A 50,379-nucleotide genomic window follows, 5' to 3' on the forward strand; every position below is an offset into this window, starting at 1 on the left:
GCACGCCGGCACCGCGACCAAGGCGGGCGCGGCGGGTCCGGGGGCGGCCGTCGTACGGGCGGTGTACACGCCGCCCGCGGACGGGGGCGACCCGGTCCAGCTCGCCAAGGGGGGCGGCAAGAGCGGCTCGTCCAGTTCGAAGGGGTCGGGGTCCAAGGGCTCCAAGACCGGTCGCAGTGTGCACCACCACATCGACCACTACGACTCCGACGACCACAACGGCGGCGGCAACGGCAACGGCCACTGCCACAGCGACCCGACGCCGCTGCCCACCGGCTCGTCGACCCCGACCCAGCCGCTGCTCCCCCCGCAGACGCCGACGCCGACGACGCCCCCGCCGGCGGTCAAGCCGACACCGGCACCGGCCCTGCCGACCAAGCGCTGAGCCGGGGCGGCCGAGCGCCGAACCGGCGTCTGCGTCAAGGCGCCGCCGGTCAGTCCAGGACCGGGTCCAGCCCGAGGGCCCGGTCCTGCTCCGCCTCCGCCTCCCGGCGCACCAGGCGGTACCACATGAAGACCACGAACCCGCCGAAGACGAACCACTCCAGGGTGTAGCCCAGGTTCTGGAACGCGCGCAGGGTGAGCCCGTCGCCGCCCTGCGGCTGCACGGTCGGTACGGAGGCCAGCCCGGCGGGCGCGTCGTCGGCGGCCACCCAGCCGTCGTACCAGCCGTCGTACTCCAGCACGTTCAGCAGCGAGGCCCGGTTGATCATGCCGAGCTGCCCGGCGGGCAGACCGCCCGCCACCGCGCCGTTGCTGCCCACCGACTCGTTGGCCTGGAGGCGCCCGGTCACCGTCACCTCTCCGCCCGGCGGCGGCCCGGCGACGGCCGGGTCCCCGGCCGACCAGCCGCGCACCACGGCGACGGCGTGTCCGTCGGCGGTGCGCAGCGGGGTGAGCACGTAGTAGCCCTGCTTGCCGTCCACCACGCGGTTGGGGACGAGCAGTTGGTGCTCGCCGTCGTAGCTGCCGGTCACCGTGACGGTCCTGCCGACGGTTTCCGTGCTCACCTGCGGGGTCGCCTGGTTGAGCAGCGCGTCGATCGGCCGGGCGTCACCCGAAGCGGTGACCGCCTGCTTGGCCTCCTGGTGCGTGGACACCCGGTCCTCGAAGCGGCCGAGCTGCCAGGAACCCAGCCACAGGCACACCGCCACGGCCGCCACGGCCACGACGGTGCCGCCGAGCCAGCGCGGAGTCAGGAGGAACCGGTACACACCCCCACGGTATCCACTCCTCACACCCGCCCCGTCCCCCGGGCCCCGAACACGGCCGCCTCCGGCCGGTCGCCCCGGCCCCTCCTCTACATCGGCGGCCACGCTCAGGCCGTCGTCACCGAGCCGTCACCGAGCCGTCGGTGAGCCCGACGGCTGCGGCGCCGGGCCGCCCAGCCCCTGGACGCCGCCGCGGTAGACGGTGCCGCTGCACGCCACCGGCAGGGTCGCCGTGGCGGCCGCCGGGCTGCCGGGGGCGGGGGTGTGGGCGATGGTCACGGCGGGCGGCGCGGTGGTCGGGTTGCCGGTCGGCGTCGCGGTCGGGCTGGGGGCCGTGGTGGGGCCCGCCGACGGGGACGAGGAGGCCGGCGGGTTGGCGCTGACCTCACTGGTGGGGACGGAGGCCGGGGCGCCGGACTCGGCGGCGGGGACGTCCGAGCGCAGGGCCACCTGGTTGACGCTGTTCGACGGGGTGCTCAGGGTGCCCGAGCCGGTACAGGTCTGGTCGGGGACCCAGGCGAACGGCACCCGGTACCCGGCCCGCGGCGCGAGCACCGGCGGCTCCCCGTCCATCGCGGGCAGGCCGGCGGCCGGGTCGCCCGGGGCGTGGTCGGCGGTGCGGATGCGGCCGCGGTCGCCGCCGCTGACGGCGGTGACCGCCACCGAGCCCGGCCCGCCGAGCCGACAGCTGCGCCCGGACACGTTGTAGACGGTGAACGAGCCGTAGATCCGCCCGTCGCCGTCGGCCGTGCCGACCTGGGCGAGGCCCTCACCGAGGTCCGTCCGGGTGCAGAGCGGGACGATGCCGCCGTCACCGGCGCCGGAGGTCCCGCTGGGCGCGACGCCGCCGTCGGTGCTCGCCTGCCCGCCGCCGGGGCTGTGCGGGGCCGAGGCCGTACCGGGCGGCGGGGTGGTGTCGCCGGGGCCGCTCGGGTTCGCGTGCGAGGCCGCCCCGGTGCCGCCGGTCGTCCCGGCGGTGCCGCTGGGCGAGGTGGCGGCCGGGCTCTTGGCGTCGGCCGAGCCGGGGCCGCCGGAGAGCCCGAGGTGCTCCCCCTCGTGCAGGACGGGCAGGCCGATCGCGACGACGAAGGCGAGCGCGGCCGCCCCGGTCCAGGCACCGCGCCGGGCGGCCCGGCGGCGGGGCACCGCCCGCCGGATCCGCGGCAGCCCGCCGGCCGCGGGCTGGATGCCGGAGACGGCGCCGTGCAGCAGCTCGCGCACCGCCCGTTCCTCGGTGGACAGGGACAGCAGCTCCTCCGGGGCCTCGGCCCCGGGCCTGCTCGCTCTGGAAGCGCCGAGCCCGGTCGCCCCGAGCCCGGTCGCCCCGAGCCCGGTCGCCCCGGGCTCGTTCGCCCCGGGCGTCCCGGGTCCGTTCACCTCAGGCCCGCCCGCCTCCGGAGTGCCGTCCGCCGGCCGCCGTCGGTCGCCGTCCGCCTCAGCCATGTCCGGCCGCCATCTGGACGCGCAGGGCGGCGAGCCCGCGCGAGCCGTAGGCCTTCACCGAGCCGAGCGAGATGCCCAGGGTCTCGGCGACCTGCGCCTCCGTCATGTCCACGAAGTAACGCAGCACCAGAACCTCCCGCTGACGGCGTTGCAGACCACGCAGCGCGGCCTTCAACTGGTCGCGCTCCAGGGCATCGTAAGCACCTTCTTCTGCACTGGCCATGTCAGGCATGGGCTTCGGCAGCAGTCGCAGCCCGAGGATGCGGCGGCGCAGCGTGGAGCGGGACAGGTTGACGACCGTCTGCCGCAGGTACGCCAGGGTCTTCTCGGGCTCGCGCACCCGGCGCCGGGCGGCGTGCACCCGGATGAACGCCTCCTGGACGACGTCCTCGCAGGTCGAGAGGTCGTCGAGGAGCAGCGCGGCGAGCCGCAGCAGCGAGCGGTAGTGCGCCTGGTAGGTCGCGGTGAGCAGGTCCTCGCTGGTACCCGCGTCGGTACCGGCACCGGAGTCCGCCGCACCGGGTGCGGCCGCCGTCATCTGGTCTTCTTCCGGCCTACTCGCAGGCCTCGGGGCGCGCGAGGGGAAGGACACCGCGGCTCTTGCCGGGATGCCCGCCCTTGCCCCCACCATCACGTTCGCCACGCACGTTGGACACTCGATCCCCTGTCATGGTTGCCCAGCCCGGGGCCCATTCTTCCGCATCGGCTGAAGAGGCCTCCAGGGGATTCCCACGGGATTCCGGACAGATTGTGTCGAGGAGCGAACACAGGTATGGACACAGGTGTGGACACAAGCGGGCACATCGGAACCCGTGAGGGCCCGTCACTCTCTAATCCGTCGGCGTTCCCGCCGTCAGCTCCGCCGCCACCAGCTCGGCCAGCTGCACCAGGTTGAGCGCCGCGCCCTTGCGCAGGTTGTCCCCGCAGAGGAAGAGGTCCAGCGCCTCCGGCTCGTCCAGCGCCCGCCGGACCCGCCCGACCCAGACCGGGTCCGTCCCGACCACGTCGTTCGGCGTCGGGAACTCGCCCGCCGCCGGGTCGTCGTAGAGGACCACGCCGGGCGCGTCCCGCAGGATCTCCTGCGCGTGCTCCTGGGTGACCTCGCATTCGAACCGCGCGTGCACGGCCAGCGCGTGGGTGCGGACGACGGGGATGTGGACGCAGGTCGCCGAGACCTTCAGGGCGGGCAGGCCGAGGACCTTGCGGGACTCGTCGCGGATGCCCATCTCCTCGGCGGACCAGCCGCCGTCGCGCAGCCCGCCGGTCCAGGGCACGGCGTTGAGCGCGAGCGGGGCGGCGAACGGCCCCTGATCGGCGATCAGCGCGCGCAGATCGCCGGTCTGCCGGCCCACCGCGGTGCCCGCCACCAGCCCGGTCTGCGCGCGCAGCGCCGCCTCGCCGTCGCGGCCCTCGCCGCCGGCGGCCTGGTAGGAGGCGACCACGAGCTGCGCCAGCCCGTACTCGGCGTGCAGCGCGCCGACCGCGGCGATCATCGCGAGCGTGGTGCCGGCCGGACTGGCGACGATGCCGCGCGGGCGGATCCGCAGCGCGGCCGCGTTGACCTCCGGGACGACCAGCGGCACGTCCTCGGCGGTGCGGAAGGCGGCCGAGTCGTCGACCACCACGACGCCCTTGGCCGCCGCGATCGGCGCCCACTGGGCGGAGACCTGGTCGGGGACGGCGAAGACCGCGACGTCGATCCCCGCGAAGGCCTCCTCGGTCAGCGGGACGACCGCGACGGTCTCCCCGCGCACCAGCGCCGTACGGCCGGCCGAGCGCGGGGAGGCGACGAGTCGGACCTCGCCCCAGACGTCCTGGCGGAGGGAGAGCAGCCCGAGCAGCACCTCGCCGACCGCGCCGGTGGCGCCGACGACGGCGAGGTTGGGACGCCGGGTCATCGCCCGGCGTCCCGGCCCGGTGCCCGGGTCATCGCCCGGTGCTCCCGCTCCGTTCCCGGGTCATCGCCCGGTGCCGCCGTAGACGACGGCCTCGTCGCTCTCGCTGTCCAGGCCGAAGGCGCTGTGCACGGCACGGACGGCCTCCGGCACGTCGTCGGCGCGGGTGACCACCGAGATGCGGATCTCCGAGGTGGAGATCAGCTCGATGTTGACGCCCGCGGCGGACAGCGCCTCGAAGAAGGTCGCCGTGACGCCCGGGTTGGAGCGCATGCCGGCGCCGACCAGCGAGATCTTGCCGATCGCGTCGTCGTAGCGGAGCGACTCGTAGCCGATGCCCTGCTTGACCCGGCCCAGCGCGTCGATGGCCTTCTGGCCCTCGGTCTTGGGCAGGGTGAAGGAGATGTCGGTCAGGCCGGTCGACGCGGCGGAGACGTTCTGCACCACCATGTCGATGTTGACCTCGGCGTCGGCGATGGCGCGGAAGATGCGCGCCGCCTCGCCCGGCTTGTCGGGCACGCCGACGACGGTGACCTTGGCCTCGGAGGTGTCGTGGGCGACTCCGGAGATGATGGCCTGCTCCATCTCGCCCCCTTCGGGCTTGTTCGGGTTGTCGTTGCTGACGATCGTCCCGGGAAGACCCGAGAAGGACGAGCGTACGTGAATCGGGATGTTGTAGCGACGGGCGTACTCGACACACCGATCGAGCAGCACCTTGGAACCCGACGAGGCCAGCTCCAGCATGTCCTCGTAGGCGATCCAGTCGATCTTGCGGGCCTTCTTCACCACGCGCGGGTCGGCGGTGAACACGCCGTCCACGTCGGTGTAGATCTCGCAGACCTCGGCCTTCAGCGCGGCGGCGAGCGCCACGGCGGTGGTGTCCGAGCCGCCCCGGCCCAGCGTGGTGATGTCCTTGCTGGTCTGGGAGACGCCCTGGAAGCCGGCCACGATCGCGATGTTGCCCTGGTCCAGGGCGGTGCGGATGCGACCGGGCGTCACGTCGATGATGCGCGCCTTGTTGTGCACGGAGTCGGTGATGACACCGGCCTGGCTGCCCGTGAAGGACTGCGCCTCGTGCCCCAGGGATTTGATCGCCATGGCCAGCAGCGCCATGGAGATGCGCTCTCCAGCGGTCAGCAGCATGTCGAACTCACGGCCGGCAGGCAGCGGTGACACCTGCTCCGCGAGTTCGATGAGCTCGTCCGTCGTGTCGCCCATCGCGGACACCACGACGACGACCTCATGGCCGGCCTTCTTGGCGTCAACGATTCGGCGGGCCACGCGCTTGATGCCTTCGGCATCCGCAACGGATGAGCCGCCGTACTTCTGCACGACAAGGCCCACGTGCGCTCCTCGACTCGAAGTCTTTTCCGGGGGCTACGGGCCCCCGTACCCCCCGGGGGAGAGGGGGGTGCGGTCGTCGTCAGTCTACCGAGCAGGGGTGCTCCGACCGGCGCTTTCCATATCGTGAGACGGTAGTTTCAGCACGTGAGCGGCCGTACGGGCGGCTCCGCCGTCAGGTCTGCGGGCGATTCGGTACCGCTCCGAAGAATCGCCCGACCGGGGGACGGCGATCCGGCCGGATTTCTTTTCCGGCCGGGGCGCTGAGGCATTCGTCACAATCCGAGGGCGCATTCGATCAGCCCGCGATCCGTGCCGGGATCCGCCGGATTTCGGTCCGGGAAACTACCGCCCGAGGCCGAGCTCGGCCGCCATCAGGTCGCCCGCCTGCTGCTCCAGCTGCTCGTCGGTGAGCCCGTCGTCGTCGGTGTCCGCGCCGTCCGGCGCCGCGCCGATCGGGCTGTCCAGCCGGACGTGGGCGATCAGCGACTGCAGGGCCCGCAGCACCGCCGTGCAGGTCGTGCCCCAGTTGGAGAGGTACGAGAACTGCCACCACCACAGCGCCTCGCTGACCCGGCCCTCGCGGTAGTGGGTCAGGCCGTGCTGGAGCTCGCTGACCACGCCGGCCAGGTCGTCCGAGATCCGGAAGGCGTTGGGCTTCTCCGGCGGACCGTACGGGTCGAAGACCTCGTGGTAGACGTCGATCGGCGCGAGCAGCTCGGCGAGGCGCTCGCGCAGCTGCTCACCGTCCGGCTCGGGGCCGGTGTCCGGCTCGAACCGGTCCTCCGGGACGACGTCCTCGATCGCGCCCAGCCGGCCGCCGGCCAGCAGCAGCTGCGAGACCTCCAGGAGCAGCAGCGAGACCGCGCTGCCGGGCTCGTCGCCCTTGGCGACCTCGGTGACGGCGAGCACGAAGCTCTCCACCGAGTCGGCGATCTGCACGGCGAAGTCGTCCGGCTCCGAGCCGTGGCCGTGGACGTGCGGGGCGTGCGCCCCCGGTTCCCCGTGGGACTGCTGGTGGGGGGTGTGGGGCTGCTGGTTGATCGTCCGGTCAGACATCGAGCAGTCGTCTCCCTTCGAAGGCGCGGCCGAGGGTGACCTCGTCCGCGTACTCCAGATCCCCGCCGACGGGCAGGCCGCTCGCCAGACGGGTCACCTTCAGGCCCATCGGCTTGCAGAGCCGGGCCAGGTAGGTGGCGGTCGCCTCCCCCTCCAGGTTGGGGTCGGTGGCCAGGATCAGCTCGGTGACCGTGCCGTCCGCGAGGCGCGACAGCAGCTCGCGGATCCGCAGGTCGTCCGGGCCGACGCCCTCGATGGGGCTGATCGCGCCGCCCAGCACGTGGTAGCGGCCGCGGAACTCACGGGTGCGCTCGATGGCGACGACGTCCTTCGGCTCCTCGACCACGCAGATGACGGCGAGGTCGCGGCGCGGGTCCAGGCAGACCCGGCACCGCTCGGCCTCCGCGACGTTGCCGCAGACCGCGCAGAAGCGGACCTTGTCCTTGACCTCCAGCAGCGCGTGCGCCAGCCGGCGCACGTCCGTCGGGTCGGACTGCAGCACGTGGAAGGCGATCCGCTGCGCGCTCTTGGGCCCGACGCCGGGCAGCCTGCCCAGTTCGTCGATCAGGTCCTGAACCACGCCCTCGTACAACGTCGCGCCTTCCCTCGGATGGTCGGTGTGCCGGACGGCCGGTGGAGCCGGGTGGCTGGTGGAGCCTGGCGGCCCGTGGGGCCTGGTGGCCCGTGGAGCCGGAAAGCTGGTGGAGCCGGACGGCCGGGGCCGGTGGTGCCGGACGGCCGGTGGTGCTCCGGTGCCATCATCCAACGAATCGGGCGTCGGACACAGCGCCCGACGCCCGACTCCCACATAAATCACATGGGTCTGTCGTCTGAACTTCAGACCTTCTGGCCTTGGAAGCCGCCGTTGGACGACGTCAGAACGGCAGGCCGGGGATGCCGCCGCCGCCCAGGCCCTGGGTCAGCGGGCCCATGCGCTCGGCCTGCAGCTTCTGCGCGGTCTGGTTGGCGTCCCGGACGGCCGCCAGGACCAGGTCGGCCAGGGTCTCGGTGTCGTCCGGGTCCACGGCGGCCGGGGAGATGCTCAGCGCCACCAGCTCACCGGCACCGGTCACCGTCGCCTCGACCAGGCCGCCGCCCGCCGAACCGCTCACCTTCGCCTCGGCCAGCTCCTGCTGGGCGTTCGCGAGATCCTGCTGCATCTTCTGCGCCTGCTTCAGCAGCTGCTGCATGTTGGGCTGGCCACCACCGGGGAACACGGCTGTCTCCTTGCTGTCACGGCTGTCGTACGGCGCTTCGTCCGTCACCGCCGAGCCTACGTGCTGCCCGCCGGTCCGGGCCCCGGATCGGGCCCGGATCAGGGTCCGCTCAGGGGCCCGTAGGCCCGGAGACCTGGGCCGGAGGACCCGGGGGCCGGATCAGGAGCCCTGGTGGTGGATCTCCTCCAGCACCGTCGCCCCCAACTCGCGGATGATCAGCTCCTGGCCGGAGAACACGTCCTCCTTGAGGTCCGGGTCGTCCGCCTCCGGGACGTCGTCCTCCGGAGCCACCGACCGCACCGGACGGGCCTGCGCCGCCACCGGCGGCGGGGCCTGCACCGGCGCGGGCTGCACGGGCGGGGCCTGGACGGGCGCCGGCGCGGCCTGGACCGGCGGAGCCTGCACGGGCGCCGGGGCGGGCGCGGGCATCGGCGGCGCGGCGGCCGCCGGACGCGCCGCCGGGGCTCCCCAGCCGCCACCGGCCTGGGCACCGCCCCCCGGTGCGCCGCCGCTCTGGCCACCACCGGACAGGCCACCGCCGGACGGGCCGCCGACGCCGCCGGACGGGTCGATGATGCACTCGATCCGCCAGTCCACGCCCAGCGCGTCGGCCAGCGCGGAGCGCAGCACGTCGTCGCTGTTGCTGCCGACGAAGCTGTCCCGGGCGCCGGCGTTGATGAAGGACACCTGGAGCACACTGCCGTCGAACCCGGCCACCTGGCCGTTCTGGCTGAGCAGGATCCAGGTGAAGCGGCGGCGGTTCTTCACCGCCTCCAGGATCTGCGGCCACAGCTGCCGCACCTGCGCGGCACCCTGCTGCGCGGACGCCGACGGCTGCCCACCGGGAGCGGCGGCCGGCGCCGGGGCCGGGGCGGCCTGCGGCGGCGCCACGGGGGGCGCCGCGGGAGCCGCGGCGGGGGCCCCGCCGGCGGGCGGGAAGCTGCGCGGGATCGGCCAGGCACCCGGCGCCGGCCCGGCGGGCGCGGCGGCGGGCGGCGCGGCCTGTACGGGCTGGGGGGCCTGCGCAGGCTGGGGGGCCTGCGCGGCCGGTACGGCGGCGGACTGGACCGGCGCGGGCGCCACCGGCACCTCGGCCACCGGCGCCACCGCCATCGGAGGCGTCGCCGTCGGAGCCGCCATCGGCATGCCCCCGGTCACCGCCATCGGCGCGGCGAACCCGCCCGCGGACGCCCGTCGCTCCAGCTTGTCCATCCGCGCCTGCAACGACAGCTCGTCGCTGTACGCGCCAGGCAGCATCACCCGGGCGCAGATCAGCTCCAGCTGCAGCCGGGGCGCCGCGTTGCCGCGCATCTCGGTCAGCCCGGTGTTGACCAGGTCTGCGGCCCGGCTCAGCTCGGCCGCACCGAAGGCGTCCGCCTGCGCCTGCATCACCGCGACCCGGTCGGCCGGGGCGTCGATCAGCCCCTTCTCCCCCGCGTCCGGCACGGTGGCCAGGATCACCAGGTCGCGCAGCCGCTCCAGCAGGTCGGTGACGAAGCGGCGCGGGTCGTGCCCGCCCTCGACCACCCGGTCGATCACCTGGAACACCGTCGCCCCGTCGTGCGCGGCGAAGGCGTCCACCACCTCGTCCAGCAGCGCGGAGTCGGTGTACCCGAGCAGCGCCGTGGCCATCTGGTACGTCACGCCGCCCTCGCCGGCCCCGGCCAGCAGCTGGTCCATGACCGACATCGAGTCACGCACCGACCCGGCCCCCGCCCGCACCACCAGCGGGAACACGGTGTCCTCGACCTGGATCCCCTCCCGGCCGCACACCTCCGCCAGGTAGTCGCGCAGCGTGCCGGGCGGGACCAGCCGGAACGGGTAGTGGTGCGTCCGGGACCGGATCGTCCCGATCACCTTCTCCGGCTCGGTGGTCGCGAAGATGAACTTGAGGTGCTCCGGCGGCTCCTCGACCACCTTCAGCAGCGCGTTGAAGCCGGCCGAGGTCACCATGTGGGCCTCGTCCAGGATGAAGATCTTGTACCGGCTGTGCACCGGCGCGAAGAACGCCCGCTCGCGCAGCTCGCGCGCGTCGTCCACACCACCGTGCGAGGCGGCGTCGATCTCGATCACGTCGATCGACCCGGGCCCGCCGGTCGCGAGGTCCCGACAGGACTGGCACTCCCCGCAGGGCGTCGGCGTCGGCCCCTGTTCGCAGTTGAGGCAACGGGCCAGGATGCGCGCGCTCGTCGTCTTGCCACAGCCGCGCGGCCCGCTGAACAGGTACGCGTGGTTGACCCTGTTGTTGCGCAGGGCCTGCTGGAGCGGAGCGGTCACGTGCTCCTGCCCGATGACCTCCGCGAAGGTCTCGGGGCGGTAGCGGCGGTACAGGGCTAGGGACACACCCCCGACGATATCGGGACGGACCGACAAACGCGTCGCCCCTCACCCCGCCGACCGTCCTGCCCGGCCCCGACCGGGCCCCGGGAACGCAAAGACCCCTCGCGCACCCGCCAGAGCCCTCTTACCCTTGCTGCCTTCCGGCCCTGGGGGGGTTCAGAGAGATGACGCCACACGAGGGGCTGACCCCCACAGTACCGGATCCCCGCCCCAACGATCCACAGGCCACCCCCACCCTCCCGCCTGCGGGACAGGTGGTCGCGAGCACCCCGAAACATGTACTAAGCTCTCCCACGGAGGATTCGCCTAGAGGCCTAGGGCGCACGCTTGGAAAGCGTGTTGGGGGCAACCCCTCACGAGTTCGAATCTCGTATCCTCCGCCGGCAGAAGGCCCGGACCGCTCAGCGGCCCGGGCCTTCGTCGTTTCCGCGTCCTTGGGCTTCCGTCCCGTCAGGGCTTTGATCCGCCCCAATCGCGCGGGGCGGCCGTGTGCGTGGTGTCGGGCCCGTCGCGGTTGCGGGGCCGGGCCCGGGGTGCCTCAATGGCCCCGGCGGCGACCGCCGCTTGCGGGCGAGGAGGGCGGACATGCCACGGGTCGCGGTGAACGGCGTCGAACTCTTCTACGAGGTGGACGGGGACGGCGAGCCGCTGGTCCTGGTGCACGGCTCGTGGGGCGACCACGGCAGCTGGGGGCCGGTCCTGCCCGCCCTCGCGCAGAAGTTCCGGGTCCTCGCCTACGACCGGCGGGGGCACAGCCGCAGCGAACGCCCGCCGGGGCGGGGGTCCCGGTTCGAGGACGAGGAGGACCTGGCCGCGCTGATCGAGACCCTCGGGTTCGCGCCGGCGTACGTCGCGGGCAACTCCTTCGGCGCCTCGACCGCGCTCGGCCTGGCGGCCCGGCGGCCCGAGCTCTTCCGGGGCCTCGTCGCCCACGAGCCCCCGCTCCTGGACACCGTCGCCGACGACCCCGGGCTGCTGCCGCTGACGGCGGCCACCGGGGAGAGGATCGAATCCGTCCTCGCCCTCCTGACGGCCGGCCGGACCCTCGCGGGGGCCCGCCGGTTCGTGGAGGAGGTCGCCCTGGGGCCCGGCGCCTGGGACCGGCTGCCGGAACAGCTCCGCGAGACCTTCGTCGCCAACGCCCCCACCTTCGCGGACGAGCAGGCGGACCCGCAGTGGGCCAACCTCGACCTCGGCCACCTCTCCCACTACACCGGGCCCGCCCTGCTGACGAAGGGGACGCAGAGCCCGCCCTGGTTCGCCGCGATCGTCGCCCGGCTCTCCGCCGCCCTGCCCCAGGCCGAGACCCACACCTTCGAGGGAGCCGGGCACATCCCCCACCTCAGCCATCCGGACGCCTACGCGCAGCGCCTGACCGGCTTCATCGAAGGAGCCGGCCGGACCCCCTAGCCCGCCTCCAGGGCAGAGCCGCGGGTCAGGCCGCCCGGCCGGGGGCCGGGTGGGACGCGCCGGCCGGGCGGAGCCGGCGGCGGACGGCCCAGGCGGCTGCCGCGAGGGCGAAGCCGTAGACGGTGACCAGTCCGTGGCCGTTCTCCTGGGCGATCCACATGGCGAGGCCGAGGGCGGGGACGCCGGCCGCCAGGGCGAGCTCCTTGGGGAGGCGGGTGCGGGTGAGGAAGGCCAGGGCGAGGGTGGCGCCGAGGAAGTAGGTGGCGCCGGAGCTGCCGGCGAAGTTGCGGGGGTCGGTGCTGGGGCCGCTGCCGAGGCCGAGCAGGCTGTCGACGCGGCCGGGCAGCAGGATGCCGGCGAGGAAGAGGCCGAGGGTGAGCGGGCCGCCCCAGTACCACTGGGCGAGGGCGGCGACGGCGGCGAGGGTGGCGAGGTTCCACAGGCCGCCGAAGAGGCCGCCGTTCTGCATGAACACCGAGGTGAGCTCGCGCCACCAGCCGGACTTGGCGGGGTCCGCGTCGAGCGCGTCCATGGCGCCGGACCAGAGCAGCTGGAGCAGGACGCCGCCGACGGCGAGCGCGGTCAGGGCGACCGCCGTCCACGGGAGCGGCCGTCCGCGCAGGGTGTCGCGGCCGACGACGCCGAGCCCGCAGTTGACCATCATGACCATCAGCGCGGCCGTGGTCACGTTGAAGACGATCGCTCCCATGTCTGGCCCTCCCCCCGGTTCCGGCGTTTTCCAACGCCGTTCGAAAACCTGATGGCGCCAAGCTAGCACAGTTTTCGAACAGTGTTGGAAAACGTTGTACGGTGGACCGCATGAAGCTCACCAAGGAGCGCATCGTCGATGCGGGCATGGCCGTCTTCGCGGAGGTCGGCTACCAGAACCTGTCCATGCGCCAGGTCGCCGACCGCCTGGACGCCCACGCGGGCAGCCTCTACTACCACGTGCGCGGCAAGGACGAGTTGCTCGCCCTGATGGCCGACCGGGTCTGCCGCAGCGCGCACGACGCCGGCACCGAGGCCCTCGCCGCCCTCCCGCCCACCGCCACCTGGCAGGACCGCGTCGAGGCCCAGGCCGCCGCCCTGCGCCTGAGCCTCAAACAGCACCCCGGCGGCGCCCAGCTCCTCGCCGAGAGCCCCGGCGTGCTCAGCCCCGGCGCCCTCTCCCTGATGGAACGCCTGCTGCGCACCCTCCTCGACGCCGGCCTCCCCGCCGACCACTGCGGCATCGCCGCCGACACTCTGCTCAGCCACGTCACCGGCTTCGTGCTCCAGGAGCAGAACCAGCCGGCGGCGCCACCGCCCGTCACCGCGGAGCAGTACGCCGAGCTGTGCGAGCGGTTCCCCCTGCTCATGGGCCCGTTGATCCCGCGCGTGGGCCAGGACGAGAAGTTCACCCGGAGCGTCCGCCTGCTCTGCACCGGCTTCGCGGCGCTCTCCTAGCGGCGCCCTCCCGGGCGAGGCGGGCCCGGACCCCTGGCGTCCCCGCGGGACCCCGCTGGGTGAACTCCGCGCGCCAGGCGATTCGACCACGACATAACTTCGCGTTATGAGACTTCACTCTTCGCGCATGAGGTTCTGGGGGCGGGCTGGCGTGGTCACCGCCGCCGTGGTGGTGCTCGGCGCCACGGCGGCGGGGGCGCCGTCGGCCGAGCACCGTTCCTCGGGCCGCTGAACACCGTGTCCCCGGTCGCCTCGACCGTGCCCGCGAACGGGGACGTGAACCCGTACGGCACGTTCGTGATCCGGCACAGCACGGGCAGGCTGCACCGTGGCAACGTCCTGATCAGCAACTTCAACAACGCGCAGAACCAGCAGGGCACCGGGACCACCCTGGTCCAGGTGAGTCCGGACGGCGCCGTCAGCACGTTCGCCCAGATCGACCCGGCGCACCTGCCCGGGCCGTGCCCCGGCGGGGTCGGGCTCTCGACGGCGCTGACCGTCCTGCCGGGCGGCTGGGTCGTGGTCGGCAGCACGCCCACCACGGACGGCACCTCCGCCACCGTCCAGGCCGGCTGCCTGCTGGTGCTGGACAGCAACGGAACGGTCCGCGAGACCATCGCGGGCGACGGCATCAACGGCCCGTGGGACATGACGGCCGTCAGCTCCGGCGACCGCGACGAGCTGTTCGTGACCAACCTGCTGAACGGCACGGTCGCGGGCGGCGGGGCCGAGGTCGACCAGGGCACCGTCCTGCGGATCACCCTGTGCCGGCCGGGCGGCGCACCGCCGCAGCGGATCGCGACCACCCGGATCGGTTCGGGCTTCGGCCAGCGCACCGACCCGGCCGCCCTGGTGATCGGCCCGACCGGCGTCGGCCTGGGCCACGACGACACGCTCTACGTGGCGGACACCCTCGCCAACCGGATCGCCGCGATCCCCGACGCCGTCCACCGCGTCTCCGACGCCGGCACCGGCACCACCGTCAGCACCGGCGGCAACCTCAACGGGCCGCTCGGCCTGGCCGTCGCCCCCGGAGGCGACGTCCTCACGGTGAACTCCGGCGACGGCAACCTGGTCGAGACCACCCCCGCCGGCGACCAGGTCGCCGTCCGCACGCTCGACGACAGCGGCACCCCGCCCGGCGCCGGCGCCCTGTTCGGGCTCGCGGTCGACCTCGACCGCGACGCCGTGTACTTCGTCGACGACGCCACCAACTCCCTGAACGTCCTGCACTGACCGCCCTGCCGCGAGTGCTGCTCCCGTACGCTCCCGCCCCCGAGGGCCCGGACCGCGACCACCGACCGCGGCCCGGGCCCTCGCTGTCTCCCGAACCGCCCGCCGGTCGCTTCGCCGTGCGGCCCGAACCCCCCGCCGGCACACCGTGTTTGCCATGCTTGAGCCCCGGCCGGTTCCGACCTGGGACGGCGTCCGTCCTCTGTGGTGAGGTGTTCCCCATCGGCAAGACAAGTGGATCGACCCTGGTCGCGTGGCTGCGCGGCGCCGACGCGGCACAGGTCGTACGGGTCCTGGCCTCGCGCCCGGACGCCGCGGTGGAGCCGGAGCCGCGATCGGTCGGCGAACTGGCGGACCGGCTCCAGCGCCCGGCCTCGGTCGCGCTGGCGATCCCCCGACTCACGCTGCCCGAGCTCCAGGTGGCGGAGGGCGCCGCCGCACTGGCGCCTGCCACCCGGGACGTACTGGCGAACCTCCTCGACGCGACGGACGGGGAGCGCGCTCACCAACTGGAAGCGGTACTACGGGAGTTGGCCGATCGCGCGCTGGTGTGGCCGGGCGGCGACGGGCGGCTGCACGTGGCGGCGACGCTGCGGCAGGTGTGGGCCGCACCCCTCGGGTTGGACGCGCCACTGGCACGGCTGCTCGCGGACACGACCTCCACCGATCTGGGCCGCATGCTCGCCGCCGTCGGCATCACGTCGACGGGCACCAAGCAGAAGCGGCTGGCCGCGCTGACCGACCACCACGGTGATGCGGACCGGGTCACCGCGCTGGTCGCCAAGGCCCCCGCGGCTACTCGGAAACTCCTGGAGCAACGTGCGCGGCAGGCGCCGGAGCGGTCGGCCCGCATCCTGTACGGCCTCCCGCGGCCGGATCCCGGGCCGGGCGAACGGTGGGCGCTGGAACGGGGGTTGCTGATCCGGGACGGGCGCTGGTACGGGCCCGCCCGGATGCCCTCGGAGGTGGCCCTCGCGCTGCGCGGCACCGGCTGGCACGCCCCGTTCACGCCCGTCCCGCCCGCGGTCCGGACGCGGCCCGTCACCGGATCGGCGGTCGACCGGGAGGCCACCGCCGCGGCGATGGCGTTCGCCGCCCACGCCTCCTCCGTCCTCGCGGCGTGCGCCGCCGCTCCCCCGGCCCGGCTGAAGTCCGGCGGGGTCGGAGCCCGCGAGCTGTCCCGGCTCGGCAAGGCCGCGAAGTGCGACGACACCGTGGTGCGCATCGCGCTGGAGTCGGCCGCCGCGGCCGGGCTGCTGGCCCGGGACGGCGACCGGGTCGCGGCGACCGAGGCCTACGACGGCTGGGCGGAGGGGGAACCCGCCGACCGGCTCGCCGTGCTCCTCCGCGCCTGGTGGACACTGCCGCTGACCCCCGGCGGGAGCCGCGACGAGGAGGGGAAGGCGCTGCCCGCCCTCGCCGGAGCCCCGCCCCGCGGGGGCTGCGTCCAAGCCCGGCACGGACTGCTCGCGTCCGCGGCGCGGCTCCCGGCGGGTGAGGGGGCGACCGACCCGGCGGACCTGGGGGCGCTGATCGCGTGGCAGCGTCCGCTCGTCGACCAACTCGCCCAGGACGCAAGCCCGTTCGCCAACCTGGTCCGCGAATCGGAGCTGCTCGGCGTCCTCGCCCTCGGCGCCCTGTCCCCGCTCGGGGCGGCCCTGGACGCCGACGGCCCGGACGCGGTGGCCGCCGCCTGTCGACGGCTGCTGCCCGCCTCCACCGGGTCCGCCCGCTTCGGCAGCGATCTCACGGCCGTGGTCGCCGGCACGCCCTCGACGCCCCTCGTCACGCTGCTGGACTCCGTCGCCGACCGGGAGGCCACCGGTACGGCGTCGGTGTGGCGGTTCAGCCCGGACAGCGTCCGCCGCGCCCTCGACGCCGGCCACACCGCCGACACGCTGACGGCCGACCTCGCCGCCACCGCCACCGCCACCACCACCACCACCACCACGGAACCGCTGCCACAACCGCTCGCGTACCTGATCCGCGACACCGCGCGCGGCCACGGCCGGGTGCGCGTCGTCTCCGCGGCCTGCGTGATCCACGGCGCGGAACCCGCCCTCCTCGCCGAACTGGCCGCCCACCGCAGGCTCGCCCCGCTCGGCCTGCGGCAGTTGGCACCGACGGTGCTGATCAGCCGGACCCCGCCGGACGAGACGCTCGCGGCCCTGCGGTCGGCGGGCTACGCCCCCGTCGCCGAGGAGCAGGACGGATCCGTCCGCATCGAGCGGACCCGGCGACACCGGGCAACGAACCCACTCCCGACCCCGCGCCGACCCGCCGGCCCACGGCGGAAGGCCGTCCGCGTCGCGGGCGCCCGGACCGCCACCGACCTGGCAGCCGTCGCCGCCCGGCTACTGGCGGCCCCGCAGGAGGCTCCGGAGCCCGACCCCGACGACGGCCGCCCCTACGCCAGCGACACCGAGGAGATCATCGCCGGGCACGCGCGCAACCTGTCCTTCACCGACGTCCGCCAACTGGCCCACGCCGTCAACGAGAAGCAATCGATCACCGTCGAGTACACCGCCACCTCGGGCAACACGACCGTCCGCACCCTGAGCCGCCTCGAACTGGACGCGCCCTACCTCCACGCCTGGTGCCACCTGCGCGACGCCGAACGGGTCTTCACCCTCTCCCGCATCCACGGGGTGATGCCCTCGTAGCCGAGCCGTCGGGCGGCCGGTGTCCGATTCGTTCAAGACCGGGTGGGGCGGGGGTGCCTAGCGTGGGGGCATGAACAGCACAGGTGTACCGCAGTTCGCGTTCGTCGGGCTGGCCGTTGCGGATGTGGCCGCCTCGGTCGGCTTCTACCGGCGGCTGGGGGTGGGGTTTCCCGAGGGGGCGGAGGGGGAGCCGCACGTCGAGGGCGAGGTGCCGGGCGGGCCGCTTCTGGTGCTCGATTCCGAGGCCACCATCCGGTCGTTCCATCCCGGCTGGCAGCCGCCGAGCGGCGGTAGCCGGTCCGCGCTGGCGTTCCGCTGCGCGAGTCCCGCGCAGGTGGACGCGCTGTACGAGGAGTTGACCGGCGCCGGCTACCACGGGGAGTTGGAGCCGTGGGACGCCTTCTGGGGGCAGCGGTACGCCGTGGTGCACGATCCGGACGGCAACGGGATGGACCTGCTCGCGCCGCTCGAGGACAGGCCCTAGGAGGAGAGCAGCGCGGTCAGCGGCAGGCCCGCCAACTCCCGTACGTCGCGGGCCAGGTGGGCCTGGTCCGCGTAGCCGGTCCGGGCCGCCGTCTCGGCCGGTGGGACGCCGGAGCGGGCGAGGGCCAGGGCGCGCTGGAGGCGCAGGATCCGGGCGAGGGTCTTGGGCCCGTAGCCGAAGGCGGCCAGGGAGCGGCGGTGCAGTTGGCGGGCGCCGAGGCCGACCGTCTCGGCCGTCGCGGCGACGGAGCGGCCGGCGGCGAGCGAGGCGGCCACGGCGCGGACCAGGGGGTCCTCGGGCTGGGCGTCGGCGGCCAGTTGCAGGGCCAGGGCCTCCAGGGCGGCGGCCGGGTCGGGGGCCGCGTCGATGCCTTCGGTCAGCCGCCGGACCTCGGCGGCGGACCGCAGGTCGGCCAACTCGACGCGGCGGTCCCGCAGTTCGTTTGCGGGGACGCCGAGCAGGGCGGGAGCGGCGCCGGGCCGGAAGCGTACGCCCGCCCAGGGGCCGCGCAGTCCGGGGCCGGGGTGGAAGGCGCGGGTGTCCGGTCCGGCGACCAGCAGCCGGCCTTCCGTCCACAGCAGGTCCATGCAGCCGTCGGGCAGGACGAGCCCGGCCCGCGCGGCGCCCGTACGCCCGGCACTCGCATGCCCGCCCGTACGCCTGAGGGCCGGCTTCGTCCACAGGACCGCGCCGGGCAGCCGGCACGCGCGTTCCTGGTACGAGGCGGACGGTTCCATGATCCGAGGCTACGCGCCCCGCAGGGACCCGGCGGGCGGACGGCAGCAGGACAGCGGCAGGAGGGCGACAGGACAGCGGGCGGACGCCGACGGCCCCGGCCGCACGAGGCGGCCGGGGCGATCTGCCCGGGGAGAGGGGCCGGTCAGGCGACCGGCTCGGCCTCCGGCACCGCCGGGGGCTCGGCCCCCGTACCGGCGGTCTTCCGGCCGTCGCGCATCAGCACCAGGGTGAGCGCCGCCGCCGCGACGACCGCGATGCCGCCCGCCGTGAAGGTGGTGGAGGTGGCGGTGTTGAACGCCTCCCGGGCGGCCGCGACCAGGCCGCCGTCCCCGGTGGAGCCGGCCACCGCGAGCGCGCCGGTGATGTCGTGGCGGGCGGCGGCGGGGGCGGCCGCGGGCATCGCGCCGGTGTAGGTGCTGGAGAGCACGGTGCCGAGGATGGCCACGCCGAGCGCCGCACCGGACTGCTGAATGGTGTCGTTGAGCGCGGAGCCGACGCCGGCGTGCTCACTGGGGATGGCGCTCATCAGCGCGTTGGAGGCGGCCGGCATGGCGAGGCCGGAGCCGATGCCGAGCACCAGCATGGCCAGGGAGACCTTGGTGAAGCCGTCGCCGACCGAGAGGGTGGCGAGCAGTCCGAAGCCGCCCGCGATGATCAGCATGCCGATCGAGGTGAACACCCGCGCCGGGACCTTCTTGCCGAGCACCGCGCCCAGCGCGTTGAACACCAGCGAGGCGATGGCCAGCGGGATGAAGGCGAGGCCGGTGTCGGTGGGCGAGAACTCCAGCACGAACTGGAGGTACTGGGTGAGGACCAGCATCAGCCCGCCGGTGGCGAAGGTCAGCAGGATGAGCGAGAAGCTGGCACCGGTGAAGACCCGGTTGCGGAACAGCTTGATCGGGACCATCGGCGAGTCGGTGCGGACCTGCCGGACGGCGAAGCCGACCAGCGAGGCCACCGCGAGGGCGAGTGCGCCGAGGGTGCTCACGCTGGTGAAGCCGTCCTGGGGCAGCACGATGATCGACCACACCAACGCTGTCATGCCGACCATCGACAGCACCATGCCGAGCAGGTCGGGGCGGCGCCACGGTCCCTTGGACTCCGGCATCAGCAGCACCGCGGCGACGATGGCGACGGCCGCGATCGGCACGTTGAGCAGGAAGACCGCGCCCCACCAGAAGTGCGCGATCAGCGCGCCGCCCAGCACCGGACCGCCGACCAGGCCGACCATGGCCACCGCGGTCCACGCGGCGATCGCCTTCGGGCGCTCCTCGTCATCGAAGACGGTGATCAGGATGGAGAGCGTGCTCGGCATGACCAGCGCGCCGCCGACGCCCATCAGGACGCGCCCGGCTATCAGCTCACCGGGGCTGCCGGCGTACGCCGCGACCAGTGAGGCGGCGCCGAACAGCGCCAGCCCGACGATCATCACCTTCCGTCGTCCGAAGCGGTCGGAGAGGCTGCCGGAGGTGAGCAGCAGGCCGGCGAAGACCAGGATGTACGAGTCGATGATCCACTGGATGTCCTGCGCCCCGGCCTTGAGGTCCTCCGCGATCGGCGGGATGGACACCGTGAGCACCATGTTGTCGATCACCAGCACCAGGCTGCTGAGACAGAGCACGACCAGGATGAGCCAGCGCTGCGGATGACGTTCCACGGCGTTTCCCCCTTCGAACTTCGGGCTTCGAGCGTCGGACTCCGAGCTCGGGCGTCGAGCGTCGGAACGGGCGCGCGGGCCGGGCTGTGACGCCGGAGCCGCGCGGAAGTCGTCGCGGGCACACCGTCCTCCGTCCCCAGGAGAACGGTGTGCGCCGCTCCGAACACTGTACGGACACCGCACACTGTTCGCAACGCCGCACACCGTTCGATCTCCGCACGCTGTTCGTCGCGCCGTACACTGTTCGCATCAACCCGTGGCGAGCGGCGCCGAACCGGACCGGATCCGGACGATTGGTGAGGAGGGCCCGATGGCGGCCAGGACAGAGGACGGCGCGACCCCGGGCATCCCCATGCCGTGGAACCGCCCCGAGCGACGGCGGGAACAGCCCGCCCTCAGCCGCGAACAGATCGTCGCCGAGGCCTTCGCGCTGCTGGACTCCGGCGGCATCGAGGCGCTGAGCATGCGCAAGCTCGCCGCCCGGCTGAACGCCGGCGCCACCTCGCTCTACACCCACGTCGCCAACAAGGACGAGCTGCTCGCCCTGGTCGTCGACCAGGTCTTCGGCACCCTCCCGCACCCCTCGGCCGAGGGGTCCGAGGAGCCGAAGGTCTGGCGCGCGAAGATCGCGGAGTGCGCCGAGAGCATGCGCACGGCCATCATCCGCCACCCGTGGATGGTCGGGGTGATCGGAGACGTCGGGATGATCTACCTCGGCCCCAACTGGATGCGGCTCTCCGAAGCCCTGTTGGACGTCCTGGAGGCGGCCGGCTTCGAGATCGTCGAGGCGAACGACGCGATGAACGCGGTCATGGGCTACACCATCGGGACCGCCTGCGTGGAGGCCGCCTGGCTGGCCGCGCTGGCCCGCAGCGGCCAGGACGAGCAGGAGTGGATGAACCGGCTGCTGCCCGTCGTCACGGAGGCCACCAAGGACTTCCCGCGGCTGCACCGGCTGTACACCACCTCGGTTCCGGACGAGGTCGCCGGAGGCCGGGACAGCACCTTCGCCCGGGGCGTCAACGTCATCCTGGACGGGATCGAAGCGGCCAGGACGGCCCGCGGACAGCACTGAGCCCTCCGGGGGCCGCCCCCCGCCCGACGTGCCGCCTCCCGCCCGGCCGCACGGCCCAGCGCCGCCCCGACCGCGCGGCTCAGCTCCCGCTGAGCGCCTGCACCTCCGCGTACCCCGGCACCGGACCGACCGGCTCCCCCGCCGCGACGGCCGCAGCCGTGGCCACCGCCGCCGCCAGTGCCGCGCGGTACAGCAGCGACCCGAGGCTGACCCGGGCCACCCCGAGCGCGGCCAGCTCGGCGAGGCCCGGGCCGGTCGGCGTCCAGAGGATGTTGAGCGGGACGGCGAGCGCGCCGACCAGCCGGCCGATCGCCGCCGGACCGGTCAGCCCGGGGACGAACACGCCGTCCGCGCCCGCCTGTTGGTAGGCGTCCAGGCGGCGGAGCGTCTCCGCCTCGGGGGCGTCCTGCCCGCACCAGTAGGTGTCGGTACGGGCGTTGACGAACAGCGCCGGGGCGGCCGCCTTCACCGCGGCGATCTTCGCGGCGTGGCGGGCGGACGGGGCCAGCGTGCCGTCCGCCCGGCCGTCCTCCAGGTTGATGCCGACCGCGCCGGCCTCGGCCAACTCCACGGCCAGCTCGGCGACTTCGTCCGGGTCGTCGCTGAACCCGGACTCCGCGTCGACGCTGAGCAGGAAGCCGTCGCGCCCGAGCCGGCGCGCCAGCCGTACGGTCTCCGCGCGGGTGGCGGCGGCGCCGTCGGGGAGGCCGGCGACGGCCGCCACGCCCAGGCTGGTGGTGCCGATCGCGGGGTGGCCCTGGGCGGCGAGGGCGACGGCCGAGGCGTGGTCCCAGGCGTTGGGGAGCAGCAGCGGGCGCCCGGGGCGGTGGTGCAGGGCGGCGAAGGGGGTCATCGGGTCGTCTCCATCGGCTCGTTCGCACGGTGTCCGGTCGGGTCCGCCGGACTGTCGGTCACCCACGTCGGGCTGTCGGTCACCCACATCGGGCTGTCGGTCACCCCCGCCGGATCCGCGGCGCCGCCCCTCGCACCCGCCAGGCTCCCGACCGAGTCCGCGTAGTAGTACCCGGCCTCGGAGACGTGGCAGACGATCTGCCGGAAGCTCCAGCCCGTCCCCGGGGAGTCGTCCAGCCGTTCGTCCGGCAGCGCCGCGACCCGCCGGGACCAGATCCCGGCCAGCCGGGTCAGCCGGCTGCGGGCCTCGTCCAGGTCGGCGGTGGTGAACGGGGCCAGGTCGGCCGGGGTGGTGGCGTTGGAGGCGTGCCAGTGGTCGGGCTCGGTCGGTTCGCCGACCAGCCGGGCCTCCACCTCGGCGAGGTGGTCGACGAGATGGTCGGTGATGCGGCGAACGGCCTTGTGCGGCGCGTAGGTTCGGCCGTCGACATTGACGATCGGACGGCCGTCCCAGGCCGTCCAGCCGACCGCCAGGGCGAGCACGTAAGCGACCATCTCCGGTACCAGGGCGGCCAGTTCGGCCTTGTCGAGGTCCGGGGTCGACGGCGGCGTCCCGGTGTCCGCCGGATCGGAGGCGCCGTACAGGATGCCCTCGGCGATCACCAGGGCCTGCGAGCGGCCCGGGCAACTCCGGGGCGGGGCACCGAAGGTGAGCGCGACCCCGGCCGGCGCCCCGGCCTGGGCGGCGGCGATGTCGAGCAGGACCCGCGTCCCGACCGGCACCGCGACCCCGCCGACCTCGGTCGCCCGGACGGCGATCCGCCGCATCGTCCGGACCGGCGGATCCGTGCGCAGCACACCGGCCAACCCGTCCTCGTGCCGGCGGGCGCCCTCGACCAGCGCGGCGGTGGCGTCGCAGGCCTGGACGAGCAGGCCGATCCGGTTCGCGGCGGTCTCCTCGTCCCGGTCCCCCATCGCGGGCAGCAGCCGGGCCACCGCCGCGTCGGCCACCGGGTCGGCCGACGCGCCGTCCACCACCGGGTCCAACGACGCGCCCGCCACCGGGCCGTCCACCACCGGGCCGTCCGCCGCCGGACAGGCCGGCGCGTCGGTGAAGTACGCCCGGGACACCGTCGCGACGTCCCGCGCCACGGCCTCCGGGTCGGCCAGGCCGAGCTCCGCCGCGAGCACCCGGACGACCCGCAGCCGGACGTCGGACTCGAAGCCGCCGGCCGCGGCCACCCGCAGCCGGTCCGGGTCCAGCCGCTCCAGGTCGGCCAGCACCAGCGCCCGGCGCCGGGCGTGCGGTTCCCCGGAGCTGAACCGGGCGACGGCGGACCGCAGCCAGGCCACCGTGCCGGGGGCGCCGCCGGGCGCACCAGGCGCGGGGGCCGCCGCGGGCAGCGGCACCAGCGCGGGATCGGCCAGAGCCGCCGTCACATCGTCGTAGCGGGAGAAGGTCGTGGCCGCCGCCCCGGGGACCACCGTGGTTTCGCTCATGCCGTCATCGTGGCCCCGGGTCGTTTCGGCCCCGGCCGAACCGTGCCGGGGCGACCCTGGAGGCATGTCCCCGGCTCCGCTCCCCCACGCGGCCCCGCCGCCGCGACCGCCCCGTCCCCCGCACCAGGGCATCCCCGCACCGCCGTGCCCCGACCATGGAGGCATGACGCTCGCCGCCCTCGCCGCCCTGCTCGCCGACCCCACCCGGGCCGCCATCTGCTCCGCCCTGCTCGACGGCCGTGCCTGGACGGCCGGTGAGCTGGCCCGGCACGCGCGCGTCGCGCCGTCCACGGCCAGCGAGCACCTGTCCCGGCTGATCGCGGGCGGGCTGCTGGCCGAGGAGCGGCAGGGCCGGCACCGGTACGTCCGGCTGGCCACGCCCGCGGTGGCCACGCTGATCGAGGACCTCACCGTCTTCGCGGAGTCCGGTCCCGGCCCCGCGACCGCGCCCCGCAACCTGACCGAGGCCACCCGGCTGAGCGCCGAGGCCCGCGCCCGCACCTGCTACGACCACCTGGCCGGACGCCTCGGCGTGGCCGTGTCGGACGCGCTGTTCGCACGCGGCCTGGTCACCGAGGAGGACGGGCTGGCCCTCACCGGACGCGGCCGGGACTGGCTGGCCGCGCAGGCGATCGAGCTGCCGCCGGGCGCGGGCCGCCGCGGCGGACGCCCGGTGGTGCGCAGCTGCCTGGACTGGACGGAGCGCCGCAGCCACCTGGGCGGGGCGCTGGGCGCGGCCCTCTGCCGGGCCGCCCTGGACCGCGCCTGGGTGGAGCGGATCGGCTCCGGCCGGGCCCTCCGGGTCACCCCGGACGGCGGCCGGGCGCTGCGCGAACTCCTCGGCGTGGAGCTGCCCTGACGGCCGCCCCGGCGCCGCTCCCGCTCAACGGCGCCGGTCCGGCTCAGCCCATCGACTTCGCCCCGTCCAGCGCCTCCCGGATGATGTCCGCGTGCCCGGCGTGCTGCGCGGTCTCGGCGATCAGGTGCAGCAGCACCCGCCGGGCCGACCAGGCCGTGCCCGGCGGGAACCAGGGCGCGGGCGGCAGGTCGTGGGCGGCGTCGAGGTCGGGCAGGCTCCGGACCAGCTCGTCCGTCCCGCGCGCCGTCCGCTCGTACTCGGCGAGCAGCCCGGCCAGCGTGTCGCCCTCCGCCATCCGGAACTGGGCCGCCCAGGCGTCCGGGTCGGCGGCGCCCGCGTCCCCGCTCCGCATCGCCTCCGCACCGCCGGTGATGAACCGCGCCCAGCGCGCCTCGACCCCCGCCACGTGCTTGATCAGGCCGCCGAGGCTCAGCTCGCTGACGGTGGTGCGCTCGGCCGCCTGCGCGTCGGTGAGGTCCCGTACGGTGTGCCGCAGCAGTCCGCGGTGCTTGTCCAGCGTCTCGACGAGTTCCTCGCGCTCACCCATCGGCCACCCCTGTCGCTCGTCGTCCCGTCGGACGCATCAGACGTCCTCCGTCTCCGGCTGCTCCCCTACCCGCCGGTCGAGGTCGATCAACCCGAAGGCCGCGCCCTGCGGGTCGCCGACCGCCGCGAACCGGCCGAACGGGCTGTCCATCGGCCCGAAGTACACCGTGCCGCCGCGCGCCGTCAGCCGCCCGATCGCGGCGTCGGTGTCGTCCACCGCGAAGTAGACGCTGATGTACGAGGGGGCCTCGGGCGGCAGGAAGTCGCCCTCCGCTCCCATCCGGCCCAGCACCGGCCGGCCGCCGACCTGGAACATCCGGTAGTCGAAGTCCCCGCCCGCCATCTTCTGCACGCCGTACGGGAAGACCGCCGGGAAGAAGGCGTCCGCCTTCGCGGGCTCGCGGGTCACCACCTCGGCCCAGCTGTACGCGCCGGGCTCGCCCTGCTTCTCGAAGCCCTCGTGCCGCCCGGCCTGCCAGACGCCGAACACCACGCCGCCCGGGTCCCTGGCGATCACCAGCGTGCCGAAGTCGCCGACCTGCATCGGCCCCATGACCACCTCGCCGCCGTTGGCGCGGATCCGCGCCGCCGTGGCGCCGGCGTCCGGTGAGGCCAGGTACAGGCACCAGGCGGACTGGGCCTCCGCGCCGGGCATCGGCGGCACGACCGCGGCGACCGCCTTGCCGTCCGAGTACGCCTGGGTGTAGTTGCCGAACTCCGACGAGCTCTCGCCGAAGGTCCAGCCCAGCACGTCGCCGTAGAAGGCCTTGGCGCCCTCCAGGTCGGTGAACATCGCGTCGGCCCAACAGGGTGTGCCCTCAGGTAGCGCAGCCATCTCTCTGCCCTCGTGTGTGGCGAAGCGCGCGCGCCGGGAGGGCGCACGCCGGCCCCCGGTTCGTCAGCCTAGCCACGACGCGCCGCACCCGCGCGGGCTGGAACCCGCGCGGGTGCGGACCTCCGAGGTCAGCCGCCCGCCGACAGGCGCAGCGAGGCCGTGCCCAGGCCGGTCGGGCCGAGCGGCACCGGGGGCACCGGGGGCGCCGAGGGCACCGGCACGCTCGGAACCACCGGGGCGGTGCCCGCCGCCGGAGCCTCGGCGGCCGCCGCCGTGGCCGCCCGACGGGCCTGCGAGGCCTCCACCAGGTCCCGCTCGGCGCCGAAGTGCCGCTCCAGGTCGGCCGTGCCGTACCGGAGGCAGCCCCCGTGCCAGTTGAGGATGCCCGCGAGCCAGTTCTCCAGCTCCCCCACGTACCCGTCGAGCAGTTCCCTGGCCGCCTGCTCCAGCCCGAAGTCCTCGTACATGACCGGGAGTTCCTTCTGCGCGACGTGCTGGAACTGGCCCAGCCGCGAGTGCATCAGGTCGTCGACGATCCGGACCCCGGACGGGTAGTCGCAGCCGAAGAAGTTCTGCACCACCAGGACGGCGTTGTGCAGCTCGCCCTCGTACTCGACCTCCTTCTGGTACGAGAAGAGGTCGTTCATCATGCACGCGTAGTCCATCGCGGAGTTCTCCAGCGCGCGCATCGAGCCGTGGTCGTACACCTCCTGCGGCACGGTCTGCCCGTGGCCGAGGCGGGAGAGGCTCGTGGTGAGCTCGGAGCCGAAGGTGGAGCGGCGCATCTCCAGGTAGTCCACCGGGTCCGGGATCCGGTTCTGGATCTGGTTGGCCAGCTCCCAGATCCAGCTGTCCAGCATCACCTCGACGGCCACCCGGAACCGGCCCCTGGCCTCGACGGCCATCGGGCCGGCGGTGCGCTCCCAGATGTCGGCGAGGCCGCGCTCCAGCGCGTTGACGGGCTCCGGCGCGGGGGTGCCGTCCACCGGCATGAACAGGGACAGCCGCGCGTTGGCGGCCTTGGCGCCGCCCAGGTCGCGGGTGCGTCCGAAGGCCCGGGGGTAGTAGTCGTCGGCCCAGGTGCCCCAGGCCAACCAGGCGGAGGCGATGTCGAGTTGGTCTGCGGTGGCGTCCGGGTGGAGGCCGGCCGCGCAGAGCGGGAGGTCGTAGTCGCGCATCGACTCGGCGTCCCAGATACCGGATGCGGGGACGCCCGGCTCCGCCGCCAGCAGCCCCATCCGCCCGGCCCACTCGATCACGCGCTCCCGGGCGCCGTCCAGGTGCGGGCTCAGCCGGAGCTCGTACGGCAGCTCGAACTCGGGCAGCAGGGACGGCCCGACGGCCTGGTGCGGCACGTGGCCGTGCGACCGCGCCCGCCGCACGGCCGGGCCCGCCGCACCCTCGGCCGCACCCGTCGGGCTCGCCTCCGCCGCGGCCACCGAGGCCCCGGCCGCCGAAGCCCCGGCGGCCGTGCTGCGCAGGATGTCCAGCGCCGAGGTCCCGATGCCGCCGATCGCGTACTGGTCCCACCAGTTGCCACCCCCGGGCCCTCCCGGCAGCCCCGGCAGCCCACCGCCCGAGCCGGGCGCCACCTCAGCGCCCGAGGCCGCCGAACCGGACGAACTCGCCGCCGCCCCACCGCCGTTCATGTACCGGCTGGAGCGCAGGTGCCACTCGTGCCCGCCGGACTGCCAGTCCTGGAGGCCCTTGACGTACGCCATCACCCGGGCACGGCCCGCCGGGTCCAGCCCGGTCTCCGCGAACAGCACCGGCAGTTCGGTGAACACGGTGTTCTCGAACTGCTGCAGCCGCGAGGTGAGCAGGTCGTTGACCGCCTCGGCGGCCTCCTGGGTGGAGCACTCCAGGAACCGCTCCAGCACCAGGATGCCGTTGCTCAGCTCGCCCTCGTCCTCCACCTCCCGCTGGTACGAGAAGATGTCGTTGCGCAGGTGCACCCCGTCGGAGAAGGCGTCCATCAGCACCCGCAGCGCCCGCGAACCCGACACCTCCTTCGGCACCTCGGCGCCGGCCGCGTACTCGACCAGCTGCGCGGACCAGGGCGCGCCGCCGACCTTGCGGCGCATCTCGATGTACTCGACCGGGTTGGCCACCCGGCCCTCGTTGATGTTGGCGAGCTCCCACAGCGACTCGTTGAGCAGGTTCCGGGTGCTCGCGGCGAACCGGATCCGCCAGTCCTCGCCCATCACCGGCACGGTGCGCCGCCACAGGTCGGCCAGTCCCGCCTCGACCGGGTTCTCCGGTTCCGGCAGCTCGGCGGCCGGGTCGGCCGGCATGAACAGCGGCAGCCGGTCGAGGTGGGCCTTGCCCGCCCCACGGTCGTTGGTGCGCTTGTACATGTCGAGGAAGTGGTCGTCGAAGAAGAAGACCCACACGTACCAGTCGGTGACCAGGGACAGCGCCTCGGCGGAGGCGTCGGGGTGGGTGTACGCGCAGAGCAGTCCGTAGTCGTGGGCCTCCAGGTCGGCCTGGTCCCAGATCCCCGACCCCTCCAGCATCCCCATCTCCCGGGCCCAGCCGGTGGAGTGGGCCCGTGCCTCGTCCAGATGCGGGTTGAGGCGTGCCGGGTGCGGCACGTAGAAGGACGGCAGTTCGAACGGCTGGGTCACGGCGGGCGGGCCTTTCTGGACGTGTCGAATTGGACCAAGAATGACCCGCCGTCAGCTCGCCGCACCGTCACAACAGAAACAGTCATATGAAATGACTCGTTCCCCCCGTCCAGAACCACCCACCCGGCCGAGCGCCCTCCCCAACCCCCCACGCCCCCGCGCCCGCCGCCTCACGGACGCCGCACCGCCCCCGACCCGGGACCCCCGGCGGATGCGACAGGCGCGGGCAAAAAATATCCCTCGCGCCCCCGCCGGCACCCCCGGCAACCGCTCCGCCAACGAACAATGCAGCTCTGGCAAGGCCTTGAACAGACAAGACTTCCCCGGCTACGGGCGTGTTGACCGCGTACGCCAACGCCGCTTCCACCAGACTGGGCGCCGACCCGACGTCAACTCCGAGGAGGGCAAGCCCATGAACGTCACCGTCCGGCTCGCACAGCAGCCCGAGGCCGACGAACTGCTCGGACGCAGCGCGCTCGCCGCACTCGTCGGCATGCTGCTGGACCAGCAGGTCCCGATGGAGTGGGCGTTCACCGGCCCGCTGACCATCGCCCAGCGCCTCGGCCACGACGACCTGGACGCCCACGAGATCGCCACCTACAACCCGGAGGAGTTCGTCGCGCTCCTCTCCGCCAAACCGGCGGTCCACCGCTACCCGGCCGCGATGGCCAAACGGGTGCAGCAGCTCTGCCAGTTCCTCGTCGCGCAGTACGACGGCGACGCGGCCGCGCTGTGGAAGAACGTCCGCACCGGCAAGGAGCTGCTCAGCCGGCTCAACGCCCTGCCCGGCTTCGGCAAGCAGAAGTCGCAGATCTTCCTGGCCCTGCTCGGCAAGCAGTACGGGGTGCGGCCGGAGGGCTGGCGCGAGGCGGCCGGGGTGTACGGCGAGGAGGGCGCGCACCGCTCGGTGGCCGACATCACCGGCCCCGAATCGCTCACCCTGGTGCGGGAGTTCAAGCAGGAGGTGAAGCGCGCCGCGAAGGAGGCCAAGGCCGCCGCCAAGCCGCGCACCACCACCCGCGCGTCCGCCGCCCCCACCCCGACCGGGGTGCGCTGAGCACCGGCTGACCCACCCGGCCGGCCGTACCGGGGCCGGCCCCGCCCAGAGCGCGACGCGGGCCCCGGCCGCGCCGCGCGACCGGGGCCCGTGAACGGGAGCGCTCCGTCAGGCCACGACGGGCGCCTGCTGCTCCGCGGTGGAACCGTCCGCGGAGCCACCCGCGCCCCCGGAGCCGGCCACGGCCCCGAGCGCCTTGCGCCGCCGCGGCAGCGCGAACATCAGCAGGAAGACCGCGAGCAGCACCCCGGCGACCCACCACATCGCGTGCACGAAGGCCCCGCCGAACGCCGTCCCGACCGCCTCCGGCGCGACCACGTCGTCCATCGCCCCGAAGAAGGCCACCGACACCAGGCCGAGCCCGAGCGCGTTGCCCACCTGCTGCACGGTGTTGATCAGCCCGGACGCCGAACCGGCGTGCTCACGCGGCACCTCCGCCAGCACCGCGTCGGTGATCGGCGCGACGATCAGCCCCATCCCGAGGCCCATCACCACCAGCGGCAGCGCCATCTGCCAGGCGGTGATCGTCGTCCCGTACCGGTCCGCCTCCCAGATGTAGACGAGCACGCCCGCCGCCATCACCAGCGCGCCGGTCTGCAGCACCTTCCGCCCGAACCGCGGCACCAGCTTCTGCACCGACAGTCCGGCCGCCGTGGAGACCGCGATCGAGAACGGGATGCCGGTCGCGCCGGCCTTGAGCGGGCTCCAGCCCAGCCCGATCTGCATGTAGAGGGTCCAGACCAGGAAGTAGATGCCGAGTGCCACGCCGAAGGCCAGCTGCACGCAGATCCCGGCCGCGAAGGACTTCACCCGGAACAGCGCCAGCTCCACCAGCGGCGAGCCGTCCCGCCGCGTCTTGACCTTCTCGTACGCCACGAACAGCGCGAACACCGGCAGGCTCCCGGCCATCGACAGGTAGCCCCACAGCGGCCAGCCGGCCTCCCGGCCGTGCGTCAGCGGGTAGATCAGCATCAGCAGGCCGAGGCTGGCCAGCGCCACGCCCACCAGGTCCAGCTTCAGCGCCTGGTCGGCCTTGGACTCGTCGATGAAGCGGCGGCCCAGCAGCAGTCCGGCGATGCCGACCGGCAGGTTGATCAGGAAGATCGGCCGCCAGGCCAGGCCGAACAGGTCCCACTCGGTGAGCAGCGCACCGATCATCGGACCGGAGACCGCGCCCAGCCCGACCACCGCGCCGAACAGGCCGAACACCTTGCCGCGCTCCTCCGCCGGGAAGGTCGCGTGGATGATCGACAGCACCTGCGGCACCATCAGCGCGGCCGTGCCGCCCTGGAGCACCCGGGTCGCGATCAGCATCTCCGGGCTGGAGGCCAGCCCGCACAGCGCCGAGGCCAGCGTGAAGCCGCCGATCCCGATCAGGAACACCCGCTTGCGGCCGTGGATGTCACCCAGCCGGCCGCCGGTGATCAGCCCGATCGCGAAGGCCAGCGCGTAGCCCCCGGTGACCCACTGGACGGCGCTGAACGAGGCGCCGGTGTCCTGCTGGATGCTCGGGATGGCGATGTTGACGATGGTCACGTCCACCAGGTCCATGAAGGAGGCGACCATCACGATCGTCAGCGCGATCCACCTCCGGCGCTCCGCTGCCGCGGTGCCCATTCCGTACTCCTCTACCTTTTCCACGTCCACGACAGTAGCGGGCATCTAGGTCAGAATCTGTCCCAGTTGGTCCGGCATTCTGGACGGCACGAGCGACGGCACGAGCGAGCGAAGCATCGAGAGGCGCACATGAGCGACACCCCGGCACGGCTGTTGAACCTCCTCTCGCTGCTCCAGACCCCGCGCGAGTGGCCCGGCAGCGAGCTCGCCGAACGGCTCGGCGTCAGCCCCCGCACCATCCGGCGCGACATCGACCGGCTGCGCGAGCTCGGCTACCCGGTGCGGGCCAGCATGGGCGCGGAGGGCGGCTACCGGTTGGTCGCGGGCACCGCGATGCCCCCGCTGCTGCTGGACGACGAGGAGGCGGTGGCCATCGCGGTCGGGCTCCGCGCGGCGGCCGGGCACGCCGTGGTCGGCATCGAGGAGGCCTCGGTACGGGCGCTCGGCAAGCTGCTCCAGGTGCTGCCGGGCCGGCTGCGGCACCAGGTCGGGACGCTCAACTCCGCGACCGTGCCGCTGCTCGCCGGGGACGGCCCGACCGTCGACCCGGAGGACCTCACCGTGCTCGCCCGCGCCGTCACCGCCCGGGAGCGGCTGCGCTTCGGCTACCGGGCGTACGACGGCGCCGAGACCAGTCGGCAGGTCGAGCCCGAGCGGCTGGTCTCGGTCGGCCGCCGCTGGTACCTGGTCGGCTACGACCTGGACCGCGCGGACTGGCGGCTGTTCCGGGTCGACCGGCTGAGCGGCCCGGCCGCCACCGGCGTCCGCTTCACCCCGCGCCCGCTCCCCGCCGAGGACGCCGCCGCGTACGTGGCGGGCAAGCTGCGCCGCCCGTCACCGAGCGGCACCGTGGTCGCCACCGTGCACGCCCCGGCCGAGCGGGTCCGCGACAGCCTCCGGCCGGGCGACTCCGAGGTCGAGCCGATCGACGGGCACAGCTGCCGGCTCCGCTCCCGTTCCGACTCGCTGGAGTGGACGGCGATGCGGCTGCTGTCGCTGGACTGCCCCTTCGAGGTGCACGAGCCGCCGGCGCTGCGCGAGCACCTGCGCCGGCTCGCCGACCGCGCCCACCACGCGGCCGGCCCGGAGGCCCGGACCCCGGGCCCCGCCCTGAAGGCCGGCACCTGAGGCCGCGACCCGAGGGCCGGAACCTAGGCCTCGACCCGGAACCAGCCGTTGCCGGAGCGGAACCAGAGCACCCCGTCCCGGCCGTGCGCGCGCCCCCGGTCGAGGCCGCCGGGGACGCCGACCCGCTCGCGGCGCACCTCCCGCCAGCCCTTCCGGCTCTCCCGTTCGCACCGGATCAGCTCGCCGCCGGGCTGGAGGAACACGGCCCGGTCCCCGGCGATCGCGAAGCCCACCGGCTGGCGGGCCGGCAGCCGCATGACGACGGGCTCGCCGCCGTCCGGGTCGATCCCGGTGAGGTGGCTCCTGTCCCCGTACCAGGCCAGCCAGGCCCGCCGTCCCTCGGTGGCGGCGGCGAGGCCCTCCAGCGGCTGGTCGCCCAGCTGCCCGAAGTCCGGCCGCCAGACGACCCGTCCGGCGGTGTCCAGCCCGAGCAGGCCGTACTGGCCGAGCGGGTTGTCCCCGTAGTTGCCCTCGTCCCCGAAGGCCAGCCAGATCCGGCCGTCCCGGTCGGTGGTCAACGCCTGGACGTCGTCGCCGAGTTGCAGCTCCCGGGTCAGCCGTCCGTCCGGCCCGAAGACCTGGCCGTTGCGCTCCCAGCCGTCCGCCGACTCCTCGGCCCTGCCTCCGACCAGTAGCACCCGGCCGCCCGGCAGCAGCGCCAGGAAGTCCGGCGGGACCCCGACCCCGGCGAGCGGCACCCGCCACTCGCCCCGCGGGCCGCGCACCACCACCTCGCCGTCGAACGGCAGCCGGGCGCACGGCCACGAACCGGCCGGTGCCGCGTACCGCTCCGGCACCACCAGGACGGCCAGCTCCCCCTGCGGCCCGACCGTCCAGGTCAGGGCCCGGTGGCCGGCCCGGACGTCCTCCGCGGGCAGCCGCCAGACCTCGACCGGACGGTCGGACACCAGTATCGACATCGATCGGGCCCCGCTCAGACCCCGTACTCGGCGGTCAGCAGCGCCCGGCCCAGGGTGTGGAAGGTGAGGTTGAAGCCCACCTGGGCCGGCGGGGTGTCGGCGGCGACGTCCAGCTTCTCCACGTCCAGCGCGTGCACCGCGAAGACGTAGCGGTGCGGGACGCCGGGCGGCGGGGCGGCGCCGTCGTACCGGTTGCCCGGGAAGTCGTTGCGGCCGTGGAAGGAGGCCTCGCCGGGCAGGTCGGCGTCCGAGGAGCCGGCGCCGCGCGGCAGGCCGGCGGTGTCGGCGGGCAGGTTCAGGGCGAGCCAGTGCCACCAGCCGGAGCCGGTCGGCGCGTCCGGGTCGTAGCAGGTGACCGCGATGCTCCGGGTGCCCTCCGGCAGGCCCGACCAGGCCAGCTGCGGCGAGAGGTTGCCGTCGGCGTGGACGAACTCCGGGCCCAGCGTGCCGCCTTCGGTGATGTCCTCGCTGCTCAGCGGGAAGGACGGCACCTGCGGAAGGAACTCGTACGGCAGCGGCGCGCGCTTGCTCATGGGCTGGTCACCTCTCACGGTCGGAATGACACAGGTCACTCTAAACGGCTCGCCGTAATCGGGTGCGTGTGCGATCCCGCCGCCCCTAGAGTCGACGGCATGGCCTCCAGAATGACCCGTCTGCTCTCCGACTCGCGCGACGCGCTGTTCACCATGATCGGCCTCCAGGCCGTCATCTGGTCCGTCCAGGTGGTCAACTGGCTGGACGACTACGGGCTGTCGCAGGAGTTCGGCCTGCGCTCGGAGCGGATCGGCGACCTGCCGGAGATCTTCACCTCGCCGTTCCTGCACTTCGGTTGGGACCACATCGCGGCCAATGCCTGGCCGCTGTTCCTGCTCGGCTTCCTGTCCGCCTACCGGGGCATGAAGAAGTTCCTGCTGGCCAGCCTGGTGATCACGATGTCCGACGGGCTGCTGGTCTGGCTGCTGGAGAGCCCGAACACCGTGACGGCCGGGGCGAGCGGCCTGGTCTACGGCTACCTCGGCTACGTGGTGCTGCGCGGCGTGCTGGACCGCAACGTGCTGGACGCGGCGGTCGGCATCGTCATCGCGGCGGTCTACTCGACCATCCTGATCGGCGTGCTGCCGGTCACCCCGGGCGTCAGCTGGCTGGGCCACCTGGGCGGACTGATCGGCGGGCTGGCCGCCGCCTTCCTGCTCCGCAGCCGGCCGGCCGAGCAGCGGGCCCCGAAGCCCGCCGCCGCCCCGGACAGCCCCGGATCCGCCCTGCTCAAGCAGCTGGACGACCTGGGCCTGTAGCCCCCGGCCCGGCGGCCGTCGGCCCGGTAGCCCACTCGGGCCATCAGGTATAGACCAATCCCACCCCTGCGGCTAGCGTGGACGGCTCACCCTCCCCCAGCTCCGGAGCCGCACCGTGGAGTCGTCCGTCCTCGCCTTCGCCACCGACCTGCTCGACGAGGGCGCCGACACCTTCTTCGGCAACCTCACCGACCGCGCCGGGGTCGGCGGCGTCACCCTCGCCTCCGTCTACCACGAGGCCCGCGACGTCTTCCCGCACAACCCCCGCCGGGTGGTCCGCTACCTGGAGCCGGGCGCGGCGTACTTCCGCCCCGACCCGGCCGCCTGGCGGGGCCGCCGGCTGGCCCCGGCGCCGTCCACCGCGATCGGCGACCGCGACCCCTTCGCCGAGGCCGGCGAGGAGGCCCGCCGCCGCGGCCTGAAGCTGCACGCCTGGACGGTCTTCTGCCACAACGACCGGCTCGGCTTCGCCCACCCCGACTGCGCCCCGGCCAACGCCTTCGGCGACCGCCACCTCACCGAGCTCTGCCCGGCGAACCCGGAGGTCCGGGAGTACGCGCTGACCCTGGTGGCCGAGCTGGCCCGGTACGGCGTGGACGCGGTCCGCGCCGAGTCCCTGCACTTCCACGGGCTGCGCCACGGCTACCACCACGAGCGCTACTTCGAGGAGCTGGGCCCGACCGCCGAGGCCCTGCTCGGGGTCTGCTTCTGCCCGCACTGCCGCGCCGCCGCCACCGCCGCCGGGGTCCCGGCCGAGGAGGTGGCCGAGGCGGTCCGCGCCGAGCTGCGCCACCGGCTGGCCGACGAGTCCGCCGCCGCCCGGCCCGCCGACCTCAGCGCCCTCGCCGACGGCGCCTTCGCCGCCTACGTGGACGCCTCCGCCGCCACCGTCACCGCGCTGGCCGCCGACCTCTCCGAGCAGGCCCGCCGGCACGGCATGCGACTGAGCTTCATGGACGGCGGCGGCCCGGGCACCGGCTGGCTGGCCGGCATCGACCTGCCCGCCCTCGCCGGAGCCGCCGACCAGATCGAGACCCTCGGCTACGCGAAGACCCCGGAGGCCGTCCGGGAGAAGCTCGCCGCCTTCGCCCTGCACGGCGTCCACCCGAAGTCCATGGCGGTGATCCTGCGCCCGATGTCCTCCGACTGCGACGGCCCGGAGAACCTCGCCGCCAAGATCGCCACCCTGCGCGAACTCGGCGTCCCCGAGGTCGAGTTCTACCACTACGGCCTGATGCGGCTGTCCTCCCTGGACCGGATCGGCGCCGCGCTCTCCGCCTGAGGCCGGCCGCCGCCCGCCCCGGAACCGGTCACCGCCGCCGCTTGGACGTCCCGAACAGGCTGCGCGAGATCTCCTGCCCGAGCTGCTTCCCGGCCGAGCGCGCGAAGGACTTGACGCTCGGGTTGTTCAGCAGCGACCCGAGCAGCCCGCCCACGCCCGCCTGCTCCCGCGCCTTCCCCTCCCGCTCCTCCCGCCGCGCCGCCGGCTCGGGAGGAGCCGACGCGGGAGGCCCGGCCGGCGCCGCCTCCGGCCGGGGGGCGCGCGCCGCCAGCTTCTCGTACGCCGACTCCCGGTCGATCGCGTCCCGGTAGCGCGCCGTCAGCGGCGAGGCGTCCACCACCGCCCGCAGGTCCGCCGCCTCGATCGGCCCCATCAGCGACTGCGGCGCCCGCAGCCTGGTCGCCGCGACCGGGGTCGGCGCGCCCTTCTCGGAGAGGACGGTGACCACGGCCTCGCCGGTGCCCAGCGAGGTCAGCACCGCGCCGAGGTCGTACGAGGAGCGCGGGAAGGTCGAGACGGTGGCCTTCAGCGCCTTGGCGTCGTCGGGGGTGAAGGCGCGCAGCGCGTGCTGCACCCGGTTGCCCAACTGCGCCAGCACGTCGGACGGGACGTCCCGCGGCGTCTGGGTCACGAAGAAGATGCCGACGCCCTTGGAGCGGATCAGCCGCACGGTCTGGGTGATCGCCTCCAGGAAGGCCTTGGAGGCGCCCTTGAACAGCAGGTGCGCCTCGTCGAAGAAGAACACCAGCTTGGGCTTGTCCGGATCGCCCACCTCGGGCAGCTCCTGGTAGAGGTCGGCGAGCAGCCACATCAGGAAGGTGGAGAACAGCCGCGGCCGGTCCTGTACGGCGGGCAGTTCCAGCACCGAGACCACGCCCCGGCCGTCCGGGGCCGTCCGCAGCAGTTCGGCGGTGTCGAACTCGGGCTCGCCGAAGAACGCCCCGGCGCCCTCGTTCTCCAGCACGGTGAGCGCCCGCAGGATCACCCCGGCGGTGGCCGCCGAGAGCCCGCCGATGGTCCGCAGCTCCTCCTTGCCCTCGGGCGAGGCGAGGAAGGCGATCACCGCGGTGAGGTCCTTGAGGTCGTAGAGCTCCAGGCCCTTGGCGTCGGCGTAGTGGAACACCAGGGTGAGCGAGGACTCCTGGGTCTCGTTCAGGTCGAGCACCTTGGCCAGCAGCAGCGGCCCGAAGCTGGTGACGGTGGCCCGGATCGGGATGCCCGCGCCCTGCCCGCCGAGCGCGTAGAACTCGGCGGGGCAGCCGCGCGGCTCCCACTGCTGCCCGACCTCGGCGGCCCGGGCACCGGTCCGCTCGCTCGGCGTCCCGGGCGCGGCGACACCGGAGACGTCCCCCTTGATGTCGGCCAGGAACACCGGCACGCCCTGCGCGGAGAGCTGTTCGGCGATCAGCTGGAGGGTCTTGGTCTTGCCGGTGCCGGTGGCCCCGGCGACCAGCCCGTGCCGGTTGAGCACGCCCAGCGGGATGCGCACCTGGGCGTCCGGGTACGCGGTGCCGTCCAGCAGCACCGCGCCGAGGTCGAGGGCAGGGCCGGTGAAGGCGTACCCGGCGGCGATCTCCCGGACGGCCTGCGGGGTGAGGTCGGAGTCCATCGGTGAACACTCCTGAGCGGATCGGAACGCTTCGGAACGCTTCGGCATCGGCACGGAACCCGATCGGCACCGGGCGATGTTCGCGACATTTCCCATCAAACAGCGGCATTCGTCCATGCGCAGTTCACACCGGCGCGCGTGGCGGAGCCTCGGCTGCTGCGCCATCCGCCGTCCGAACGGTAGGCTTTCCGTGTGATCTTCAAGCGCATCGGCAATGGGCGGCCGTACCCGGATCACGGCCGGACGAGCACCCGCCAGTGGGCTGACGTCGCCCCGCGCCCGGTGCGACTCGACCAGCTGGTGACCACCAAGGGCCAACTCGACCTCGAAACCCTCCTGGCCGAGGACTCGACGTTCTACGGGGACCTCTTCGCCCACGTGGTGAAGTGGCACGGCGACCTCTACCTGGAGGACGGCCTGCACCGGGCCGTCCGGGCGGCGTTGCAGCAGCGCCAGGTGCTGCACGCCCGCGTCCTCGAAATGGAGTGACGGACCCCCGACCGGGCCGTCGGACCCCCACGGGCTTTCCGGACCGCCCCCTCGCCACCCGGCGGAGGGCGGTCCGCGCGTACCCCGGTACCCCCTTTCGGGTACCGGGGTACGCCAGATGATGATCGTTTAGTACCTTCGAGGCTGTCCGGCACTACGCTGCTGACTACGGCCGCGACCAGGGGATTCCGCCCGCACCGGGGGAAGCCCCCACCCGGCCGATCCGTCATCCCGACCCCGCCCTGGTACGAGGGGGAGACAAACCGTGAGCATGTTGACTCCCCAAGGCCTCAAGGGGAAGCAGTACCGCGTCACCGGCAACACCTACCCGCGCCTGGGCCGGCCTCCGAAGAAGAGCCGCAAGGTGATCGCCGCACTCGCCGGCCTGCTCGCCCTGGCCCTGGTCGCGCTCGGCGGCGTGCAGCTGTACGACATCTTCACCGGCAGGAACAAGAACGCCTCGGCCCAGGCCTGCGCGGACCCGTCCGGCAAGCCGCTGGCCGCCCCGACGCCGGGGGCCGCCCCGGGCACCCCCGCCGCCTCCGGTGCGCCCGCCGCCGCGCAGGGCGACCCGCACGCCGTCCCGCAGGCCTCCGCCGTCACCGTGAACGTCTACAACGCCACCACCAAGGCCGGGCTGGCCGGCCGGACGGCCGAGGAGTTCAAGAAGCGCGGCTTCGTCATCGGCAAGGTCGGCAACGCCCCGGCCGAGCTGGACAAGAAGGTGCCCGGCACCGCCCAGGTGATCGCCGGTCCGGCCGGCGCCGGCGCGGGCACCCTGGTCGGCTCGCAGATCGCCGGGGCCGCCGTCACCGCCGACGCCCGCACCGACACCACCGTGGACTTCGTGATCGGCGACAGCTACAACGCCCTGCTGGACGAGACCCAGGCGGCCGCCGCCCTCGCGCTGGCCACCAAGCCCTCCCCCGCCCCGACCGCCACCGGCAGCTGCTGAGACGGCACCGGCCGAGCACGCGGCACCGACCGAACACCGAGAGCCCCCGGCAGACGCAGTGCCGGGGGCTCTCGGTGTTCGGTGGTTCGGGTGGGGAGGCTCAGCCGGCCGTGCCGTACAGCCGGTCGCCCGCGTCGCCGAGGCCCGGGACGATGTAGCCGTTCTCGTTGAGCCGCTCGTCCACGGCGGCGGTGACGACGGTGACCGGCAGGCCTGCCAGCTCCCGCTCCATCACCTCGACGCCCTCGGGGGCGGCCAGCAGCACCACGGCGGTGACGTCGGTGGCACCGCGCTCGATCAGCATCCTGATCGCGGCGACCAGGGTGCCGCCGGTGGCCAGCATCGGGTCGAGCACGTAGACCTGGCGGCCGGAGAGGTCGTCCGGCATCCGGGTGGCGTAGGTGGAGGCCTCCAGGGTCTCCTCGTTGCGGACCATGCCGAGGAAACCCACCTCGGCGGTCGGCAGCAGCCGGGTCATCCCGTCCAGCATGCCGAGGCCGGCCCGCAGGATCGGGACCACCAGCGGGCGCGGGTAGCTGAGGCGGGTACCCAGCGTGACCGCCACGGGGGTGGTGATCTCCACCTCGTCGGTGCGGACGTCCCGGGTGGCCTCGTAGGCGAGGAGGGTCACCAGCTCGTCGGTCAGGCGACGGAAGGTCGGCGAGTCGGTGCGCTCGTCGCGCAGGGTGGAGAGCTTGTGGGCGACCAGGGGGTGGTCAACAACGTGGAGACGCATGTATCGAGGTTAGCCCGGTCCTGGACGGGTGTACGACTCGCCGTGCCCACCGGGGCGCCGGTCCGGGTGACGCTCCCGTGACTCGCCGTGACCCGGCGCGGTCGTCCGGACGGAAGTGCCTCCTGTGGTATCAACCGGGCCGTTCTGGGAATGTCACCTCTTATGACGAGCAACCCGAACCCTGGGGACGGCTCGATGGACGAGCCCGTCGACGGGGTGGGCCGGAGCCCGGGCCCGCCGTACGACCACCCCGAGACGGAAGCGGAGCGCCGCAAGCGGCGGGCCGTCTTCCTGCGCGAGCTCACCGAGGCGCGCGAGCTGCGGGAGCGGGTCCAGCCGCGGCGGACCAAGGAGCGGCGGATGCGCGAGGCGATGCGGATGCGGACCTTCCGGATCTGACCGGGCCCGGGACCGCCCCCGGAACCGCCTCGGGAGGCACCCCCGGGCCACCCTGATGCCGCCCTGGCGCCCGTCCGGCGCGACACCCGGACGGCCCCGGGAAGGGACCCGAACGGCCCCGCCGGGCGTTCGGAGCAAATTTCGACCGGCCTCGGACCGCCCCGGCCCGGCTTCGCCGTCCGCCACCCGGTCCTTCCGACACGACCTGCAAAGACGCGCTGCAGAACACCCCCCGCAAGGGCGGGCTTTCTGTCACGATTCCGATGGGACGGTCCGAACAAGCGGACCGCCTCTGGCGCGGGGGCGGCCAGATTTCCGCGTTGCCCGTGCGCGCCGACAGCCGAGACCGATGATCTTGGGAGTGTCCCTGGTGGCGTACTTCGCTGCAGTGCTTGCTCGCACCGAGGACGGGTGGGATGTGAGCGAGACGGAGCTCGACGACGTCGAAACCCTCGCCGATCTGGCCGACCTGGCCCGCGGATCCGCCCAGGACGACGACAGCGTCCTGATCTTCATCGAACAGGAGGACGCCTGGTTCGCCGTCGTCCGCGTGGACGGCGAGGAGGACCCGCGGATCTTCGTGTCGGACGGCGCCGCGGCCGCCCGCAGCTCCTACGGCTCCGTCCTCACCGACGAGTTGGTCGACCAGGCCGGCGAGAGCGAGTTCGGCGACCTGGACCACCTGCTGGACGAGGCCGAGGAGGCCGAGGAGCAGGACGACGAGGACGCCGACGCCCGCGGCGGCGTCCCGGTCGGCCCGCTCGGCGACGCCCACCTGCTCACCGAGTTCGGCCTCGCCGCCGACGAGCTGCTGGCGCTCAGCGGCGAGGGCGCGGTCCCGGGCGACGCCCTGGAGGAGATCGCCGAGGCCCTGGGCTGCGGCGAGGTCCTGGAGGCCGTCCGGTAGCGGCGTCGGCCATGCCGGTGTCCACCACCGGATACCCGACACTGGATGCCATGCAGCCCGCATCCACTCCGCTGACCGTCCCGCACGTCTCCCCGCTGCCCGCCCCCGTCCGCCCCGACCCGGTCCGCGACCGCTGGGCGGCGCCGATGCGCCTCGCCATGGCCGAGGCCGCGCTGGCGCCGGCCACCGGGGACGTACCGGTCGGGGCGCTCGTCCTGGACCCGGACGGCGAGGTGATCGGACGCGGCCACAACGAGCGCGAGGCGGTCGGCGACCCGACCGCGCACGCCGAGGTGGTCGCGGTCCGGCAGGCCGCGGAGAAGACCGGGGAGTGGCGGCTGAGCGGCTGCACGCTGGTCGTCACGCTGGAGCCGTGCACCATGTGCGCTGGCGCCATCGTGCTCTCCCGGATCGACCGGGTGGTCTACGGCGCCCTCGACGAGAAGGCCGGCGCGGCCGGCTCGCTCTTCGACGTGATGCGCGACCGCCGGCTCAACCACCGGCCCGAGGTGATCCCGGGCGTCCTCGCCGACGAGTGCGGCGCGCAGCTGCGCGCCTTCTTCGACACCCACCGCTGAGGGCCCGCCGGGCACCGCGGTGATACGGATTTCGTGACTGCGCCACCCCTCCGGTAGAGTTCCTCTCGGTAGCGTGTCCGAGCGGCCAAAGGAGCACGCCTCGAAAGCGTGTGTGGGGGCAACTCCACCGTGGGTTCGAATCCCACCGCTACCGCTCGAGAGCCCGAGGGCCCGTCCGATCCGGACGGGCCCTCGGCGTTTGTCCGCCCACGTTGCGGGAGCCGCGGGGCACCGCCGGAACGGCCCCGGACATGGGAACGGCTCCGTACCCCGGGCCGATGACCACCGGTGCCCGGTCCGTACGGAGCCTGGAGGGGGAGCGGTTCGGGGGGACTGACCGCTCCCCCGGCGGAGTCCCACAACCGGCGCCGCGTCGGGGGGAAGCCGCGGCGACCGGTCCCACAGCGGGGAGCTCCGGATCCATGCACCGGGGATTCCTGCCAGATCCTCGGTACGTCTTCCATCCTGCCGTCCGGCCCGCGAGCGGGCATCCGGAGAAAGGCCCCACTCGCGGGGACCTTCGTCCCGCCGGCCGAACGCGTCGCACACTTGATAGCCCGTCCGGGTGGATAAGCTGCCCCCTGCAGGCCGCTCGGGGACCGGATGACGGCGGCCCACAGCTGGGAGGAAGAGGTCACCCGATGGCGCAGGCGAAGAAGATCGGCATGGCCCTCCTGCTCATCTTCGTGCTCTACTCGATCATCACCTCACCCTCCCGGTCCGCCGAGCTGGTCCAGCTCGGCTTCGAGGGGATCTCGAACGCGGCCAAGGCCGTCGGCACCTTCATGACCGGTCTGATCAAGTGACGGACGGCCCGCACCCATTCGGGTAGCGGTCGGCCCCCTGGCACCGGCTACGGTGAGCGGGACCCTCTGTCCCCGTCCGCGAGGAGCGGCAATCGTGATCCGCCACCTGGTCCTGTTCAAGCTCAACGAAGGCGTCAGCAAGGACGAAGAGCGCGTGCTCGCCGGCGCCAAGGCCTTCGACGCGCTCGGCTCGGTGATCCCCGAGCTGCGCGAGTGGGAGTGCGGCTGGAACACCACCGAGCGCGACATCGCGTACGACTACGCGATCAACAGCCTGGTCGAGGACCGCGACGCCCTCCAGGCCTACCTGACCCACCCGGACCACCAGGCCGCGGCCGGCCTCTGGCGCGAGTTCGCCACCTGGGTGATCGCCGACGTCGAGGTCTGAGCACCCGTCCGGCCCCACCCGTCCGACCCGGACCACCCGAAGCCCGACCCCGGTGCTTCCCCCGGACGGACCGCGGCGCCCCGTCCGGCTTCCGGGCGGGGCGCCTTGCTCCGTCCCGGAACGATCCGCGCGGCGGTTCGCCGGCCGGCCCGGGAAAGGTTGAACGGCCCACCAACACACCTCCATCGGGTGCTTGCCCGACCTGTGCCCACCTTGTGATGCTATGACCGGTTTTGCCGGACATGGCGAGGTCGTGAACCCGCCGTGGCACCCGCTCCGCAGGGCCCGCCGTTGACGACTTTGGGAGGGGTGAGGTGTCCGTGGACGAAGTGCTGGCTGCGATCACCAGCCCGGCCGGCGAGCTCCGACCGGACCGGCTGCGCGGCCCCGGCGGCCGCCCCGCCGTGGACGTCCGGACGCTGACCCGGGTGCTGTTCGAACGGCTCGCCGAGCTGCCCCCGGACGCCCCCGAGCGGGAGCGGGTCCGGGCCGCCCTGATCGAGGTGAACATCCCGCTGGTCCGCTACGCCGCCACCCGCTTCCGCAGCCGCAGCGAGCCGATGGAGGACGTCGTCCAGGTCGGCACCATCGGCCTGATCAACGCGATCGACCGCTTCGACCCCGGCCGCGGCGTCCAGTTCCCCACCTACGCGCTGCCGACCATCCTGGGCGAGATCAAGCGCTACTTCCGGGACAACGTCCGCACCATGCACGTCCCGCGCCGGCTCCAGGAGCTGTGGGTCCAGGTCAGCGGCGCGATGGAGGAGCTGACGGTGCTGCACGGCCGGGTGCCCAAGGTGCCCGAGATCGCCGCCAGCCTGCGGATCCCCGAGGAGGACGTGCGGGCCTGCCTGGACGCCGGGCGGGCGTACAACGCGGCGTCCCTGGAGGCGGCACAGGAGCACGAGGGCGGGCTCGCCCTGCTCGACCGGCTCGGCTACGAGGACTCCGCGCTGGCCGAGGTCGAGCACCGGGACATGGTCCGCCACCTGCTGGTCCAGCTCCCCGAGCGGGAGCGGCGGATCGTGATGCTGCGGTTCTTCGCCAACCTGACCCAGTCCCAGATCAGCACCGAGCTGGGGATGTCCCAGATGCACGTGTCCCGGCTGCTCTCCCGGATCCTGACCAGGCTTCGGACCGGCAACTCCTGGGAAGAGTGAGATTGCAGCGAGTTACCCCGGCGTGACATCTTGCGACGTTCGGGTTTGCCGTGGACCGTGTTCCGGTATGCAGGGGGAAGGCCCTCGCCGGGAACCACCGCGCGACGGCCCCCGTTCAACTGACAGTCACAAGGGGGTGGGTGCATGTCCGGAGAGCTGGGCACTGCGGAGATCCACGCTGGCGGCCAGGCCAACGGCACGGCCGTCGTCGAGGACCTGGTCCCGCGGCAGCGGGTCGAACCGGCCCGGCCGCCCGGCCCCGACACGGGACCGGAGACGCCGCCCGGCTCGGTGCTGGACACCCGGACGCTCTCCCGCTCGCTGTTCCTGCGGCTGGCCGCGCTGGACCCGGGCAGCGCCGAGCACACCTACGTCCGCGACACCCTGATCGAGCTCAACCTGCCGCTGGTCCGGTACGCCTCGGCGCGCTTCCGCAGCCGCAACGAGCCGATGGAGGACATCGTCCAGGTCGGCACGATCGGCCTGATCAAGGCGATCGACCGGTTCGACCCGGAGCGCGGGGTGGAGTTCCCCACCTTCGCGATGCCCACCGTGGTCGGCGAGATCAAGCGCTTCTTCCGGGACACCAGCTGGTCGGTCCGCGTTCCGCGCCGGCTCCAGGAGCTGCGGCTGGCGCTCACCAAGGCCGGCGACGAGCTCTCCCAGCGGCTGGACCGCTCCCCCACCGTCGCCGAGCTGGCGGCCTGCCTGGGGGTCAGCGAGGAGGACGTGGTCGAGGGCCTCGCGGTCGGCAACGCGTACACCGCCAGCTCGCTCGACTCCAGCACCGGCGAGGAGGACAGCGACGGCCCGCTGGCCGACCGGCTCGGCTACGAGGACCTCGCGCTGGAGGGCGTCGAGTACCGGGAGTCGCTCAAGCCGCTGCTGGCCAAGCTGCCGCCGCGCGAGCGCCGGATCATCATGCTGCGGTTCTTCGGCAACCTCACCCAGTCGCAGATCGGCGAGGAGATCGGGATCTCCCAGATGCACGTCTCGCGGCTGCTCACCCGGACGCTCACCCAGCTGCGCGAGGGGCTGATCAACGAGGGCTGAGCCGACCGCCGGGAGCCGGGCCGCCCCGCTCGGCTCCCGGGTCGTCCAGCAGGTTGGCGCGCAGCCCGGCCAGCACCTCCCCGTCCAGTCCGAGTCCGTCCCGCCAGTAGGCGTCGAAGCCGCCCCAGCCGGCCGCGACCTCGGCGAAGGCCGCGTCCAGGTAGCCGCCGTCGGCGCGGAAGACCGGCAGGAGCAGCTCGGGCTCGCGCATCAGGCCGCGGGCCCCGAAGTCGTCCAGCACCCGCCGTACGACCGGGGCGGAGCGCTCGTTGGTGAGCAGGTAGTCGGCCAGGACGGTCTCCCGGTCCACCCCCAGGGCGGTCAGCAGGAGGGCCGCGGCCCAGCCGGTGCGGTCCTTGCCCGCCGAGCAGTGGAACAGCAGCGGCGGCCCCTGAGGGTCCGCCAGCAGCCGTAGCAGGGCGGCGAATCGCTCGCGCGCCACCCGGTCCGTGACGAACCACCGGTAGAGGCCGGCCATCCGGGCGGCCGCCCGGCCGTCGCCGAGCAGCGCCCGCTGGCGCTCCGGGTCGTGGTCCGCCAGCGCGTCGCGGACCAGCAGGACGATGTCGAAGTCCGGTGCCAGCAGCGGGAGATGGTGGAGCGTCACACCGCCGGGCAGGTGGTCCAGACCGGTCTCGCGGACTTCGGCCATGCTCCGCAGGTCCACCACGCTGTGCAGGCCGAGCGCGCCGAGCGGGCCGAGGTCCTCGGCGGTGACACGGTTCAGGCCATCGCTGCGCAGTGCCACCCCGGGCCGGAGAATCCGCCCGTCAGCCGTCCGGTACCCGCCCAGATCACGGGCATTCAGCGCACCGCGCAAACCGAGACTGCGTCCGACCAGCGGCGTTCCGCCCGCCTCCGGTGACGCATTCCGTACGCTCGGGAATCCCCCGGACTCGGTATGCTGATCGACCATGTGAGCACCTCCATTGCATATTCGGACTGTCACATGGCACAGCCGTGCCCGATATTGCATGAACCTGCCCAACTGGGCGGCGAGATGTGCAAGAGTGTCATGCGCAACGACGACAGTGTAGGTGTCCCGCCCGCCTCACTGGGCCGCACCGTCGGTAACCACGTGTAGCAGTCAGCTTCCGGTTTTTCATTTTCAATTCACTATTTGCGCCGCCGGTCCGGTTCCGGTCACAATCAGCGCCTTCATGGCTTCGCCATGAACGTTGGTAACAGGTTCGCTGCACTCTCGCCCAATTGGTCCCTCGCACCACCGTCCCTCGACCAGGATGGGCCCGGGCAGCCTGCTGCCCGCGAACAGCTACACGGGCAGGCGAGCGCCGAGCAGCGTGACGCCTGCACCAAGGGGAGGATCACCATGGGTCGAGCGACCCGAAGAGTCGCCGCGTGCGCGGCGGCAGTCCTGCTGGCCAGCGGCTTGCAGACCACCCTGGCCCACGCCGACGCGGCGCCGCCCAGGATCGACCTCACCGTCCTGGTCGTCGACGACGGCGGCCCGTCCGTCGCTGCCATCACCGCCGAGTTGAAGAGCCAGGGCACGCCCTACAAGGTCATCAGCCTCAATGACCCCAACCGCCCCGTCATCAACTCCGCTTTCCTGAGCGACACGCTGAACGGCCAGCCCCGCGGGAAGTTCCAGGGCATCGTGCTGCCCAACGAAAACCCCTTCCCCAACAGTGCCACCGAGATGACGGCGATCGCGACCTACGAAGCCGCATTCAACGTCCGCCAGATCGACGCGTACACGTGGGCCAACCCGGCGGTGGGGCTGAACTACGCCCAGAATCCCGGATTCGTGGGCACTCTCGACGGATTCCAGGGCGCCACCACCACGGCCGGAACTTCGGGCCCGTTCGGGTACCTCAAGGGCAGCGTCCCGTTCGAGGACAACGACCCGAACGTCGGCGAGAGCTACGGCTACCTGGCCACTCCGCTCGCCAGCCTGCCGGCCGGCGCCTCGTTCGTCCCGCTGGTCGACGCGCCGATACCCAACACGGCCAGCCGCGGTTCGCTGGTCGGCGAGTACACCCACGACGGCCGCAAGGAACTGGTCGTCACGTTCGTCTACAACCAGTACCAGCAGCAGTACCGGCTGCTGGCCCGCGGCATGGTCGACTGGCTCACCCAGGGCGTCCACCTCGGCTACGACCGCAACTACTTCGCCACCCACGTGGACGACGTCTTCCTGGCCGACGACCGCTGGGACACCGTGCTCAAGTGCACCCCCGGCGACGTCACCTGCCCGCCCGGCACCCCGGACACCGCCAACCCGATCCGGATGACCGTCGACGACGCCAACCACCTCAAGCAGTGGCAGGCCGCCAACAACTTCACCCTGGACATGGTGTTCAACGGCGGCGGCAGCGAGGACTGGAAGGCCGACCACCAGACCACGGTGGACCCCACGGCGAACCAGATGATCGCCGACCAGAGCAACTACCGGTGGGTCAACCACACCTACACCCACCCGTACCTTGGCTGCGAGCAGAACGTCACCGTGGTGCCGTGGGTCTGCGCCAAGAACGCCGCGGGCGCCACCGTCTGGGTCGACCAGAACACCATCTCCTCCCAGATCAAGAACAACGCCGACTGGGCCACCGCGAACGGCCTGGGCTTCGACCCGCAGTCCCTGGTCACCGGCGAGCACTCCGGCCTGCTGACCGCCCCGCAGGAGACCAGCGACAACCCGAACCTGGCGCCGGCGCTGGCCGCCAACGGCATCAAGTTCACCGCCAGTGACGCCTCCCGCGAGACCGGCCAGCGGCCCGTCGGCTCCGCCCTGACCGTGCCGCGGTACCCGATGAACGTCTTCTACAACGCCGGTACGGCGAAGGAGGAGGCCGACGAGTACAACTGGATCTACACCAGCAAGGCCAACGGCGGCAGCGGCGTCTGCGAGAACAACGCCAACTCCACCTGCCTGCCCCAGCCGCTGGACACCACCACCGGCTACCAGTCGTACATCGTGCCGCTGGAGGCCCGGATCGACCTCGGCCACGTGCTGAGCAACGACCCGCGGCCGCACTTCGTGCACCAGTCGAACCTGTCCGAGGACCGCATCCTGTACCCGGTGCTGGAGAAGATCCTCGGCACCTACCGCTCGCTGCACGCGGACAGCGCCCCGATCGTGAACCTGAGCCAGCGCGAGATCGGCCAGGAGTTCCAGCGCCGCGCGGCCTGGAACACCGCCCTCGCCTCCGGCCAGGTCACCGCCTACCGGGTCGGCGGCACCGTCACCGTCAACGCGCCGTCCGGCGTTCAGGTCCAGGCCACCATGCCGACCGGAACCGCTCAGAAGCTGGCCATCGGAACGGGCGGGTTCGGTTCGTCCTACGCCGGTACCCTCTCGGGTTGGGTGGCCCCGGGCGCGCTGCAGAGCAGCGTCACCCTGCAGCTGCCGTCCGCGCCGGCCGCCCCGGCCCCCGTCGCGCCGGGCGTCGCGGCCAAGTCCGTCCCGGCCCCGGCGCCGGCGGACAAGAAGGTCGTGCCGCAGGGTGTCGCCACCCCGGTCCCGGTGGGGCCGAGCGACACCACCCGCAAGCCCGCTCCGTCCCTGGTCCCGGGTAGCGGAACCCCGGTGCCCGGCAAGGATGTCCTCGCTGGCACCATCGGTCAGGGCGGCAACGGCCACGACGACAAGGCTGCGACGAAGAACGGCAAGGCCTCTGGGGGGACGGCCACGCCGAGCAGCACCACCGGACGCTCCGGCAACCGGTAACCGGTAACCAGCACCACCCGCCACCGGCGGGGCCGGGCCGGTCGCCCGGCCCGGCCCCGCCACGGCTCCCGTTCCGGTCATCCAGGCCGGAACCTACGCAAGAACAGGAGGGGGGACAGGAATGCGCGTCACCCTGCTCACCGAGGGGACGTATCCGCACCAGCACGGCGGCGTGAGCGTCTGGTGCGACCAGCTCGTTCAGGGCATGCCGGACGTCGAGTTCGACGTCATCGCCGTCACCGGAACCGGCCACGAGCCACTGGCCTGGGAACTGCCCGCCAACGTACGGTCGGTCACCACCGCGCCGCTGTGGGGGCCCGCCTCGGAGGGCCGAGCGCCCCGCGGCAAGGAGATGCGGCGCTTCCTCAACGCGTACGAGCGCTTCCTGCACTCCATCCTCGACCCGGTCTACACCACCCACTTCGGCACCGAGCTGTACAACTTCGCCGACCTCGCCCGGCACGGGCTGCTCAGCCCGGCGCTGCGCAGCGAGCGCGCGCTGCGCACCCTCCAGCAGGTCTGGACCCGCGACTACCTGCCGACCGCCGTCTCCCGGCCCACCCTGCACGACGCCCTGAACGCCACCGACCTGCTGGAGCACGCCCTGCGGCCGCTCTCGGTCGAGCCGCCCAAGGACGGCGTCGCGCACGCGGCCAGCGGCGGCCTCGCCACCCTGCCGGGGCTGATCGCCGCCCAGCAGTACGGCGTACCGTTTCTGCTCACCGAGCACGGCATCTACCTGCGCGAGCGCTACCTCGGCTACCGCACCGGCCCCTACCGCTGGCCGGTCAAGGCGCTGCTGCTCGGCTTCTACCGGATGCTCGCCGAGGAGAGCTACCGGCAGGCCGCCCTGGTCACCCCCGGCAACCGGTACAACCGGCGCTGGGAGGAGCGCGGCGGCACGCCGTCCTCGCACATCCGCACCGTCTACAACGGGGTGGACCCGGCGGCCTTCCCGCCGGCCGGCCCCGAGCCCGAGACGCCGACCCTCAGCTGGGCCGGCCGGGTCGACCCGATCAAGGACCTGGAGACGCTGATCCGGGCCTTCGCCATCGTCCAGCGGGAGATCCCCGAGGCGCGTCTGCGGCTCTTCGGCGGCACCCCCAAGGGCGGCGAGGCGTACCGGGACGGCTGCATAGCCCTGGCCGCCGAGCTCGGCATAGCCGACTCGGTGGCCTTCGAGGGCCGCGTCGCCGACATCACCGACGCGTACGCGGCGGGCAACGTGGTCATGCTCTCCAGCATCAGCGAGGGCTTCCCGTTCACCCTGATCGAGGCGATGTCCTGCGGCCGCGCGACCGTCTCGACCGACGTCGGCGGCGTGCGCGAGGCCGTCGGCGACACCGGACTGGTCGTCCCGCCGCGCGAACCCGAACCGATGGCGGCCGCCGCGATCGAGCTGCTGCGCGACGCCGAACGGCGCGCCCGGCTCGGCGAGGGCGCCCGGCTGCGGGTGATCGAGCAGTTCACCCTCCGCCAGAACATCGACGGCTTCCGCGGCATCTACACCGAGCTCCTGGGCACCGCCCGCTGGATGCCCGGCGGCATGGTCGCCGTCACCGACCAGGTCCCCAGCCCCGACTGGGACCAGCAGCTGGCCGCCGCCCGCCCCGAGCCGAGCGAGGTCGGCGCGTGAACGGGCACGGCGACAGAACCATCGAGAGGCGCGTGTCCCGCTCAGCGGCCGCCGAGCACAGCGAGGTCAGAGCGTGAACGAGCGCAGCGAGCGAACCATCGAAAGGCGCGTGTCCCGCTCAGCGGCCGCCGAGCACAGCGAGGTGGACGCGTGAACGAGCGCAGCGAGCGAACCATCGAAAGGCGCGTGTTCCGCTCAGCGGCCGCCGAGCACAGCGAGGTGGACGCGTGAACGAGCGCAGCGCG

General features: G+C 73.5%; 46 protein-coding genes, 2 tRNA genes and 1 other RNA gene (1 of these 49 only partly in view). 25 read left to right on the forward strand and 24 right to left on the reverse strand.

What is annotated here, in order from left to right; translation table 11 throughout:
* Positions 1 to 385 carry the 3' portion of a hypothetical protein gene (locus tag ACWDCZ_RS03335; protein ID WP_449815094.1) on the forward strand. 224 nt of this gene lie to the left of the window's left edge, so the window shows 385 of its 609 coding nt (coding positions 225–609); the start codon falls outside the window, past its left edge; its stop codon occupies positions 383 to 385.
* Between the two features lie 49 nt (positions 386 to 434).
* Here ACWDCZ_RS03335 and ACWDCZ_RS03340 read toward each other — a convergent pair whose 3' ends face one another.
* The 10 genes from ACWDCZ_RS03340 to ffs form a co-directional block, all read right to left on the reverse strand.
* A complete protein-coding gene (locus ACWDCZ_RS03340; protein ID WP_049661142.1) occupies positions 435 to 1,214 on the reverse strand; it encodes an SURF1 family protein in 780 nt (259 codons plus the stop codon).
* A 126-nt stretch (positions 1,215 to 1,340) separates the two neighbouring features.
* Positions 1,341 to 2,654, reverse strand: coding sequence for a hypothetical protein (locus ACWDCZ_RS03345; RefSeq protein WP_449815095.1), 1,314 nt, complete (start codon positions 2,652 to 2,654; stop codon positions 1,341 to 1,343).
* Positions 2,647 to 3,192, reverse strand: coding sequence for a SigE family RNA polymerase sigma factor (locus ACWDCZ_RS03350; RefSeq protein ID WP_049658157.1), 546 nt, complete (start codon positions 3,190 to 3,192; stop codon positions 2,647 to 2,649). The genes ACWDCZ_RS03345 and ACWDCZ_RS03350 overlap by 8 nt, the downstream gene beginning before the upstream one ends.
* Before the next feature lie 292 nt (positions 3,193 to 3,484).
* Positions 3,485 to 4,552 (reverse strand): aspartate-semialdehyde dehydrogenase, encoded by a 1,068-nt coding sequence (locus tag ACWDCZ_RS03355; protein WP_449815096.1) that lies wholly within the window; start codon positions 4,550 to 4,552, stop codon positions 3,485 to 3,487.
* Positions 4,553 to 4,612: 60 nt separating this feature from the next.
* On the reverse strand, positions 4,613 to 5,893 hold the full coding sequence (locus ACWDCZ_RS03360) for an aspartate kinase (protein ID WP_074001801.1): 1,281 nt from the start codon (positions 5,891 to 5,893) through the stop codon (positions 4,613 to 4,615).
* A gap of 342 nt (positions 5,894 to 6,235) precedes the next feature.
* A complete protein-coding gene (locus tag ACWDCZ_RS03365) occupies positions 6,236 to 6,949 on the reverse strand; it encodes a DUF5063 domain-containing protein (protein WP_241852803.1) in 714 nt (237 codons plus the stop codon).
* The gene (gene recR, locus ACWDCZ_RS03370; protein WP_049658152.1) at positions 6,942 to 7,541 is read right to left on the reverse strand and encodes a recombination mediator RecR; all 600 of its coding nucleotides are present in this window, start codon (positions 7,539 to 7,541) and stop codon (positions 6,942 to 6,944) included. The genes ACWDCZ_RS03365 and recR overlap by 8 nt, the downstream gene beginning before the upstream one ends.
* A gap of 283 nt (positions 7,542 to 7,824) precedes the next feature.
* Complete coding sequence (locus tag ACWDCZ_RS03375) at positions 7,825 to 8,166, reverse strand: YbaB/EbfC family nucleoid-associated protein (RefSeq protein WP_074001802.1); 342 nt, start codon at positions 8,164 to 8,166, stop codon at positions 7,825 to 7,827.
* A gap of 159 nt (positions 8,167 to 8,325) precedes the next feature.
* On the reverse strand, positions 8,326 to 10,509 hold the full coding sequence (locus tag ACWDCZ_RS03380) for a DNA polymerase III subunit gamma and tau (protein WP_449815097.1): 2,184 nt from the start codon (positions 10,507 to 10,509) through the stop codon (positions 8,326 to 8,328).
* Positions 10,510 to 10,596: 87 nt separating this feature from the next.
* Positions 10,597 to 10,693: signal recognition particle sRNA small type (ffs, locus tag ACWDCZ_RS03385), an RNA gene on the reverse strand.
* Positions 10,694 to 10,801: 108 nt separating this feature from the next.
* Between ffs and ACWDCZ_RS03390 the strand changes: the two genes are divergently transcribed.
* A tRNA-Ser gene (locus ACWDCZ_RS03390) sits at positions 10,802 to 10,886 on the forward strand.
* Between the two features lie 205 nt (positions 10,887 to 11,091).
* On the forward strand, positions 11,092 to 11,916 hold the full coding sequence (locus ACWDCZ_RS03395) for an alpha/beta fold hydrolase (RefSeq protein ID WP_449815098.1): 825 nt from the start codon (positions 11,092 to 11,094) through the stop codon (positions 11,914 to 11,916).
* 25 nt (positions 11,917 to 11,941) lie between these two features.
* Here ACWDCZ_RS03395 and ACWDCZ_RS03400 read toward each other — a convergent pair whose 3' ends face one another.
* Positions 11,942 to 12,625 carry a hypothetical protein gene (locus ACWDCZ_RS03400; RefSeq protein ID WP_449815099.1) on the reverse strand — a complete coding sequence of 228 codons (684 nt, stop codon included), beginning with the start codon at positions 12,623 to 12,625 and terminating at the stop codon, positions 11,942 to 11,944.
* A gap of 110 nt (positions 12,626 to 12,735) precedes the next feature.
* Between ACWDCZ_RS03400 and ACWDCZ_RS03405 the strand changes: the two genes are divergently transcribed.
* The 4 genes from ACWDCZ_RS03405 to ACWDCZ_RS03420 all read left to right on the forward strand — a co-directional run bounded on the left by ACWDCZ_RS03405 (position 12,736) and on the right by ACWDCZ_RS03420 (position 17,742).
* Entirely contained in the window at positions 12,736 to 13,362 is a 627-nt protein-coding gene (locus ACWDCZ_RS03405) for a TetR/AcrR family transcriptional regulator (RefSeq protein WP_449815100.1), read from the forward strand.
* Positions 13,363 to 13,599: 237 nt separating this feature from the next.
* The gene (locus ACWDCZ_RS03410; RefSeq protein ID WP_449815101.1) at positions 13,600 to 14,598 is read left to right on the forward strand and encodes a hypothetical protein; all 999 of its coding nucleotides are present in this window, start codon (positions 13,600 to 13,602) and stop codon (positions 14,596 to 14,598) included.
* Positions 14,599 to 14,807: 209 nt separating this feature from the next.
* Positions 14,808 to 17,258, forward strand: a complete 2,451-nt coding sequence (locus ACWDCZ_RS03415) for a helicase-associated domain-containing protein (protein WP_449815102.1) — start codon at positions 14,808 to 14,810, stop codon at positions 17,256 to 17,258.
* Between the two features lie 70 nt (positions 17,259 to 17,328).
* Entirely contained in the window at positions 17,329 to 17,742 is a 414-nt protein-coding gene (locus ACWDCZ_RS03420) for a VOC family protein (RefSeq protein WP_449815103.1), read from the forward strand.
* On the opposite strand, the gene ACWDCZ_RS03425 is transcribed toward ACWDCZ_RS03420, so the two are convergent.
* Positions 17,739 to 18,479 carry a helix-turn-helix domain-containing protein gene (locus ACWDCZ_RS03425; RefSeq protein ID WP_449815104.1) on the reverse strand — a complete coding sequence of 247 codons (741 nt, stop codon included), beginning with the start codon at positions 18,477 to 18,479 and terminating at the stop codon, positions 17,739 to 17,741. The genes ACWDCZ_RS03420 and ACWDCZ_RS03425 overlap by 4 nt on opposite strands.
* 143 nt (positions 18,480 to 18,622) lie before the next feature.
* Entirely contained in the window at positions 18,623 to 20,137 is a 1,515-nt protein-coding gene (locus tag ACWDCZ_RS03430; RefSeq protein WP_074001812.1) for an MFS transporter, read from the reverse strand.
* 310 nt (positions 20,138 to 20,447) lie between these two features.
* On the opposite strand from ACWDCZ_RS03430, the gene ACWDCZ_RS03435 reads away from it, so the two are divergent.
* On the forward strand, positions 20,448 to 21,212 hold the full coding sequence (locus tag ACWDCZ_RS03435) for a TetR/AcrR family transcriptional regulator C-terminal domain-containing protein (RefSeq protein WP_117488580.1): 765 nt from the start codon (positions 20,448 to 20,450) through the stop codon (positions 21,210 to 21,212).
* A gap of 79 nt (positions 21,213 to 21,291) precedes the next feature.
* Here ACWDCZ_RS03435 and ACWDCZ_RS03440 read toward each other — a convergent pair whose 3' ends face one another.
* Both ACWDCZ_RS03440 and ACWDCZ_RS03445 read right to left on the reverse strand, forming a co-directional pair.
* Complete coding sequence (locus ACWDCZ_RS03440; RefSeq protein WP_449815105.1) at positions 21,292 to 22,065, reverse strand: isocitrate lyase/PEP mutase family protein; 774 nt, start codon at positions 22,063 to 22,065, stop codon at positions 21,292 to 21,294.
* Positions 22,062 to 23,564 carry a hypothetical protein gene (locus tag ACWDCZ_RS03445; protein WP_449815106.1) on the reverse strand — a complete coding sequence of 501 codons (1,503 nt, stop codon included), beginning with the start codon at positions 23,562 to 23,564 and terminating at the stop codon, positions 22,062 to 22,064. The genes ACWDCZ_RS03440 and ACWDCZ_RS03445 overlap by 4 nt, the downstream gene beginning before the upstream one ends.
* Before the next feature lie 163 nt (positions 23,565 to 23,727).
* Between ACWDCZ_RS03445 and ACWDCZ_RS03450 the strand changes: the two genes are divergently transcribed.
* Entirely contained in the window at positions 23,728 to 24,423 is a 696-nt protein-coding gene (locus tag ACWDCZ_RS03450; RefSeq protein ID WP_449815107.1) for an ArsR/SmtB family transcription factor, read from the forward strand.
* Positions 24,424 to 24,466: 43 nt separating this feature from the next.
* On the opposite strand, the gene ACWDCZ_RS03455 is transcribed toward ACWDCZ_RS03450, so the two are convergent.
* The 3 genes from ACWDCZ_RS03455 to ACWDCZ_RS03465 all read right to left on the reverse strand — a co-directional run bounded on the left by ACWDCZ_RS03455 (position 24,467) and on the right by ACWDCZ_RS03465 (position 28,431).
* Positions 24,467 to 24,970, reverse strand: a complete 504-nt coding sequence (locus ACWDCZ_RS03455; RefSeq protein WP_049660190.1) for a DinB family protein — start codon at positions 24,968 to 24,970, stop codon at positions 24,467 to 24,469.
* Between the two features lie 36 nt (positions 24,971 to 25,006).
* Positions 25,007 to 25,804: a VOC family protein gene (locus ACWDCZ_RS03460; protein ID WP_117488588.1), complete on the reverse strand. Its 798-nt coding sequence runs from the start codon at positions 25,802 to 25,804 to the stop codon at positions 25,007 to 25,009.
* Between the two features lie 128 nt (positions 25,805 to 25,932).
* Positions 25,933 to 28,431, reverse strand: a complete 2,499-nt coding sequence (locus tag ACWDCZ_RS03465) for a terpene synthase family protein (RefSeq protein WP_449815108.1) — start codon at positions 28,429 to 28,431, stop codon at positions 25,933 to 25,935.
* 412 nt (positions 28,432 to 28,843) lie between these two features.
* Here ACWDCZ_RS03465 and ACWDCZ_RS03470 point away from each other — a divergent pair, with 412 nt between their 5' ends.
* The gene (locus ACWDCZ_RS03470; RefSeq protein ID WP_049660490.1) at positions 28,844 to 29,488 is read left to right on the forward strand and encodes an HhH-GPD-type base excision DNA repair protein; all 645 of its coding nucleotides are present in this window, start codon (positions 28,844 to 28,846) and stop codon (positions 29,486 to 29,488) included.
* 108 nt (positions 29,489 to 29,596) lie between these two features.
* Here ACWDCZ_RS03470 and ACWDCZ_RS03475 read toward each other — a convergent pair whose 3' ends face one another.
* Positions 29,597 to 31,105, reverse strand: a complete 1,509-nt coding sequence (locus tag ACWDCZ_RS03475) for an MFS transporter (RefSeq protein ID WP_375876733.1) — start codon at positions 31,103 to 31,105, stop codon at positions 29,597 to 29,599.
* Between the two features lie 129 nt (positions 31,106 to 31,234).
* Here ACWDCZ_RS03475 and ACWDCZ_RS03480 point away from each other — a divergent pair, with 129 nt between their 5' ends.
* On the forward strand, positions 31,235 to 32,233 hold the full coding sequence (locus tag ACWDCZ_RS03480) for a helix-turn-helix transcriptional regulator (protein WP_380779886.1): 999 nt from the start codon (positions 31,235 to 31,237) through the stop codon (positions 32,231 to 32,233).
* Between the two features lie 23 nt (positions 32,234 to 32,256).
* Here the strand turns inward: ACWDCZ_RS03480 and ACWDCZ_RS03485 are convergent, their stop codons facing one another.
* Together ACWDCZ_RS03485 and ACWDCZ_RS03490 are read right to left on the reverse strand one after the other, a co-directional pair.
* On the reverse strand, positions 32,257 to 33,153 hold the full coding sequence (locus ACWDCZ_RS03485; RefSeq protein ID WP_449815109.1) for a hypothetical protein: 897 nt from the start codon (positions 33,151 to 33,153) through the stop codon (positions 32,257 to 32,259).
* Positions 33,154 to 33,167: 14 nt separating this feature from the next.
* Positions 33,168 to 33,686: a YbhB/YbcL family Raf kinase inhibitor-like protein gene (locus ACWDCZ_RS03490; protein ID WP_449815110.1), complete on the reverse strand. Its 519-nt coding sequence runs from the start codon at positions 33,684 to 33,686 to the stop codon at positions 33,168 to 33,170.
* Positions 33,687 to 33,785: 99 nt separating this feature from the next.
* Between ACWDCZ_RS03490 and ACWDCZ_RS03495 the strand changes: the two genes are divergently transcribed.
* On the forward strand, positions 33,786 to 34,445 hold the full coding sequence (locus ACWDCZ_RS03495; protein ID WP_449811182.1) for a rhomboid family intramembrane serine protease: 660 nt from the start codon (positions 33,786 to 33,788) through the stop codon (positions 34,443 to 34,445).
* 115 nt (positions 34,446 to 34,560) lie between these two features.
* Positions 34,561 to 35,727, forward strand: a complete 1,167-nt coding sequence (locus ACWDCZ_RS03500; protein WP_380739175.1) for a hypothetical protein — start codon at positions 34,561 to 34,563, stop codon at positions 35,725 to 35,727.
* Between the two features lie 28 nt (positions 35,728 to 35,755).
* Here the strand turns inward: ACWDCZ_RS03500 and ACWDCZ_RS03505 are convergent, their stop codons facing one another.
* On the reverse strand, positions 35,756 to 37,336 hold the full coding sequence (locus ACWDCZ_RS03505; protein WP_074001822.1) for a helicase HerA-like domain-containing protein: 1,581 nt from the start codon (positions 37,334 to 37,336) through the stop codon (positions 35,756 to 35,758).
* 192 nt (positions 37,337 to 37,528) lie between these two features.
* Here ACWDCZ_RS03505 and ACWDCZ_RS03510 point away from each other — a divergent pair, with 192 nt between their 5' ends.
* Together ACWDCZ_RS03510 and ACWDCZ_RS03515 are read left to right on the forward strand one after the other, a co-directional pair.
* Positions 37,529 to 37,825, forward strand: a complete 297-nt coding sequence (locus tag ACWDCZ_RS03510) for a type II toxin-antitoxin system VapB family antitoxin (RefSeq protein ID WP_030061387.1) — start codon at positions 37,529 to 37,531, stop codon at positions 37,823 to 37,825.
* 271 nt (positions 37,826 to 38,096) lie between these two features.
* Entirely contained in the window at positions 38,097 to 38,780 is a 684-nt protein-coding gene (locus ACWDCZ_RS03515) for a LytR C-terminal domain-containing protein (RefSeq protein WP_049650160.1), read from the forward strand.
* Positions 38,781 to 38,880: 100 nt separating this feature from the next.
* Here the strand turns inward: ACWDCZ_RS03515 and upp are convergent, their stop codons facing one another.
* Positions 38,881 to 39,516 (reverse strand): uracil phosphoribosyltransferase, encoded by a 636-nt coding sequence (gene upp, locus ACWDCZ_RS03520; RefSeq protein WP_049650159.1) that lies wholly within the window; start codon positions 39,514 to 39,516, stop codon positions 38,881 to 38,883.
* Between the two features lie 195 nt (positions 39,517 to 39,711).
* Between upp and ACWDCZ_RS03525 the strand changes: the two genes are divergently transcribed.
* From ACWDCZ_RS03525 to ACWDCZ_RS03560, 8 genes are all read left to right on the forward strand, one after another.
* Entirely contained in the window at positions 39,712 to 39,915 is a 204-nt protein-coding gene (locus tag ACWDCZ_RS03525) for a hypothetical protein (RefSeq protein WP_049650158.1), read from the forward strand.
* Between the two features lie 349 nt (positions 39,916 to 40,264).
* Positions 40,265 to 40,822 (forward strand): tRNA adenosine deaminase-associated protein, encoded by a 558-nt coding sequence (locus tag ACWDCZ_RS03530; protein ID WP_117488600.1) that lies wholly within the window; start codon positions 40,265 to 40,267, stop codon positions 40,820 to 40,822.
* Between the two features lie 50 nt (positions 40,823 to 40,872).
* Positions 40,873 to 41,400, forward strand: coding sequence for a tRNA adenosine(34) deaminase TadA (gene tadA, locus ACWDCZ_RS03535; protein WP_449815111.1), 528 nt, complete (start codon positions 40,873 to 40,875; stop codon positions 41,398 to 41,400).
* Between the two features lie 67 nt (positions 41,401 to 41,467).
* Positions 41,468 to 41,554: transfer RNA gene (locus tag ACWDCZ_RS03540), tRNA-Ser, on the forward strand.
* 487 nt (positions 41,555 to 42,041) lie between these two features.
* Positions 42,042 to 42,206: a hypothetical protein gene (locus ACWDCZ_RS03545; RefSeq protein ID WP_181970620.1), complete on the forward strand. Its 165-nt coding sequence runs from the start codon at positions 42,042 to 42,044 to the stop codon at positions 42,204 to 42,206.
* 94 nt (positions 42,207 to 42,300) lie between these two features.
* Positions 42,301 to 42,594, forward strand: a complete 294-nt coding sequence (locus ACWDCZ_RS03550) for a Dabb family protein (protein WP_049650156.1) — start codon at positions 42,301 to 42,303, stop codon at positions 42,592 to 42,594.
* Positions 42,595 to 42,908: 314 nt separating this feature from the next.
* Entirely contained in the window at positions 42,909 to 43,754 is an 846-nt protein-coding gene (locus ACWDCZ_RS03555; protein ID WP_375876738.1) for an RNA polymerase sigma factor SigF, read from the forward strand.
* Positions 43,755 to 43,898: 144 nt separating this feature from the next.
* Complete coding sequence (locus tag ACWDCZ_RS03560; RefSeq protein ID WP_049650154.1) at positions 43,899 to 44,807, forward strand: RNA polymerase sigma factor SigF; 909 nt, start codon at positions 43,899 to 43,901, stop codon at positions 44,805 to 44,807.
* Here the strand turns inward: ACWDCZ_RS03560 and ACWDCZ_RS03565 are convergent.
* Positions 44,794 to 45,783, reverse strand: coding sequence for a tyrosine-protein phosphatase (locus ACWDCZ_RS03565; RefSeq protein ID WP_082345351.1), 990 nt, complete (start codon positions 45,781 to 45,783; stop codon positions 44,794 to 44,796). The two genes, ACWDCZ_RS03560 and ACWDCZ_RS03565, sit on opposite strands and share 14 nt — an antisense overlap.
* A gap of 354 nt (positions 45,784 to 46,137) precedes the next feature.
* Here ACWDCZ_RS03565 and ACWDCZ_RS03570 point away from each other — a divergent pair, with 354 nt between their 5' ends.
* Both ACWDCZ_RS03570 and pelF read left to right on the forward strand, forming a co-directional pair.
* Entirely contained in the window at positions 46,138 to 48,498 is a 2,361-nt protein-coding gene (locus ACWDCZ_RS03570) for a hypothetical protein (protein ID WP_449815112.1), read from the forward strand.
* A gap of 121 nt (positions 48,499 to 48,619) precedes the next feature.
* Positions 48,620 to 50,134 carry a GT4 family glycosyltransferase PelF gene (gene pelF / locus ACWDCZ_RS03575; protein ID WP_049650152.1) on the forward strand — a complete coding sequence of 505 codons (1,515 nt, stop codon included), beginning with the start codon at positions 48,620 to 48,622 and terminating at the stop codon, positions 50,132 to 50,134.
* Positions 50,135 to 50,379 lie beyond the last annotated feature (245 nt).

It is taken from the genome of Kitasatospora sp. NPDC001225 (genome assembly GCF_053597855.1).

Excerpts from the sequence above, each read along its gene's own strand:
- ACWDCZ_RS03345 (WP_449815095.1), bottom strand. The coding sequence starts at position 2,654 with ATGGCTGAGGCGGACGGCGACCGACGGCGGCCGGCGGACGGCACTCCG.
- ACWDCZ_RS03350 (WP_049658157.1), bottom strand. The coding sequence starts at position 3,192 with ATGACGGCGGCCGCACCCGGTGCGGCGGACTCCGGTGCCGGTACCGAC.
- ACWDCZ_RS03355 (WP_449815096.1), bottom strand. The coding sequence starts at position 4,552 with ATGACCCGGCGTCCCAACCTCGCCGTCGTCGGCGCCACCGGCGCGGTC.
- ACWDCZ_RS03365 (WP_241852803.1), bottom strand. The coding sequence starts at position 6,949 with ATGTCTGACCGGACGATCAACCAGCAGCCCCACACCCCCCACCAGCAG.
- ACWDCZ_RS03395 (WP_449815098.1), top strand. The coding sequence starts at position 11,092 with ATGCCACGGGTCGCGGTGAACGGCGTCGAACTCTTCTACGAGGTGGAC.
- ACWDCZ_RS03400 (WP_449815099.1), bottom strand. The coding sequence starts at position 12,625 with ATGGGAGCGATCGTCTTCAACGTGACCACGGCCGCGCTGATGGTCATG.
- ACWDCZ_RS03405 (WP_449815100.1), top strand. The coding sequence starts at position 12,736 with ATGAAGCTCACCAAGGAGCGCATCGTCGATGCGGGCATGGCCGTCTTC.
- ACWDCZ_RS03420 (WP_449815103.1), top strand. The coding sequence starts at position 17,329 with ATGAACAGCACAGGTGTACCGCAGTTCGCGTTCGTCGGGCTGGCCGTT.
- ACWDCZ_RS03425 (WP_449815104.1), bottom strand. The coding sequence starts at position 18,479 with ATGGAACCGTCCGCCTCGTACCAGGAACGCGCGTGCCGGCTGCCCGGC.
- ACWDCZ_RS03435 (WP_117488580.1), top strand. The coding sequence starts at position 20,448 with ATGGCGGCCAGGACAGAGGACGGCGCGACCCCGGGCATCCCCATGCCG.
- ACWDCZ_RS03440 (WP_449815105.1), bottom strand. The coding sequence starts at position 22,065 with ATGACCCCCTTCGCCGCCCTGCACCACCGCCCCGGGCGCCCGCTGCTG.
- ACWDCZ_RS03445 (WP_449815106.1), bottom strand. The coding sequence starts at position 23,564 with ATGAGCGAAACCACGGTGGTCCCCGGGGCGGCGGCCACGACCTTCTCC.
- ACWDCZ_RS03450 (WP_449815107.1), top strand. The coding sequence starts at position 23,728 with ATGACGCTCGCCGCCCTCGCCGCCCTGCTCGCCGACCCCACCCGGGCC.
- ACWDCZ_RS03455 (WP_049660190.1), bottom strand. The coding sequence starts at position 24,970 with ATGGGTGAGCGCGAGGAACTCGTCGAGACGCTGGACAAGCACCGCGGA.
- ACWDCZ_RS03460 (WP_117488588.1), bottom strand. The coding sequence starts at position 25,804 with ATGGCTGCGCTACCTGAGGGCACACCCTGTTGGGCCGACGCGATGTTC.
- ACWDCZ_RS03470 (WP_049660490.1), top strand. The coding sequence starts at position 28,844 with ATGAACGTCACCGTCCGGCTCGCACAGCAGCCCGAGGCCGACGAACTG.
- ACWDCZ_RS03475 (WP_375876733.1), bottom strand. The coding sequence starts at position 31,105 with ATGGGCACCGCGGCAGCGGAGCGCCGGAGGTGGATCGCGCTGACGATC.
- ACWDCZ_RS03480 (WP_380779886.1), top strand. The coding sequence starts at position 31,235 with ATGAGCGACACCCCGGCACGGCTGTTGAACCTCCTCTCGCTGCTCCAG.
- ACWDCZ_RS03485 (WP_449815109.1), bottom strand. The coding sequence starts at position 33,153 with ATGTCGATACTGGTGTCCGACCGTCCGGTCGAGGTCTGGCGGCTGCCC.
- ACWDCZ_RS03490 (WP_449815110.1), bottom strand. The coding sequence starts at position 33,686 with ATGAGCAAGCGCGCGCCGCTGCCGTACGAGTTCCTTCCGCAGGTGCCG.
- ACWDCZ_RS03495 (WP_449811182.1), top strand. The coding sequence starts at position 33,786 with ATGGCCTCCAGAATGACCCGTCTGCTCTCCGACTCGCGCGACGCGCTG.
- ACWDCZ_RS03505 (WP_074001822.1), bottom strand. The coding sequence starts at position 37,336 with ATGGACTCCGACCTCACCCCGCAGGCCGTCCGGGAGATCGCCGCCGGG.
- ACWDCZ_RS03515 (WP_049650160.1), top strand. The coding sequence starts at position 38,097 with ATGTTGACTCCCCAAGGCCTCAAGGGGAAGCAGTACCGCGTCACCGGC.
- upp (WP_049650159.1), bottom strand. The coding sequence starts at position 39,516 with ATGCGTCTCCACGTTGTTGACCACCCCCTGGTCGCCCACAAGCTCTCC.
- ACWDCZ_RS03525 (WP_049650158.1), top strand. The coding sequence starts at position 39,712 with ATGGACGAGCCCGTCGACGGGGTGGGCCGGAGCCCGGGCCCGCCGTAC.
- ACWDCZ_RS03530 (WP_117488600.1), top strand. The coding sequence starts at position 40,265 with ATGATCTTGGGAGTGTCCCTGGTGGCGTACTTCGCTGCAGTGCTTGCT.
- tadA (WP_449815111.1), top strand. The coding sequence starts at position 40,873 with ATGCAGCCCGCATCCACTCCGCTGACCGTCCCGCACGTCTCCCCGCTG.
- ACWDCZ_RS03545 (WP_181970620.1), top strand. The coding sequence starts at position 42,042 with ATGGCGCAGGCGAAGAAGATCGGCATGGCCCTCCTGCTCATCTTCGTG.
- ACWDCZ_RS03560 (WP_049650154.1), top strand. The coding sequence starts at position 43,899 with ATGTCCGGAGAGCTGGGCACTGCGGAGATCCACGCTGGCGGCCAGGCC.
- ACWDCZ_RS03565 (WP_082345351.1), bottom strand. The coding sequence starts at position 45,783 with ATGCAATATCGGGCACGGCTGTGCCATGTGACAGTCCGAATATGCAAT.
- ACWDCZ_RS03570 (WP_449815112.1), top strand. The coding sequence starts at position 46,138 with ATGGGTCGAGCGACCCGAAGAGTCGCCGCGTGCGCGGCGGCAGTCCTG.
- pelF (WP_049650152.1), top strand. The coding sequence starts at position 48,620 with ATGCGCGTCACCCTGCTCACCGAGGGGACGTATCCGCACCAGCACGGC.